The sequence below is a fragment of the Sphingopyxis sp. Root1497 genome (assembly GCF_001427085.1).
Lineage (GTDB): Bacteria > Pseudomonadota > Alphaproteobacteria > Sphingomonadales > Sphingomonadaceae > Sphingopyxis.
In genome coordinates, this window is sequence record NZ_LMGF01000005.1 from 1,332,161 (window position 1) to 1,389,831 (window position 57,671).

The 57,671-nt window shown below is 64.9% G+C and carries 47 protein-coding genes, 1 tRNA gene and 1 pseudogene (1 of these 49 cut by a window edge); 33 read left to right on the forward strand and 16 right to left on the reverse strand.

Annotated elements, in window-relative coordinates:
* From ASD67_RS23830 to ASD67_RS20850, 7 genes are all read left to right on the forward strand, one after another.
* Positions 1-838 (forward strand): multicopper oxidase domain-containing protein (locus ASD67_RS23830; RefSeq protein ID WP_235535769.1); only part of this gene is annotated, 838 nt, incomplete at its 5' end.
* Positions 835-2,031, forward strand: a complete 1,197-nt coding sequence (locus ASD67_RS20825; RefSeq protein ID WP_056351162.1) for a copper resistance protein B — start codon at positions 835-837, stop codon at positions 2,029-2,031. The genes ASD67_RS23830 and ASD67_RS20825, both read left to right, overlap by 4 nt.
* 32 nt (positions 2,032-2,063) lie before the next feature.
* Positions 2,064-2,507 (forward strand): DUF305 domain-containing protein, encoded by a 444-nt coding sequence (locus ASD67_RS20830; protein ID WP_056351164.1) that lies wholly within the window; start codon positions 2,064-2,066, stop codon positions 2,505-2,507.
* Complete coding sequence (locus ASD67_RS20835; RefSeq protein WP_056351167.1) at positions 2,504-3,034, forward strand: DUF411 domain-containing protein; 531 nt, start codon at positions 2,504-2,506, stop codon at positions 3,032-3,034. Before ASD67_RS20830 ends, ASD67_RS20835 begins: the two co-directional genes overlap by 4 nt.
* 194 nt (positions 3,035-3,228) lie before the next feature.
* Positions 3,229-5,931, forward strand: coding sequence for a TonB-dependent receptor domain-containing protein (locus tag ASD67_RS20840; RefSeq protein ID WP_056351169.1), 2,703 nt, complete (start codon positions 3,229-3,231; stop codon positions 5,929-5,931).
* Positions 5,932-5,941: 10 nt separating this feature from the next.
* Positions 5,942-6,646, forward strand: coding sequence for a PepSY domain-containing protein (locus ASD67_RS20845; protein ID WP_056351171.1), 705 nt, complete (start codon positions 5,942-5,944; stop codon positions 6,644-6,646).
* Complete coding sequence (locus ASD67_RS20850; RefSeq protein WP_056351173.1) at positions 6,643-7,380, forward strand: PepSY domain-containing protein; 738 nt, start codon at positions 6,643-6,645, stop codon at positions 7,378-7,380. The genes ASD67_RS20845 and ASD67_RS20850 overlap by 4 nt, the downstream gene beginning before the upstream one ends.
* 4 nt (positions 7,381-7,384) lie before the next feature.
* Here the strand turns inward: ASD67_RS20850 and hutC are convergent, their stop codons facing one another.
* Positions 7,385-8,236, reverse strand: coding sequence for a histidine utilization repressor (gene hutC, locus ASD67_RS20855; RefSeq protein WP_235535770.1), 852 nt, complete (start codon positions 8,234-8,236; stop codon positions 7,385-7,387).
* Between the two features lie 4 nt (positions 8,237-8,240).
* Positions 8,241-8,849, reverse strand: a pseudogene (gene arsH, locus ASD67_RS20860) (arsenical resistance protein ArsH); the annotation flags it as partial.
* 514 nt (positions 8,850-9,363) lie between these two features.
* On the opposite strand from arsH, the gene ASD67_RS20865 reads away from it, so the two are divergent.
* The 12 genes from ASD67_RS20865 (at position 9,364) to ASD67_RS20920 (ending at position 25,400) form a co-directional block, all read left to right on the forward strand.
* Positions 9,364-9,570 carry a helix-turn-helix transcriptional regulator gene (locus ASD67_RS20865; protein ID WP_056352268.1) on the forward strand — a complete coding sequence of 69 codons (207 nt, stop codon included), beginning with the start codon at positions 9,364-9,366 and terminating at the stop codon, positions 9,568-9,570.
* A gap of 625 nt (positions 9,571-10,195) precedes the next feature.
* Positions 10,196-11,092, forward strand: a complete 897-nt coding sequence (locus tag ASD67_RS20870) for a LysR family transcriptional regulator (protein ID WP_056351177.1) — start codon at positions 10,196-10,198, stop codon at positions 11,090-11,092.
* 223 nt (positions 11,093-11,315) lie between these two features.
* Positions 11,316-12,485 (forward strand): P1 family peptidase, encoded by a 1,170-nt coding sequence (locus ASD67_RS20875; protein WP_056351179.1) that lies wholly within the window; start codon positions 11,316-11,318, stop codon positions 12,483-12,485.
* Positions 12,482-13,618 carry an NAD(P)/FAD-dependent oxidoreductase gene (locus ASD67_RS20880; protein ID WP_056351181.1) on the forward strand — a complete coding sequence of 379 codons (1,137 nt, stop codon included), beginning with the start codon at positions 12,482-12,484 and terminating at the stop codon, positions 13,616-13,618. Before ASD67_RS20875 ends, ASD67_RS20880 begins: the two co-directional genes overlap by 4 nt.
* A gap of 53 nt (positions 13,619-13,671) precedes the next feature.
* Complete coding sequence (locus ASD67_RS20885) at positions 13,672-14,655, forward strand: isoaspartyl peptidase/L-asparaginase family protein (RefSeq protein WP_082545224.1); 984 nt, start codon at positions 13,672-13,674, stop codon at positions 14,653-14,655.
* A 531-nt stretch (positions 14,656-15,186) separates the two neighbouring features.
* Complete coding sequence (locus ASD67_RS20890) at positions 15,187-18,078, forward strand: TonB-dependent receptor plug domain-containing protein (protein WP_056351183.1); 2,892 nt, start codon at positions 15,187-15,189, stop codon at positions 18,076-18,078.
* Complete coding sequence (locus tag ASD67_RS20895) at positions 18,078-19,019, forward strand: hypothetical protein (RefSeq protein WP_056351185.1); 942 nt, start codon at positions 18,078-18,080, stop codon at positions 19,017-19,019. The genes ASD67_RS20890 and ASD67_RS20895 overlap by 1 nt, the downstream gene beginning before the upstream one ends.
* Positions 19,020-19,181: 162 nt before the next feature.
* Complete coding sequence (locus ASD67_RS20900) at positions 19,182-20,486, forward strand: dicarboxylate/amino acid:cation symporter (RefSeq protein ID WP_056351186.1); 1,305 nt, start codon at positions 19,182-19,184, stop codon at positions 20,484-20,486.
* 33 nt (positions 20,487-20,519) lie between these two features.
* Positions 20,520-21,797: a M20/M25/M40 family metallo-hydrolase gene (locus tag ASD67_RS20905; protein ID WP_056351188.1), complete on the forward strand. Its 1,278-nt coding sequence runs from the start codon at positions 20,520-20,522 to the stop codon at positions 21,795-21,797.
* Positions 21,797-23,227: a CapA family protein gene (locus ASD67_RS20910; RefSeq protein ID WP_056351190.1), complete on the forward strand. Its 1,431-nt coding sequence runs from the start codon at positions 21,797-21,799 to the stop codon at positions 23,225-23,227. The genes ASD67_RS20905 and ASD67_RS20910 overlap by 1 nt, the downstream gene beginning before the upstream one ends.
* Before the next feature lie 34 nt (positions 23,228-23,261).
* Complete coding sequence (locus ASD67_RS20915) at positions 23,262-24,392, forward strand: DSD1 family PLP-dependent enzyme (protein ID WP_056351192.1); 1,131 nt, start codon at positions 23,262-23,264, stop codon at positions 24,390-24,392.
* A 9-nt stretch (positions 24,393-24,401) separates the two neighbouring features.
* The gene (locus tag ASD67_RS20920; RefSeq protein ID WP_056351194.1) at positions 24,402-25,400 is read left to right on the forward strand and encodes a threonine ammonia-lyase; all 999 of its coding nucleotides are present in this window, start codon (positions 24,402-24,404) and stop codon (positions 25,398-25,400) included.
* A 198-nt stretch (positions 25,401-25,598) separates the two neighbouring features.
* Here the strand turns inward: ASD67_RS20920 and ASD67_RS20925 are convergent, their stop codons facing one another.
* From ASD67_RS20925 to ASD67_RS20945, 5 genes are read right to left on the reverse strand one after another with little or no spacing between them, the layout of a single operon-like run.
* The gene (locus ASD67_RS20925; RefSeq protein ID WP_056351196.1) at positions 25,599-27,032 is read right to left on the reverse strand and encodes an aldehyde dehydrogenase family protein; all 1,434 of its coding nucleotides are present in this window, start codon (positions 27,030-27,032) and stop codon (positions 25,599-25,601) included.
* Positions 27,033-27,044: 12 nt separating this feature from the next.
* Positions 27,045-28,157 carry an NAD(P)-dependent alcohol dehydrogenase gene (locus tag ASD67_RS20930; RefSeq protein WP_056352275.1) on the reverse strand — a complete coding sequence of 371 codons (1,113 nt, stop codon included), beginning with the start codon at positions 28,155-28,157 and terminating at the stop codon, positions 27,045-27,047.
* 12 nt (positions 28,158-28,169) lie between these two features.
* Entirely contained in the window at positions 28,170-29,054 is an 885-nt protein-coding gene (locus ASD67_RS20935) for a helix-turn-helix domain-containing protein (protein WP_056351198.1), read from the reverse strand.
* Positions 29,051-30,262: a cytochrome P450 gene (locus tag ASD67_RS20940; RefSeq protein ID WP_056351200.1), complete on the reverse strand. Its 1,212-nt coding sequence runs from the start codon at positions 30,260-30,262 to the stop codon at positions 29,051-29,053. The genes ASD67_RS20935 and ASD67_RS20940 overlap by 4 nt, the downstream gene beginning before the upstream one ends.
* 2 nt (positions 30,263-30,264) lie before the next feature.
* Positions 30,265-32,484, reverse strand: coding sequence for a TonB-dependent receptor (locus ASD67_RS20945; protein WP_056351202.1), 2,220 nt, complete (start codon positions 32,482-32,484; stop codon positions 30,265-30,267).
* A 317-nt stretch (positions 32,485-32,801) separates the two neighbouring features.
* On the opposite strand from ASD67_RS20945, the gene ASD67_RS20950 reads away from it, so the two are divergent.
* From ASD67_RS20950 to ASD67_RS20965, 4 genes are all read left to right on the forward strand, one after another.
* The gene (locus tag ASD67_RS20950) at positions 32,802-36,299 is read left to right on the forward strand and encodes an autotransporter domain-containing protein (protein WP_056351204.1); all 3,498 of its coding nucleotides are present in this window, start codon (positions 32,802-32,804) and stop codon (positions 36,297-36,299) included.
* Between the two features lie 80 nt (positions 36,300-36,379).
* A complete protein-coding gene (locus ASD67_RS20955; protein ID WP_156377813.1) occupies positions 36,380-37,441 on the forward strand; it encodes a helix-turn-helix transcriptional regulator in 1,062 nt (353 codons plus the stop codon).
* A 156-nt stretch (positions 37,442-37,597) separates the two neighbouring features.
* Entirely contained in the window at positions 37,598-38,890 is a 1,293-nt protein-coding gene (locus ASD67_RS20960; RefSeq protein WP_162248624.1) for a tetratricopeptide repeat protein, read from the forward strand.
* 78 nt (positions 38,891-38,968) lie between these two features.
* On the forward strand, positions 38,969-39,415 hold the full coding sequence (locus tag ASD67_RS20965; RefSeq protein WP_056351210.1) for a hypothetical protein: 447 nt from the start codon (positions 38,969-38,971) through the stop codon (positions 39,413-39,415).
* A 3-nt stretch (positions 39,416-39,418) separates the two neighbouring features.
* Here the strand turns inward: ASD67_RS20965 and ASD67_RS20970 are convergent, their stop codons facing one another.
* Complete coding sequence (locus ASD67_RS20970; protein WP_056351212.1) at positions 39,419-40,078, reverse strand: UTRA domain-containing protein; 660 nt, start codon at positions 40,076-40,078, stop codon at positions 39,419-39,421.
* A complete protein-coding gene (locus ASD67_RS20975; RefSeq protein WP_056352278.1) occupies positions 40,075-41,424 on the reverse strand; it encodes a formimidoylglutamate deiminase in 1,350 nt (449 codons plus the stop codon). Before ASD67_RS20975 ends, ASD67_RS20970 begins: the two co-directional genes overlap by 4 nt.
* Positions 41,425-41,490: 66 nt before the next feature.
* Between ASD67_RS20975 and hutI the strand changes: the two genes are divergently transcribed.
* The 8 genes from hutI to ASD67_RS21015 all read left to right on the forward strand — a co-directional run bounded on the left by hutI (position 41,491) and on the right by ASD67_RS21015 (position 49,749).
* On the forward strand, positions 41,491-42,678 hold the full coding sequence (gene hutI, locus ASD67_RS20980; protein ID WP_056351215.1) for an imidazolonepropionase: 1,188 nt from the start codon (positions 41,491-41,493) through the stop codon (positions 42,676-42,678).
* Positions 42,669-44,189, forward strand: a complete 1,521-nt coding sequence (hutH, locus tag ASD67_RS20985; protein ID WP_056351216.1) for a histidine ammonia-lyase — start codon at positions 42,669-42,671, stop codon at positions 44,187-44,189. The genes hutI and hutH overlap by 10 nt, the downstream gene beginning before the upstream one ends.
* On the forward strand, positions 44,186-44,989 hold the full coding sequence (gene hutG, locus ASD67_RS20990; protein ID WP_056351218.1) for an N-formylglutamate deformylase: 804 nt from the start codon (positions 44,186-44,188) through the stop codon (positions 44,987-44,989). Before hutH ends, hutG begins: the two co-directional genes overlap by 4 nt.
* On the forward strand, positions 44,986-46,647 hold the full coding sequence (gene hutU / locus ASD67_RS20995) for a urocanate hydratase (protein ID WP_056351219.1): 1,662 nt from the start codon (positions 44,986-44,988) through the stop codon (positions 46,645-46,647). The genes hutG and hutU overlap by 4 nt, the downstream gene beginning before the upstream one ends.
* Positions 46,648-46,755: 108 nt before the next feature.
* The gene (locus ASD67_RS21000) at positions 46,756-47,397 is read left to right on the forward strand and encodes a PepSY-associated TM helix domain-containing protein (RefSeq protein ID WP_056351221.1); all 642 of its coding nucleotides are present in this window, start codon (positions 46,756-46,758) and stop codon (positions 47,395-47,397) included.
* 11 nt (positions 47,398-47,408) lie between these two features.
* Positions 47,409-47,933, forward strand: coding sequence for a DUF2271 domain-containing protein (locus tag ASD67_RS21005; protein WP_056351222.1), 525 nt, complete (start codon positions 47,409-47,411; stop codon positions 47,931-47,933).
* A gap of 20 nt (positions 47,934-47,953) precedes the next feature.
* Positions 47,954-48,793 carry a DUF4198 domain-containing protein gene (locus ASD67_RS21010; protein ID WP_056351224.1) on the forward strand — a complete coding sequence of 280 codons (840 nt, stop codon included), beginning with the start codon at positions 47,954-47,956 and terminating at the stop codon, positions 48,791-48,793.
* A 92-nt stretch (positions 48,794-48,885) separates the two neighbouring features.
* Positions 48,886-49,749 carry an FAD:protein FMN transferase gene (locus ASD67_RS21015; protein ID WP_200938080.1) on the forward strand — a complete coding sequence of 288 codons (864 nt, stop codon included), beginning with the start codon at positions 48,886-48,888 and terminating at the stop codon, positions 49,747-49,749.
* On the opposite strand, the gene ASD67_RS21020 is transcribed toward ASD67_RS21015, so the two are convergent.
* From ASD67_RS21020 to ASD67_RS21040, 5 genes are all read right to left on the reverse strand, one after another.
* Positions 49,746-50,429 (reverse strand): Fe2+-dependent dioxygenase, encoded by a 684-nt coding sequence (locus ASD67_RS21020; protein ID WP_056351228.1) that lies wholly within the window; start codon positions 50,427-50,429, stop codon positions 49,746-49,748. The genes ASD67_RS21015 and ASD67_RS21020 overlap by 4 nt on opposite strands.
* A gap of 70 nt (positions 50,430-50,499) precedes the next feature.
* Positions 50,500-51,264, reverse strand: a complete 765-nt coding sequence (locus ASD67_RS21025; RefSeq protein ID WP_056351230.1) for a tetratricopeptide repeat protein — start codon at positions 51,262-51,264, stop codon at positions 50,500-50,502.
* A gap of 9 nt (positions 51,265-51,273) precedes the next feature.
* Positions 51,274-53,697, reverse strand: coding sequence for a TonB-dependent receptor (locus ASD67_RS21030; RefSeq protein WP_235535771.1), 2,424 nt, complete (start codon positions 53,695-53,697; stop codon positions 51,274-51,276).
* A 191-nt stretch (positions 53,698-53,888) separates the two neighbouring features.
* Entirely contained in the window at positions 53,889-54,635 is a 747-nt protein-coding gene (locus ASD67_RS21035; RefSeq protein WP_056351234.1) for an energy transducer TonB, read from the reverse strand.
* A gap of 19 nt (positions 54,636-54,654) precedes the next feature.
* Positions 54,655-55,524 carry an alpha/beta fold hydrolase gene (locus tag ASD67_RS21040; protein WP_056351236.1) on the reverse strand — a complete coding sequence of 290 codons (870 nt, stop codon included), beginning with the start codon at positions 55,522-55,524 and terminating at the stop codon, positions 54,655-54,657.
* 100 nt (positions 55,525-55,624) lie between these two features.
* Here ASD67_RS21040 and ASD67_RS21045 point away from each other — a divergent pair, with 100 nt between their 5' ends.
* Positions 55,625-56,416, forward strand: a complete 792-nt coding sequence (locus ASD67_RS21045) for an SDR family oxidoreductase (RefSeq protein WP_056351238.1) — start codon at positions 55,625-55,627, stop codon at positions 56,414-56,416.
* Between the two features lie 60 nt (positions 56,417-56,476).
* On the opposite strand, the gene ASD67_RS21050 is transcribed toward ASD67_RS21045, so the two are convergent.
* Together ASD67_RS21050 and cpdR are read right to left on the reverse strand one after the other, a co-directional pair.
* Positions 56,477-56,551 (reverse strand) — tRNA-Val (locus tag ASD67_RS21050).
* Positions 56,552-56,622: 71 nt separating this feature from the next.
* The gene (gene cpdR, locus ASD67_RS21055; protein ID WP_056351240.1) at positions 56,623-57,000 is read right to left on the reverse strand and encodes a cell cycle two-component system response regulator CpdR; all 378 of its coding nucleotides are present in this window, start codon (positions 56,998-57,000) and stop codon (positions 56,623-56,625) included.
* A 138-nt stretch (positions 57,001-57,138) separates the two neighbouring features.
* Between cpdR and ASD67_RS21060 the strand changes: the two genes are divergently transcribed.
* On the forward strand, positions 57,139-57,671 hold the 5' portion of the coding sequence (locus tag ASD67_RS21060) for an N-formylglutamate amidohydrolase (RefSeq protein WP_235535772.1). 346 nt of this gene lie beyond the right edge of the window; the window shows 533 of its 879 coding nt (coding positions 1-533); the start codon lies at positions 57,139-57,141; the stop codon falls past the right edge of the window.

Below are 57,671 nucleotides of genomic sequence, written 5' to 3' on the forward strand. Positions count from 1 at the left end.
GGGCCTGGGCCGGGCCACCCTGGCGCCGCGTGCGGGCATGGCCGCCGAGGTTCCGCCGCTGCGCGAGCGACCGCTCGCGACGATGAAGGACATGGGCATGGGTGACATGTCCGGCGGCGCGATGGCCGGGATGGACCATTCGGGCGGCGACGGCATGGGCGCGATGCCGATGCCCACGGGCGATTCCGCCTGCTCCCCCGAACATGCCAAGATGGGCCATTGCACGCCGGCAGGCGAAGGCGGTGCAATGGCGGGCATGGATCATGGATCGGGCGGCATGCAGCACAGCATGCGCGATTTCAGCGTCGCGCCCCAGGTCAAGCGCGATCCCAGCGTCCAGACGATTTCGCCGATGCCGACCGACCGTATGGGTGAACCGGGGCAGGGGCTGGAGGATGTCGGACACCGGGTGCTGACCTATCACGACCTCGTGGCGCTTGAGCGCAATCCCGACGTGCGCGCTGCCTCGCGTTCGCTCGACATCCACCTGACCGGCAATATGGAACGCTTCATGTGGTCGTTCGACGGGGTGAAGATGTCCGACCATCACGAGCCGATCCCCTTCATCGAGGGCGAGCGGGTGCGGATCAACCTCATCAACGATTCGATGATGAGCCATCCCATCCACCTGCACGGCCATTTCTTCGAACTGGTCACCGGCAAGGGCGATCGCTCGCCGCGCAAGCATACGGTGCTGGTCCAGCCGGGCGGGACGGCGAGTTTCGATTTCACCGCCGATGCGCTCGGCGACTGGGCGTTCCACTGCCACCTCCTCTACCATATGCACGCCGGCATGATGCGCGTCGTCAGCGTCCGCCCGAAGGGAGACGCAGCGTGATCCGTATCGCCTATCTCCTGTCGGGCATCGCGCCGCTGATGCTCGCAGCCCCCGCCATGGCGCAGCCGATGGACCATTCGATGCACGGCTCGGCGCCCACCCCCGCGCCTTCGCCCCCGCCCGCGCCTGTCCCGGCGACGCAGCCCGCGCCCGAAGCACCCGCCGAAGGGTCGGCGGAGAAGATGGACGATGGCGCTATGCAGGGCATGGACATGGCACCCGAGGCTTCGACCTGCGCACTCGAACATGCGGCGATGGGGCATTGCACGCCCGAGCCGGACGTGCCCGACATGGGCGCGATGGATCATGCGGCGCAGCCGGCGTCCGATCCCGATTGTCCGCCCGAACACGCCAAAATGGGGCATTGCATCCCGAAGGGCGCAGCGTCGCAGGCCATGGCCGATATGGAAGGCATGGAGGCGGCGAGCGGCGCCAGCGGCACCGATCTGCCGCCGGGCGATGCCGCCGCACCCGCGCCGCCCGGCGACTGGTATGCCGATCGTATCTACCCTAAGGCCGAAATGGACCACTCGCGCCACGAGATGATGAAGGAGAATGGGGCGCAGACCATCGCCTTCATCAGCTTCAATCTCGCCGAATATCAGGCGCGCAAGGGCCGCGATGGTTTCCGTTGGGATGGCGAAGCCTGGTACGGCGGCGATATCAACCGGCTGACCATCAAGAGCGAAGGCGAGGGAGTCTTCGGCGAGGGCATCGAAGGCGGCGAAGTGCAGGCGCTCTACAGCCGCGCCATCGGCCCCTATTTCAATGCTCAGGCCGGTGTCCGGCAGGACTTCGGACCGGGTCCCGACCGCACCTATGCGACGATCGGCTTCGAGGGACTGGCCCCCTATTGGTTCGAAGTCGAGGGGGCTCTCTTCCTTTCGACCAAGGGCGATCTGCTCGGCCGTTTCGAGGGCTATTACGACCAGCGCCTTACCCAGAAGCTGATTCTGCAGCCTATGGCCGAATTCAACCTGGCCGCGCAGGACATTCCCGAGAGCGGTATCGGCGCCGGCCTGTCCGACGTCGAACTCGGGCTTCGCCTGCGATATGAAGTCGTCAAGGAATTCGCACCCTATGTCGGGGTCGAGTGGGCCCGCAAAATCGGCGATACCGCTCGCTTTGCGCGGGCCGCGGGCGAAGATCCAGACAGTGTCAGCTTCGTCGCGGGGGTGCGCGTCTGGTTCTAGCTGCGGGGCGGCGAAACGGCAGGAGAAACGGAATGAAACCGGCTTATCGCAGTCTCGCGTGGCAAACGCTTGTCGGTGGCGTCATCATGTATATGGTGATGTTCGTGATGATCGACCGTCTGTCGAGCTTCTACAACAACCTCAACATGCTCTACATGACGCTGATGATGGTGGCGCCGATGGTCGTCCTGATGGTCGTCGCCATGCCCGACATGTTTCCCGACAAGCGCCGCAATATTCTGCTTCTCGGCGGTGCGTCGCTGGCCTTCTTCGGGAGCTTCGCTCTCATCCGGACCCAGACCACCATCGACGACAGCGCCTTCCTGCGCTCGATGATCCCGCATCACTCGGGCGCCATTCTCATGTGCGAGCAGGCAAGCCTCACTGACCCGGAAGTGCGGGCCCTGTGCCGCGGCATCATCGCCGGGCAAAAACAGGAAATCGACCAGATGAAGCGGATTTTGGAGCGGAAATGACCATTGGTTTGTGTTGTAGCCGCCGAAGCCTGTTCGCGCTGATCCTGGGAGGCGGCGCGGTTCTGGCTGGCTGCGACAAAAAGGTGCCGGCCGGACGCACGACGACTGATCGGCCAAATGCGCCGGCCGCACCCGATGACAAGGCGCTTCTCGTCTACCGCGATCCCGAATGCGGTTGCTGCGAGGCATGGGCGGACATTGCGCGCGGGGCGGGCTATGCCGTCACGGTCGAGAACCGCACAGACATGGCCGCCGTCAAGGCCCGCTTCGGGGTGCCGCAGGAGGTCGCCTCGTGCCACACCGCCATCGTTGCAGGCTATGCCATCGAGGGCCATGTGCCGATGGCCCAGATCGCTCGGCTCCTCCGCGACAAGCCGCGCAGCATCATCGGCATCGCCGTACCCGGCATGCCGCGCGGCTCGCCGGGGATGGAAATGCCTGACGGGAGCAAGGACTCATTTGACGTGCTCGCCTTCGACCGCGCTGGCGAGATTTCAGTGTTTCCGGCCTACAGGATGCGTCGTTGATCCTGCGGCTTGCGATTCTCGAAAAAAAATTGCTCGAAGGTGAGGGGTGGTCGCTTGGCGTGCGTATTATAGAGACCGACTATGCGCCCGATATTTGAAGCTAAGGTATTGATCGTCAACGAAATTTTTCATTGACCTGTATATACATTTGATGCTCTCTGCGGTGGGTAACGCAACCAAAAGGGGGTTTCGCGATGAAGATCAGGACAGTTTTGCTTGCCGGCGCAGCAGTTTGTGCAGGCATTTCGGCACCGGCGTTCGCGCAGACCGAGTCGGCGCCTCAGGCAGGCGCGGATAGCGCCAGCAGCGGCAACGACATCGTCGTGACCGGATCGCGCATCCGCCGCCAGGATCTCGCGGGCGTCGGCCCGGCCACGGTCGTCTCCGCCGAGCAGATCGAAAACACCGGCGTCGTCAACATCGAGACCGTGCTCCAGCGTCTTCCCGCCAATGCGGGCTTCGCGGGCAACCAGACCTCGGCCTATTGGGCGAACAATGGCTATGGCACCGCGCAGGTCAATCTCCGCGGCCTCGGCATCAAGCGCACGCTCGTGCTGCTCAATGGTCGCCGTCTGGTCGCGGGCGGCACCGGCGCCAACTCGTCGCCCGACCTCAACATGATCCCGGTCGCAGCGCTCGCACGCACCGATGTCCTCAAGGACGGCGCCTCGGCGATCTACGGCGCCGACGCGATGGCGGGCGTCGTCAACCTCGTGACCCGCACCGACTACGAAGGTCTCGGCCTGAGCGTCCGCCAGGGCATTACCGAAAAGGGCGACGGCTCGGATTTCACCGCCGACCTGCTCTGGGGCATTCGCAACGATCGCGGCGGCTTCATGGCGGCGGTGACCTATCAGAAGACCAAGGCGGTCAATATGGCCTCGCGCGCACCCTGCTCGCTTGCCGAAACCACGCCGGGTACGCTTGGCTGCGTCAACAGCGCCTCGACGATCGGCGGCCGCGCGGTGTTGCCGAACGGACAGCAGATCAATTTCAACCAGGTGCTGGGCGGCAACGGCAACTTCTTCGAGCCGTACAGCGCCGCGAAGCATAATTTCAATTCGAACCCCTTCCTCAACGCGGTGAGCCCGGTCGAACGCGTTAGTACCGCCTTCTTCGCCGACTATGACCTCACCGACGATATCGAGGCGTTCGGCGAGTTCCTCTACACGTTCCGCAAGTCGAACCAGATCGCGACACCGGGAACGCTGCGCAATCTCTCGATCGCGGCGAGCAATCCGACCAACCCGACGGGGCAGAATATCGTCCTCATCCAGCGCCGCCTCGCCGAGCCGGGTCCCCGCCAGTTCTTCCAGGAAACCGACACCTGGCAGGGCACCTTCGGGCTTCGCGGCAAGCTCTCGAACAATTGGGGCTGGGAAGTCGCCGGCGCGTTCGGCCGCAACACCGCCGTCGACGGCTCGACCAACATCGCCAATCTTGAGCGGGTCCGGAACACGATCGATACGACCAAGTGCAGCCTCGCTGCCGGAGCGACAATCCCGTGCGCCGATTATCTCGGCTTTGGCGACCTGACGCCCGAGGTTCTCGACTATATCCTGTTCACCTCGCGCGATCGCGGCGGCAACGAGCTGGCGACGGTGACGGCAGACCTGAACGGGGACCTGTTCAAGCTGCCCGCGGGGCCCGTCTCGTTCGCGGCGGGCGTGGTCTATCGCAAGGAGAAAGGCTGGCGCGATCCCGATCCGCTGACCGTGCTCGGTATCGCCAATACCAATCAGCAAAGCCCGATTTCGGGGACGAGCGTCGCCAAGGAAGCCTATCTCGAACTGTCGGTGCCGATCCTCGCCGACAAGCCCTTCTTCGAGGCGCTGACGCTCGACGGGGCGGTGCGCTATTCCGACTATGACCTGTTCGGCAGCGACTGGAATTACAAGGCGAGCCTCGACTGGATGATCAGTGACAGCTTCCGCCTCCGTGGCACCTATGGCACGGGGTTCCGTATCCCGAACGTTCCCGAACTGTTTGGCGGCGTGTCCGAGGGCAATTTGACGACCACCGATCCCTGCTCGCGCTACTCGACGAGCGGCAATGCGGGGCTGATCGCCAATTGTCAGGCGTCGGGCGTACCCGCAAATTATGTCCAGCTCGGCACGACGATCCTCACCACGGTCGGCGGTAACGAGAATCTCAAGCCCGAAAGCTCGACGACCTGGACCGTCGGCACGGTCGTCACGCCCAAGGGCCTGATCCCGGGCCTGTCGCTCACAGCCGACTGGTTCGACATCAAGATCAAGGACGCGATCCGCGCGATTCCCGGCTCGACGAAGCTTGCCATTTGTTATGCCAGTGCGAACCTGTCGCATCCCTTCTGCGATGATTTCACACGCAGCCCGCTGACAGGCGAAGTGACCTTCCTCTCCGCGCAGCCGATCAACACCGGTCGCGAAGAGATGAATGGCCTCGATCTGGGGCTCGTCTATGCGGGCGGCATCGGGAGCGTGAACATCTCGCTCGACGTCAACCTCACCTACCTCAACAAATATGTCGTTCTGCCCTTCCCGGGCGGCGCGCCGATCGATTTCGACGGCTTCATCGGCGGCGGCAACGGCGGTTACCCGAAGTGGCGTGGCTATGGCGTGCTGACCGCGGAGAAAGACGGCGTCAGCGCGACCTGGTCGACGCAGTGGATCGGCAAGGCGACCGACTTCAATGCGGCGCCCGGAGAAATCGGCTACAGCACGCCGAATGTCTTCTACCACAATCTCCAGGTCGCGTTCGAGATCGACGAGAAGACACGCTTCCAGGTCGGCGTCGACAATCTTTTCGATCGCAAGGCGCCCTATATCCAGAGCTTTACCGATGCGAACACCGACACGATGACCTACGACCTGCTCGGACGGCGCTTCTACGTCGGCTTCCGCACCGCGTTCTGAGGGTAGCGGTATGGCGATCCGTTGGCCGCTGCTTGTTCGGCGAACGCATAAATGGCTGGCGCTGGTGGTCGGCGTCCAGGCTTTGCTCTGGACACTGACCGGGTTTTACATGGTGGTCGTCCATATCGACACCATTCATGGCGATCATCTGGTGCGCTCCCCGGCGTCCCAGCCCTTCGACCTCGACGGCCTGGCAGCGCCGTCGCAGGTCGTCGCGGCCGCTCCCGGCGTGTCCGAGCTTCGGCTCCAGCGCTTTTTCGGGTCGCCCGTGTGGCGCGCCGAGACGCCCGAAGGCCCCCGGCTCTACGATGCCCGCTCGGGCGCGCCGCTGCCTGCCCTGACCGAGTCCCAGGTACGGGCGGAGGCGCGGCGCATCTATACCGGTGACGGCAAGATTGTGTCGGTGCGCTTGCTCACCAAGGCGCCGCAGGAAATGCAGTCGCGCAAGCCGCCCTATTGGCAAGTCGAATTCGAGGGCTGGAATCGTCCGACCCTCTATCTCTCACCGCAGACCGGCGAACTGATTTCGCGCCGCCATGCCCTCTGGCGCGTCTTTGATTTCGCCTGGATGCTCCACATCATGGATTATGACGAGCGAACGGACGTCAACAATCCGCTGCTTCGTGTCGCCACATGGAGCGCCTTTGCCATGGCGCTGACCGGGGCATGGCTGCTGATCTGGTCGTTCAAGCGTCGCAAAGGGAAGAAGGTATGAAGAAGATTCGTCTCACCCCGCTTTTCTTCCGACGCATCCACAAATGGGTCGGCCTGATCCTCGGCCTCCAGTTCCTGCTCTGGGCGCTCAGCGGTTCGGTCATGGCGCTGCTCGACAAGGACAAGGTCGGAGGCCACGGCGGCGGTATGTCGCATGCCCATCCGCTGCCCCCAGGCGAATATTATGATATCGCAGCCTTACCGCAGGGAGAGTCCGTAACCGGCGTGGTGCTGCGCGACCTCGGCGCTCAGCCCATCTATGAACTCCGCACGCAGAAAGGCTTCCGGCTTGTCGATGCGACGAGCGGTGAGGTCGTTCGGGTCGACGAGGAAATGGCGCGCAGCGTCGCCTCGATGATGAACGAGGCGCCGATCCGCAAGGTCAGCGTGCTGGCGAAGCCGAATCTCGAAGCGCGCGATCATGAAGGCGCGATGTGGCGGGTCGATTTTGCCGATGCCGAGAATAGCAGCGCCTATGTCTCGCTCGACACCGCTCGCTTCCTTGTGATGCGCGGCGACACATGGCGAACGTGGGATTTCTTCTGGATGCTCCACAATATGGATTATGTGAACCGCAAGAGCTTCAACCATCCGCTGATCATCTTCGTTGCCTTCGGCGCCCTTTGGCTGTCGGGGACCGGCTTCTACCTGCTGTTCAAAAGCTTCAATCGCGCCGATTTCCGCTGGCTGCGCCGCCGCCGCAAGCCAGTGGTGGTAACTCGAAGCCCCGCCTGACGCGTCAGTCGTCGATCGAGAAGGCGGCCGACAGCTCGAAGCGCGATCCCGGATGCGTCAGCCAAGCGTGGCTAACGAGACGCGAATGGCTCCAGGTGCGGCGGGTCATGCGAAGCACCGGTTCGCCGTCCGACAGCCCAAGCATACTGTGCGTCTGCGCATCGGGCATCTCGGCCCGGACGCGGTGCTCGACGCGTTCGAGCGGCGCGGTGCGCGTCAGATATTCGTTCGGCGTCGTCTGCGTGAAGTCCATACTGCCATAATCGGGAGCCGCCGACGCGAGCACGAAGCGCTCCTCGAGCTGGATCGGGAATTCGGCCTCGTGATGCACTATGATCGAATGGAACAGCTTTGTTCCGACCGGAACCTGGAGAAGCGCCGCCTTTTCGGCATTGGCCCGAATCTCGTCATTCTGGACGACGCGCGCCCGATACACATGGCCGCGTTCCCGGATTTCTTCGGCAATATTGCGGATCTCGATCATCTGGCCGATCGGTTTCGGTTCGGCGATGAATGAGCCGCTACCGGCCCGGCGAACAACCACACCCGCGGCCTGAAGTTCACGCAGCGCCCGGTTCGCGGTCATCCGCGATACGTCGAATTGCTCGACGAGCTCGGATTCGGACGGCACGCGGTCGCCGGGTTTCAAATGACCGTCGCGAACGGCGTCGCAAATGCTCTGCTTGATCGCGGCATAGAGCGGGGGCGCTGGGCCGTTGTTACTATCGGAGCTGCCATGGCCCAAGGGCGTCAAGCCATTTGCAGATTTTGATCCGCCAGCCGGCGAGCGCATATTGGAATTCATCACCCGTCTATACAGCTTCGGGCAAACAGAATCCAACCATCCCAATGACAAATGTCTAGTCCGCTTTGGTCCCGGGCAACTGCGCCAATTCGGCGGGGGTCACGACGGGCTCCATGTGCTCCTTGCGCTCCGAATAGCGATCGACGAGTTGGTCGGCATGGCCGCGCGTGAGCACGGTGAAGCGCACCAGTTCCTCGGCGACGTCGACGATCCGGTCATAGTAACTTGAGGGCCGCATACGGCCCGCCTCGTCGAATTCCTGATAAGCCTTCGCGACGCTCGACTGGTTGGGGATGGTGATCATCCGCATCCAGCGGCCGAGAATGCGGAGCGTATTGACGCTGTTGAACGACTGCGAACCCGCCGCAACCTGCATCACCGCGAGCGTGCGCCCCTGTGTCGGGCGAACGCCCTTGTAGGCGAGCGGGAGATGATCGACCTGCGCTTTCATGATGCCGGTGATCTGGCCGTGACGTTCGGGGCTGCACCAGACCTGACCTTCGGACCAGATGGAATGCTGTCTGAGCTCCTCGACAGCCGGATGATCGTCGTCGGCGACCAGATCGGGAAGGGGCAGGTCGGACGGGTCGAAGATGCGTGTCTCGCAGCCAAAATATTGCAGGAGGCGCGCGGTCTCCTCGACGACGAGCCGCGAATAGCCTCGTCCTGGACGCGCCTGCCTGAGCGGGTCGCTTGCACGACAATATCTTCCTCACCCTCATCTGCTTCGTCGTGATGCTCCTGGGCCACGGCGGGAGTCGCGGGGAAAGCCAACAACAACGCAAGAGCTACCGCGGTGCGGGTCGTAATCGTGGGCATCGTCTTCAAGAAGTTTTCTCCGGCAAGGCTTCGTCTAGTTCGATCGGGGACGCGATCGAGGGCTGGCCGGACGCCCCATAGACGTTGAAGCCACTTCAAGGTCAAGAGACCATGAAGCAGCTCATAATTGCTCGTTCTCCGGACGCCCTGTGCGTGGTGCATCCGGGAAGGATGTTGTTGCGCGGCGCGCACTCTCGTTCTGCGGGAAAGAATCGCCGATCATGCCGCTGTCGGTTCAGTGCACCCTGAGTTCGACGGAGGGCGCCTCCTTCCCGGCGCAAACTCATTGGACGCACGAAATGCCCCAGCAGCCACAAAACAACGATGATGATCGACCCGAAACGCCCGAACCGAAGGCCATGCTTCCGGAGAGATTCCTCAAGCTCGACGAAGTCTCATGCCGCGTAGGACTAGGAAAAACGATGATATACTCGATGATCCGGATTGGTCGATTTCCGGCTCCCTACAAGATCTCGCCATTCGTCGCGAGGTGGAGCGAGCGGGAGGTTGTCGCTTGGATAGACGACGTGAAAGACGGCTTCGAAGGGAAGCGACGCATGGTCTAAATTGTGGTTCGACAATAGCGAACTATTTAGTAATATCAGTGGCTTAGTCATAGCTAAGCGGTTGGTTGCAAAACGGACCAAAAAATCATTCTAAAATCAACGCTTTATGATAGGTTGACTGTGGGTTCGAATCCCACGCACGGAATCGAACTCACGTCGTGAGACTCTGAAATCACTAGGGTTTTTTTGAACTCATTTTCGTGGTCTATTTCGTGGTCTCGCTACGGATCATTGGGACGAAATCCGGCAGAAAACCTAGGTTTTTCAGCTGAGTTCGAATCCCTCCGTCTCCGCCACCTACCCCTCCGCAGGGGGTCGCATCGGTCCACCGAGATTGAGCTTTTCCCAGAAAACCAGACCTTTTCGGATTCGCTCGTCCGCGACGTCGTTCCGCGGCTCGACGAGGATTGGCAGGGTGCCTTGAAAGCGGACATTCGTATTTCACCGTCATCGCCGCCAAGCCGGATTTAACCGCGCGACATGTCCTTGCTGGCGCTCGCCCGGCGGGCTAGTGGAGTTGCGCGTAAGTGTTAGCGTTCATTTTGAATGCGCAATCAATTTTGCCGTTCGCATGTCAGGCAACCATCGCGACACGATATTCGTCCGAGCGACAACAGGATGCGTAGTGAAACTTCGCCAGATTGAAATCTTCCACGCCGTTTATGTGACTGGCTCGGTCAGCGCCGCGGCGCGGGTGCTGAATATTTCGCAACCGTCGGTCACGAAAATCTTGCGTTATGCGGAGACCAGCCTCGGGCTGTCGTTATTCGAACGGACGAAGGGGCGCCTGGTCCCCACCGAGGATGCGCACGAGCTTTTCCTGGAGGTGGCGGAGGTCCAGAAGCGTGTCGACCAGCTCCGGCGGGCGAGCCGCAACCTGCGGTTCGGGCAAGGGCGGACACTGCGCGTTTCGGTGCTGCCGTCCCTCGGGCTCGGGGCGATCCCGGACGCGGTGACAGCGTTTCTGGCCAAGCACGAAGGCGTGTCGCTGGAACTGCACACGGCGCATCACGACGACATGGTGCGCAAGCTTTACGAGCGGGAAACGGACCTGGTCATCAGCTATGACGTGCCGTCGACCGCCCCCGTCGGCTTCGACGTGCTGGGCACGGGAGAATTGGTCGCGGTCTATAAACCGGGCGCGATTCAATGCGCCGCGCCGCGCATGCCGCTGAACGCTCTGGAGGGGCATCGGTTCATCACCACCGTCAAGAGCGGTCCGATGGGCAATCTGCTGTCCGAGGAACTCGCCCAGACGGGGGTGATGCTGAACGACGTCGTCTCGTCCCAGACCTTCTTTGTCGCGGCGGCGCTTGTCCGGTCCGGGGCGGGCGTATCGATCGTCGACAGTTTCACGGCGCAGGCGACCGCTACGCCCGACATCGCCTTCAAGCCGCTCCAGCCGCCCATCCCGTTCAACGTCTATGCCATCTATCTGCAGAACCGGCCCCCGTCGAAATTGGCGACCGTTTTGCTGAAGCATCTGAAAAGCGCCTTTCAGGCCTATAGAAAATTTCTATAGGCCGCCGCCGGATAGATATTGTTCGGATCGTCCGTTGCGGATTAGGCAAGCAACATCTGTCAGTCAGCAAAGCGGATCATTGCGCTTGTCCTTCGATATTTGTGGTATTTCCGGGGTCGTATCCAGCCAATGGTCCGGCCTGGGCAGGCTTGGCCATCGCTTGAGGCGAGGGCGGCGAGGGACGCTGGCCGCATTGCTGGCCGGTGCCGGGATTGCGATAGGCATGGGAGGAATCGGATCGTCCTCGGCGCAGGTCGTCGACCAGCCGCGCGTCCACGCTCGCGACATTGGTATCGCGCCGGGAATATTTGCGCCCGGCCCTCTCAATTCCATCACCGACGTCGATGGCGTGCGAGTTGGCCAGGTGACACGTATCGAGGGCGCCGACGTCAGGACCGGCGTCACGGCGATCTTGCCGCACGGCGGCAATATTTTCCAGGACAAGGTGCCGGCGGGTATCGTCGTCGCCAATGGCTTCGGCAAATTTGCGGGCGCGACGCAGATCGCCGAGTTGGGCGAGATCGAGACTCCGATCGTCCTGACCAACACGTTGAGCGTCGCACCGGCGATCGATGGCATTCTCGACTGGACCCTGACGCGGCCCGGCAATGAACATGTCCGGTCGGTCAATGCGGTGGTGGGCGAAACCAACGACAGTGTCCTCAATAACATCCGCAAGCGGGTGATCGGCCGGTCTGACGTGATCGCCGCCATCGAGGCCGCAACCGGCGGCCCGGTTGCGGAAGGCAGCGTGGGCGCCGGCACGGGCACCATGGCCTTTGGCTGGAAAGGCGGTATCGGCACGAGTTCGCGCATGCTCCCGCCGGCGCTGGGCGGCTATCGCGTCGGCGTGCTGGTGCAAACCAATTATGGCGGGACGCTGACGATGGACGGCGTCCCCGTCGGCAAAGCCCTGGGGCGCTATTATCTGCGCGAGCATAGCGAGCGGGCGTCGGCCGACGGGTCGATCATCCTCGTCGTGGCGACCGATGCGCCGCTCAGCGACCGGAATCTGACCCGGCTCGCTCATCGTGCGATCGCGGGTCTGGCGCGAACCGGGGCGGCCTTTTCGAACGGGTCGGGCGACTATGCCATCGCTTTTTCGACCGCCGACGGAGTTCGCCGGACGGCAGCACGGCGCGCCGGCGTCGCGGCCTATCCCGAACTGGCCAATGACGAGATGTCGCCGCTGTTCGTGGCGGTGTCGGAAGCGGCCGAGGAAGCAATCTATAATTCGCTGCTGATGGCCACGACCATCGATCGGCAGGCGACGGCCGAAGCCGAGGCGGCGAGGGGAGAGGCGCTCGACATCGCGGCGGTCAGGCAGGCGATCGCACGCTATCGACCGGCGGCGACACGGCGCCCGGCGCCGGCGAAGGGGAATGTCCGTTGAGGCGGGTCGACATATTGGTGATCGGCGGCGGGATTGCCGGGGTGTCGGCGGCGGCGCGGTTCGCGCAGCGGTCGGAAACCATCTTGCTCGAACGCGAAAGCGCGCTTGGCTATCATTCGTCGGGGCGCAGCGCGACCTTCTATCATTTCGGCATCGGCGATGATGCGGTGCGCGGGTTGACGGCGGCCAGCCGCCACTTTTTCGCCAATCCGCCGGGTGGAGAGGAACTGCCGCCGCTGTGGCAGACGAAATCGGCCATGTTCTTCGCCACGGCCGAAACGATGGACCAACTGACGGCGCTCGAAACCGAAATGCGGCGTTTTTCGGACAATATCTCGCAAGTGGGACCGGCTGAGATGCAGGCGATCGTCCCCGTGCTGAAGGTCGGGACGGGCGGCGCGGTTGCCGGGCTGGTCGATACGGGTGGTCGCAAGCTGGACGCCGATCTGCTCCTCCAGGCCAATGCGCGCGCGCTGCGGGCGGCCGGAGGCGAGATACATTTCCACGCCGGGGTTACGGGTATCGCGCACGACGGGTCCGACTGGATCGTCGATACGGTGGAGGAGAGTTACGCAGCCCGGATCGTCGTCAACGCAGCGGGCGCCTGGGCGGATGAATTCGCGGCGATTGCCGGCGTCCGCCCGCTCGGATTGATCCCGCTCCGGCGGACTATCATCGGCTTTGATCCGCCACAGGGTCTCGATGTGTCGGACTGGCCGTTTCTCAAGACGGTCTTCGACGATGGCTTCTACATGTTGCCCGATGCCGGCCGGCTCCTGGCTTCTCCCATGGATGTCACGCCATCGCCGGCGTGCGATGCCCAGCCGGAAGATTATGAAACGGCGCTTGCCGCGTGGCGCGTCGAAGAGGCGACGACATTGTCGGTGGACCGGATCGCGCTAAAATGGGCCGGTTTGCGAAGCTTCGTGGCGGACAAGGTACCCACCGCCGGGTTCGCGCCCGACGCGCCGGGATTCTTCTGGCTCGCCGGGCAGGGCGGTTACGGGCTGCAGACATCGCCCGCGATGGCGCTCGCCGCCGAAGCCCTGTTGTTCGACCTTCCCTGGCCCGAACTGCTTCGCGAACATGGCGTCGAGCCGCGCCAGATCCGGCCCGAACGCTTGTACGTCTGATGCCCAAGGCCGGGCGATGGTTTTTGGGACGATCCTATCGGGAGTAATCTTGCATGCGTTTCCTGACCCTGATCGGCGCGCTCTGCGTCGCGACAACGCCCTCCGCCTATGCGCAGGACAAATGGACGATCGTCATCCATGGCGGGGCCGGGGAGATGGCCCGGGGCAAGACGTCGCCGGAGCAGGATCAGGCGCTTCGTGCCGGTCTGAATGCGGCGCTCGATGCGGGGGCTGGTGTGTTGGCGGCCGACGGCAGCGCGCTGGACGCCGTCGAAGCGGCGATCAAGGTGCTGGAGGACGATCCGCGCTTCAATGCGGGGCGCGGCGCCGTCTTTACCTGGGAAGGGCGCAACGAACTCGACGCCGCGATCATGGACGGGCGCACCCGCGCGGCGGGTGCGGTGGCGGGTATCACGCGCACGCGCAATCCCATCAGCCTCGCGCGGGCGGTCATGGAAAAAAGCCCGCACGTCTTCCTCGGCGGTGAAGGAGCCGACCGTTTCTCGATCGAGCAGGGATTGCCGCAAGTCGATCCTTCCTGGTTCGCGATCCCCGAGCGTCGTAAGCAGCTCGAACGGATGAAGGCTGACAAATTGAGCTGGTACGACGTCGACCTGAAATTCGGAACCGTCGGCGCCGTCGCGATCGATGCCGACGGCAATGTCGCGGCGGCGACGTCGACGGGCGGACGAACCGGAAAGCGCTGGGGACGCATCGGCGACGCTCCGGTGATCGGCGCCGGAACCTATGCCGACAACCGCGCTTGTGCGGTCTCCGCAACGGGGGCGGGCGAATATTTCATCCGCGTCGGCGCGGCGCACGAGATTTGCGCGCGTGTCCGCATGAAAGGCGAGACGCCAAAACAAGCCGCGGATGCCGTCATGGCCGAGATCGGGCAATTGGGCGGCACCGGCGGGGTGATCGTCACCGGACCCGGCGGAGCGGCGGACTGGTCTTTCAACACGCCCGGCATGTCGCGCGGCAGCGCCAGCAGTACGGGCGAACGCAAGGTGGCCCTCTACGGCGACGAGGACTGAACGCTTCCAGGCGCGGACAGTCGCCTGGAAGCCTGTGTCATCGAACGAAATAGCTGGCATTGCGCCAAGATATTTGCTGGCGGCGGAGCGTGGATATGCTCTTGCCGACGGACGGCGTCGGCGACCTATTACCTATTCCCCTCAGGCATATACCGACGTGGTCAAGCGGCTGCCGATCATCTGTGCATGGCACCGGGCATTGCCGTCATTCCGCCAAATCGGGAGAGAAATCCTGGGTCGCTGCCGGCGTCTGGCTCAAAATCCATAGAAAATTTCTATAGGTAGGGGAAGCCTTGATATTGGCCTTGTTTCCCTTCGCCGGTTCAACTGTCCTCCTCGGTCGGGCTGGTCTGCCTGATCGACCGAGGCTGCTTTATGCTGCGACGGCTGTCGGTCGGCGAATGCCCGCCGGACCCGCTGATACGCACCAAAAGCCGGAAGGAGAAGCGACGAGCGGCTTTGCGCCCCGGTCTTCTTCTTCCTGTTCAAGGAGGAACGCCACTTGTTGGTCGTGAAAAAAAGGGGGTCGAGATGGTGAGTTTCAGGAAATCTTTTGCGGTCGCGTTGCTGACGATGGTGTCGAGTACCGCGATGGCGCAGGATCTGACGTCGGGCACAGAGGCCGAAGGTGAGGCCTTGGCCGACGGTGAAAGCATCGTCGTCACCGGCACGCGCATCAAGCAGGATGGTTTTTCGGCGACGGTGCCGATCAACATTTTGGGTGCGGAAGAACTGGAAGCATCGGGCAAGACCGATCTTGGCCAAATCCTTGCCGAAATGCCGGGCGTCAACCTCGTCGACACCACCGTCGGGCAGCCGAACGGGACCATCCAGAACGCCGGCACCAGCACGGTCGCGTTGCGCGGCCTGTCGAGTTCGCGCACGCTGACGCTGATCAACGGACGGCGCACGGTTGCCAATGCCGCGAACCGCAGCGTGGTCAGCCTGAACACCATTCCCGTCGATTTCGTCGAGCGCGTCGATGTCATCACCGGCGCCGCATCGGCGGTCTATGGATCGGACGCGATCGCGGGCGTCGTCAACGTCATCACTGAATCCAAGCTCGAAGGCCTGCGTCTGCGCGGTCGCATCGGATCCGCGCTGACCGGCGGCGGCGGGGCTGAGGAGGCGATGGTCGCCGCCACTTTCGGCGCCAAATTTGCAGACGGCCGTGGCTATTTTGCGATCAGCGGCAGCTGGGACGACGATGGCGGCCTGCTCGCGCGCGACCGCCTTGCCCGCGCGACCAAGAACTGGACTTTCGCTTCGGGCACCAACACGATCAGCGACCCCGCGCTGAGCACCGATACGCCGGGCGGACGCTTTCGCGGCGGCGCCTTTTTCTATGACGACGCTGGCACGCTGCGCACGGGATTTGTGACCAATCGCGACGGCTATAACGATCGCTTCGATGACACGCTGCGCCTGCCGCGCACCGTGATGGCGCTGGCCGGCAAAGCGAGTTTCGAAGTGTCGGAGGCGTTTGTCCCCTATGTCGAGGTGCAATTCTCCGATCTCGACACCTTCTACACCCGCGCGCCCTATGGCTATCGCGATTCGAGCACGGTCTTCCTTCGCGACGAGATCGGCGTTCCGCTTCCGGGCCTGCCTACCTTCGCGATCGGGCGCATCTCGCGCGACAATCCCTTCGTTCCGACCGAAATCCGCGCCGGGGCTCCGGCCAGCGGAATCGATTGGCGGCGGCGCTTCGACGAACTGGGCAATCGCGACACGATCAGCGATCGCGACACGCTGCGCGTCTGGGGTGGCGTCCGCGGCAAGCTGGGCGGCGACTGGACCTATGACGCAACCTATTCCTATGGCACCTTCGATCAGGTCCAGACGCGACTGAACAACATCAACCTGCAGAATCTGAAATATGCGCTCGATGCCGAGCGTCTGGCGAGCGGCGTGATCCAGTGTCGCGATGCCACCGCGCGCGCTGCCGGCTGCGTTCCGATCAACATCTTCGGCGTCGGGACGATCACGCCGGAGGCGGCTAATTACATCCGCCATGATTCGACATTCTACACGAAGCTGCGTCAGGACGTGTTCCAGGCCTTTGCCACCGGTTCGATCTTCGAGCTTCCGGCGGGCAAGGTGCAGCTTGCGCTCGGCGGTGAATATCGCCGTGAAAAGGGCACGTCGGGCAGCGATGCGCAGACGCTTGCGGTCATCTCGAACGTCGCGGCGGTTCCGAGCTTCAGCGGCAGCTTCAACGTCAAGGAAGCCTTTGCCGAACTGTCGGTCCCGCTGCTCAGCGGCAAGCCGTTCTTCGAGGAACTGAAGGTCGATTTCGCGGGCCGCGTGTCCGACTATAGCCAGAAGAACGTCGGCACGGTGTACAGCTATCATGCCGGCGCCGACTGGATGCCCGTGGAAGGGCTGCGTTTCCGTACCCAATATGGCACGGCGCAACGCGCCCCCAGCCTTCCCGAACTTTACTCGCCGCCGCGCGACGATACCGACACGGTGGTCGACATCTGTTCGGGCATCACGGCAACGACCGCCGGCACGGTTGCCGGCAATTGCCGCCTGAACCCGGGCATCGCGGCAACGATCGCCTCGAACGGCGTGTTCACCCAGTCCTCCACCTCGATCCAGTCGCCCAATATGGGCAGCTTGGCTCTGCGTGAGGAAAAAGGCACGACCTTCACGCTGGGCACGGTGATCTCGCCGCGCTCGCTGCCGGGGCTCAACCTGTCGGTCGATTATTACAACATCAAGGTGACCAACGCGATCTCGGCGCTGGATAACGAGATTTTGCTGCGTCAGTGCTATTCGGACGCGACGAATTTCGCCGGCAACGAGTTCTGCCAGTCGGTGATCCGCGGGGCCGACGGCCAGATCCTGCAGATCAATCAGGTGCCGCAGAACCTCGATCGCATCTCGACCTCGGGCATCGATACGTCGTTCGCCTATCGGCTGCCGCTGGAAGGGGTCGGTGTCGCCGGCGACCTGCGTTTCGATTTCAACTGGACGCATGTGATCAAGAAGGAAACCCAGTATCAGGGGATCAACGGCACCGAAATTTCCAATACCAGGGGGCAGATTTCGTCGCCGACCGACGTTGTCCGCGCCCGGATCGGTTACACGAACAAGCTGTGGAACATCGACTGGCGCGTGCGTTATATCGGGCCGATGGTGTCGTCGAACGATCGTGTGGCGGCGGCCGAAGCGGCCGGGTTCGCCAATCCGCTGTACCTCTATTATGGCGCCTATTGGCGGCACGACATCGGGGCGAGCATCCGGCCCGAATTCGGTGGTGGCAAGTGGCGCCTGTCGGTGGGCATCACCAACCTGTTCGACAAGACCGGGCCGAATGTGCCCGAAGGTGCGACGCCCTTTGACGACAATGGCTATATCCTCGACTATGGTGTTGTCGGACGCTCGGGCTTCGCGTCGATCGAGGTGAAGTTCTGATGCGCCGGCGGAAGGCGTCGGCGCGGGCCATCGGTCTGGCGATGCTGGTCCTGGCCGTGGCGGGAGGGACCATCGGCTCCACCGCCCTGGCCCGGGCGGCGGCCCCCGCCAAGGCGGCGAAGGACAAGGCGCCGGCCTTGCCGGACCTCAAACCCGGTGCGGGGAGCTTCCTTTTTTCCGGCTGGGCCGGAAAACCGCTCCGCGTTCATTATTACAGGCCCGACAAGGTGACCGAGACAACGCGCATCCTTTTCGTCATCCACGGTGCCGGGCGCAATGCCGACGGTTACCGCGACGCGTGGATCCCCTACGCCAATGAGGGGCAGTATATCGTCCTGACTCCCGAATATTCGAAGGAGGATTTTCCGACTTCGCTGACCTATAATGTCGGGCACATCGTCGACGAGGCCGGCAATCCGCGGCCGCGCGAACAATGGTCGTTCGCGTCGATCGAACCGATGTTCGATGCTGTTCGCCAGGCGACGGGCACCAAGGTGCCCCGATATGCGATCTATGGCCACTCGGCAGGGGGGCAGTTCGTGCATCGTTTCGTCGAACTGTGGCCCGACGCCCGCTACAGCCGGGCGGTCGCCGCTAACGCCGGCTGGTACACGATGCCCGATCTGGCGATCCAATATCCCTATGGTCTGAAGGGTGCACCCACCGACGCCGCCGGGTTGACAGCGACACTGGAAAAACCGCTGACGATCCTGCTTGGCACAGCGGACACCGACCCCAATCATCACCAGCTTTCGCGGACGCCCGAAGCGATGACGCAGGGCGTCCACCGGCTGGCGCGCGGCGAATTCTTCCATGCCTATGGCCGCAAGGTGGCGCATGAACTGGGCGCCAAATTCGCATGGAAGCTCGATTACGCGCCGAACATTGCACATAGCAATACGGGCATGAGCCAATACGCGCAGAAGCTGGTCTGGGAATAACCCTACCCAACAGGGTGGTCGAGTACAGGTGGTCGTGGCGTCCCTATTGCGGGCCGGTCGCGTCCGGCCGCCTGCTGCCCGCACAATGCGGTTGCGTCCGAACCTTGCGCCGCCCCGCATCCGGTAAAGCGGTATACTTCACTCCCGTCATGGAGAATCGACGTGGCAAAGCGCCTGACGCTTTACATCTTTATCGGCCTCGCGCTCGGTTTGCTGGTCGGCTGGGCGATCAACGCAGCAATGGCGGACGGCACCGCGGCGACGCAGGAGCGGCTTGCGACGATCGCCGGCCATTTCTCTGTCGTCAGCACGTTGTTCCTGCGGTTGATCAAGATGATCATTGCACCGCTGGTATTCGCCACTCTGGTGTCGGGGATTATCCATATGGCCGACACCTCGGCGCTCGGTCGGATCGGCGGACGGGCGCTGGCCTGGTTCATCGGCGCGAGTTTCATTTCGCTCCTGCTCGGCCTGGTGCTTGTCAACATCTTCAAGCCGGGCGTCGGCCTCGAACTCGATTTGCCCACCGCGACCGGATCGACCAGCCTCGCCACCGCTGATTTCAGCATCGCCAAATTCGTCACACATCTGGTGCCGACATCGATGTTCGACGCGATGGCGAACAACGAGATATTGCAGATCGTCGTCCTGTCGCTGTTCGTCGGCGTCGGTATTACCAGCCTTGGCAGTGGCGGCCAACGGCTTGCGGGGCTGGTCGAGGAAATGGTCGCGGTGATGCTCAAGATCACCGAATATGTCATGCGCGTCGCTCCGATCGCCGTCTTCGCGGCGGTTGCTGCCGCGGTCATCGAGCGCGGCGTCGGCATCGTCGTGACCTTCGGCTACTTCATTGGTGTCTTCTATCTGGGGCTGGCCCTCCTGTGGGTTGTCCTTCTTTCCGCCGCATGGATATTGCTGCGCGCAAACCCGATCGTGCTGCTGCGCAACATTCGTGAGCCAATTCTGCTCGCCTTTTCGACCGCTTCGTCGGAAGCCGCCTTTCCGCGCACGCTCGAAGCCCTCGACAGGGGCGGCGTGCCGCGGCGGATTTCCAGCTTCGTGTTGCCGCTCGGCTATTCGTTCAATCTCGACGGGTCGATGATGTACATGGCCTTTGCGATCATGTTCATCGCCCAGGCCTATGGCGTCGAGATGGATTTGTGGCAGCAGTTCACGGTGCTGCTGATCCTGATGGTGACATCAAAGGGTGTGGCGGGTGTGCCGCGCGCCAGTCTGGTCGTCGTGGCGGCGACATTGTCGTTCGTGAACCTGCCCGAAGCCGGATTGTTGCTCATCCTCGCGATCGATCATTTTCTCGACATGGGCCGCACCGCGACCAATGTCGTCGGCAACGCGGTGGCCTGCACCGCGGTCGCGCGCTGGGAGGGCGTCCTCGGCGTTGAAGAGGAACCCGAACCGGCCGCATTGGCGCTTGAAATCGAGACCACCCCGGTCTCCAAAGTCTGAATGGCTTTTCCCCAATTCGCGAAAGGAATTTTTATGCGTAACATGGTGTTGCTGACCCTGGGCGCGGCCCTGATGGCAGCCTCCCCCGCGCAGGCCGCCCCCAAGGCGAAGCCCGAGGCCGTGCTGAAGACCAAGGGGTATGAATCGGCGATCAAGATCCTCGACCGCGACCATGACCGGATGATCGAAGAGATCATCAAGCTTACGGAAATTCCGGCGCCGCCGTTCAAGGAGGCCGCGCGCGCCGCGGCCTATGCCGAAATGCTGAAGGACGCAGGACTCCAGGATGTGGAGATCGACGAAGAGGGTAATGCGATGGGCGTCTATCGCGGCACCGGCCCCGCCGGCGGCCCGGCGGTGATGATCGTCGCGCACCTCGACACCGTCTTTCCCGAAGGTACGCCGATCAAGGTTCGCCGAGACGGCACCCGCCTCTATGCCCCCGGCATCGGCGACGACACGCGCAGCCTGGCCGTGCTGCTCGCCTATGCGCGCGCGATGAAGGAAAGCGGGATCAAGGTGAAGCAGGACATCATCTTCGTCGGCAATGTCGGCGAGGAAGGGCCGGGCGACCTGCGCGGCGTCCGCTACCTGCTGACCAAGGGCAAGTATAAGGACCGGGTGAAGGCCTTCTTCTCGATGGACGGGACCGATGCGTCGCGGATCGTCAACGGCGGCGTCGGATCGCGGCGCTATCGTATCACCTACAAGGGGCCGGGCGGGCACAGCTATGGCGCGTTCGGACTGGTCAACCCGATGGCGGCGATGAGCCAGACGGTGGTCGACTTCTACAAGATCCCCGTCCCGGCCAAGCCCAAGACCACCTATGCCGCCAGCGTCACCGGCGGCGGCACCTCGGTCAATTCGATCCCGAACGAAGTGTTCATGGAATTCGATATGCGGTCGGAAAACCCCGCTGAACTCGCCAAGCTCGAACAGGCGTTCCTCGCCGTCGTCAAGAACAGCGTCGACGGCGAGAATGCAGCTCGGTCGGTCAAGGAAGGACCGGTTACCGCCGACGTCAAGCTGATCGGCGACCGTCCGGCGGGCGAGACCGCAGCGACGCAGCAGATTGTCCGCAATGCGGATGCGATCATCCGTGCCAAGGGGCTGGATCCGCGACCTTCCTTCTCCTCGACCGACTCGAACATTCCGATGAGCCTCGGCATCCCGGCGGTGACGATCGGGTCGGGCGGACAGGGCGGCCGTGCGCACTCGCTCGATGAATGGATCGACGTCGAAAAGGCCAAGAGCCTGCACGGCGCCACCGTCGGTCTCGGCATCCTGCTCGCCACCGCAGGCGTCCAATAATGGGCACCCGGCCGCGCTTCCTCTCCGCCTCGCGGATCGCCGGGACGGTCGCGGCCGGGTTCGCTCTCGCGCTCGCGCTGACGCTGTCGGCACAGGAAAGGCTCGAAACGGCGCCGGTGCCGACGGTGCCGATCGCCGACGGCTTCACCATTGCGGGCGCGGGAGACCTCATCTACCTGCGCCCGATGTTGCCGACGATCGAAGCGCGCAGTCCCGATCTGCTGCGCCTGCTGCGCGGTGCCGACGTCACCTTCGGCAATTTCGAGACGAGCGTCATCGACCTGACCGATACCAGGGCGGTGCCGCAGGCGGAATCGGGCGGCACCTGGATGCACGCCGATCCCGGCGTTCCCGCCGATGTGCGCGCCATGGGCTTCACCATCGTCAGCCATGCCAACAATCATGCCACCGACTGGGGCGTCGAGGGGATGGACGAGACGGGGCGCCAGCTGACCGCGGCGAAGCTGGTCTGGGGCGGAACCGGCAAGACGATGGCGGCAGCGCGCGCACCGCGCTACCTCGACACTGCCAAGGGCCGTGTCGCCATCGTCTCGGCCACTTCGACCTTCACGCCGATGTCGGTCGCTGCCAATCCGGTCGGCAGCGTTCCCGGCAGACCCGGGGTCAACAGCCTGCGCACGCGCCGCTCGACGGTCGTGTCGGCCGGCGAACTGGAGATGCTGGCGGGCCTCGCCGCGCGCTCCGAACTGCGCAGTGACGGGCGCAAGGACGACGGCGTCATGTTGATGGGCAGCCACTACAAGGCCGGTCCGCCACGCGAGGGGAAGCTGGCCTTCAGCTATCGCGTCAACCAGCGCGATGTCGACGAGAATCTGCTGTCGGTCCGGCAGGCGAAACAGAACGGCAATTTCGTCATCTTCTCGGTCCATAATCACGAACCGTCGAACGCTTCGCAGGAACCGGCGGATTTCGCGATCCAGCTTGCGCATGATGTGATCGACGCGGGCGCCGACGTCTATATGGGCCACGGCCCGCATCAGCTTCGCGGCATCGAAATCTACAAAGGGCGGCCGATATTCTATTCGCTCGGTAACTTTGCGATGATGAACAATTCGCTCGACGAAATTCCCGACGACATGTTCCAGCAATATGGCGTCGCGCCCGGCGCGGCGACGGTTCCCGAATTGTTGCAAGCCCGCAACACGCGATCTTTCTCGGACCCCAATCTGTATGAATCGGTGATCGCGACCAGCCGCTACGTCGGCGGGCAGGTCGTCGAAATCAGGCTTTACCCGATCGATCTGGGCGTCGACGTGCGCGGCGCGGGCAAGGGCGTTCCTGCAATGGCATCGCCCGCGCGGGCACAGGCGATCCTCGAGCGGCTACAGCGGCTGTCGGCGCCGTTCGGAACGACGATCAGCATCGAAAAAAATGTCGGAATCATCCGGCCGGTCGAGGGGCGCCGATAGCCATCGACGGCGACACATTCAGGTGCAGGATATCATGACACTTCAGGACTTGCAGACACCCTGCCTCCTTCTCGACGAAGCGAAGCTGCGGCGTAATGTTGCCGGGATGCAGGACCATCTCGCGCGGCTGGGGGTGGCCTTCCGTCCGCATCTGAAGACCGCCAAATCGCGCGACGTCGCGCGGGTCGCGATGACGTCATCGACGGGACCCGCGATGGTCTCGACGCTGCGCGAGGCCGAATATTTCGCCGAAGGCGGCGTGACGGACATGATCTATGGCGTCGGGATCGCGCCCGCCAAGCTTGGGCGTGTCACGGCGATCCGCGGCAGGGGAGTGGATCTGGCGGTCATTCTGGACAGCATCGACCAGGCGGAGGCTGTCGTCCGCCATGCGCGCGCCAGCGGAGACCGAATTCCCGCACTGATCGAGATCGACGGCGACGGCCACCGATCGGGCGTTGCGCCCGGCGATGCCGCGACGCTCGTCGAAATCGGGCGCGCGCTGACGGATGGCGCCGAATTGCGCGGCGTCCTCATCCACGCGGGCGGCAGCTATGTCCTCGATGACCCCGATACGCTCGCGGCCGCGGCCGAAGCCGAGCGCTTCGCGGCGGTTTCCGCCGCCGATATCTTGCGCGCTGTCGGCCTGCCTTGCCCGGTGGTCAGTGTCGGCTCGACGCCGACCGCGCGTTTCGCCCGCGATCTCGCTGGCGTGACCGAAGTGCGGGCCGGCGTGTTCATGTTCGGCGATCTTTATCAGGCCGGCGTCGGCTCGGTCGGCATCGACGACATCGCTTTGTCGGTGCTCTGCAGCGTGATCGGACATCAACCTGCGAAGGGCCGGATTCTCGTCGATGCTGGTTGGATGGCGATGTCGCGCGACCGCGGGACGTCAGGCCAGGCTATCGACCAGGGCTATGGTCTGGTGTGCGACTTCGCCGGGCGCGTCTTTGACGACCTGATCATGATCGACGCCAATCAGGAGCATGGCGTCATCGCCCTGCGTCCGGGATCGACGGCCGTATTGCCCGACCTTCCGGTCGGTGCGCAGCTCCGCATCCTGCCGAACCATGCATGCGCGACCGGGGCGCAATATGATCGCTATCATGTGCTGGACGGCGACGGTCAGGTGACCGCGATCTGGCCCCGGATCAACGGCTGGTAGGAACAGGATATGACCGATCGCCAGCTTGCCATTTCCGCCGCAGATGTCCGCGCGGCGGCTCTGCTGATCGCGGGCAAGGTGGTGCGCACGCCCTTGCTGGAATTTCCGTCGCTGAACGAGCGCGCCGGACGCCGTGTCCTCGTGAAGTTCGAGGGCGCGCAATATACCGGCTCGTTCAAGTTTCGCGGGGCCTATAATCGTTTGGCGCGTTTGACCGGCGAAGAACGAGCGGCCGGCGTTGTCGCCTGGTCTTCGGGCAACCATGCCCAGGGCGTGGCTGCGGCCGCCCGGCTTCTGGGAATAGGGGCCTCGATCGTGATGCCGTCGGATGCTCCGGCCATCAAGGTCAGGAACACCAGGGCCTTCGGCGCCGAGATCATCTTCTATGACCGTGCCACCGAATCTCGGGAGGATATCGCCACAGCGCTCTCGGACGAACGTGGGGCCGTTCTGGTGCCGTCTTACGACGATCCGTTCGTCATGGCGGGGCAGGGCACGATCGGCCTCGAACTGGTCGAGCAGTCGCGGCAGGCCGGAGCGGAACTGTCGCAGGTGCTCGTCGCCTGTGGTGGCGGCGGGCTGGTGGCGGGGATCGCCACGGCCATGAAGGACGCGCTGCCCGATCTCCAGATGTTCAGTGTCGAGCCTTGCGCCTTCGACGACACGGCACGATCGCTCGACAGCGGGCGCCGCGAAACGGTGGCGACGGGAGCTGCATCGATCTGCGACGCATTGCTCGCTCCGACGCCGGGCCGCCTGACATTCCCGGTCAATCGCCGCCTGCTTTCTGGTGGGCGCAGCGTGAGCGATGACGAGGTGAAGGCGACGATGCGCTACGGCTTCGAGGAATTGAAGCTCGTCATGGAACCAGGCGGGGCGGTTGCGCTTGCGGCGCTGCTGCACGGCCGCGCGCCGATGTCCGACTTGCCGGTTGCGGTCGTTGTGTCGGGATCCAATGTCGATCCCGCGCTTTATGCCCATATCCTGGATGAGGGGGCCGGGGCATGAACTCCATGGCGCACCCCCGTGGATGCAGCTTGTCTTGGTAAGCAGCGGCGGGAGATCTGCGAAATTCTATTTCGGGTGCAGGAAGTCGCAATCATGAGGCTGCGGCCAAGACTGCCCAAACGGGCTGTCGCGAACGAAGGTGTCTGCTGACGCGAGCATGGGATACTCCGTGCGCTGCTTCGAAGCCTTGATTCGTGCTTATGCCGGAACGCTGCGGGATTTTCGCCGGACGATCGTCTGGGCGTTGGTATATTCCAGCAGACCCTCCAGCCCGCCCTCGACGCCGACCCCCGACTGTTTCATGCCGCCGAACGCCGCGGTCGGCGACAGATGCTGGGTCTCGTTGACCCACACGGTACCGCTGGCGATGCGCTGGGCGATGGCGAACGCCTTGTCCTCGTCATGGCCCCACACCGATCCGCCGAGGCCGTAATCACTCGCATTGGCGCGCGCGACGACATCATCATAATCGTCGAATTTGATCAGCGGCAGCACCGGGCCGAACTGCTCTTCCTGGACGATCCGGCTGTCCTCCGGGGGGTTGTCGAGGATGGTAACCGGGATGAAATAGCCGGGCACCTCGGCCGCCTCGCCGCCAACGAGGAACTTGTAGCCTTTATCCTTCGCGTCCGCGATCAGGTCGAGCACGCGGCGGTATTGCGGTTCGTTGTTGATCGGGCCGATCTGGGTGCCCTGTTCGGACCCGTCGCCGACCTTCACCGTCTTTGCATAGGCGACGAGCGCGTCGCGGAGCGGTTCGTAGATATCCTTGTGCACATACATGCGCTTGGTCGCGATGCAGATTTGGCCATTGTTACGGAACGCCGCCCAGAACAACTCCTCGGCGACCTTTTCGACGTCGATATCGGGCATGACGATCGCGGCGTCGTTTCCGCCGAGTTCGAGCGTCACGCGCTTGAGCGTCGGCGCCGCCGATTCCATCACGCGGCGCCCGGTCGCGGTCGAGCCGGTGAAGCTGATCTTGTCGAAGCCCGGATGGCTCGTCATCCACGGGCCGAGCGCGTCGCCGCCGGTGACGATGTTGAGCACGCCGGGGGGCAGGATGTCCTTGACCAGTTCGCCGAATTTCAGCGTCGCGAGCGGGGTGAAGGGCGAGGGCTTGAGGACCATCGTATTGCCCGCGAGCAGGGCCGGTCCGACCTTGAACATTGCGAGGATCATCGGGAAATTCCACGGCGCGATCGCGCCGACGACACCGAGCGGGACATGGCGCGTCTCGCTGTAGCGCTCGTCGCTGTCTTCGTTGACCGTCACCGGCAGGTCGAGCGATGCCGCACCCATCAACCAGTAACCGGCACCCATGATTTCGCCTTCGGCCTCGTTGTGCGGCTTGCCCTGTTCGGCGGTGAGCAGGCGTTTGAAGGCGTCGATGTTCGCGAGCACCGCCTGTCCCATCGCGTTGAGCGCTGCCTTGCGTTCGGCGATCGGCGTCGCGGCCCAGCCGGGGTACGCAGCGCGCGCGGCGTCGATGGCGCGGTCGAGGTCGTCAGTGCTCGCATCGGGTACACTGCCGATCACCTGTTCGGTTGCGGGGTTGATGACATCGAAGCGGGCGCCGCCGGCTTCGAGCTTGCCACCGATCAGCATCGCATAGTCGCGGTCGAAATCCATATCGGGTCTCCTTCAGGGGATCAGCACGACCTTGATGCACTCGCCGCGCGCTTGCGCCGCGAGCGCCTCGTTGATCTCGGCCAGCGGGAAGGTCTTGATCAGTCGGTCGAAGGGAAAGCGCCCCGCTGCATGATGCGCGATCAGTTCGGGGATGAAGGTCTGCGGGTCGCTGTCGCCCTCGATGATCCCGATGATGCGGTGGCCGGGGGTCATCAGCGCGGCGATATTGACGCTGATCGCCGCGTCGGCCTTCGACGGCACACCGACGAGGCCGATCGCGCCATGGCTGCCGAGGGCGGCGAGGCCGGCTTCGATGACGGGAACGACGCCGCTGGTGTCGAAGGCGAAGTCGAGCCCGGCGGGGACGATCGCGCGCAAGGCTTCGACAAGATCGCCCGCTTCGGTCGGGTCGATGACATGCGTTGCGCCAAGATCCTGCGCGATGGCGCGCCGTGCCGCGATCGGCTCGACGAGGATGATCGTAGAACAGCCCTGGATCACCGCTCCCATCACCGCGGCAAGGCCGACCGGGCCGCCACCGAAGATCGCGATGCTCGATCCCGCGGGGCAGTCGAGCGAGTTCATCACCCCGCCGGCGCCGGTCTGAAAACCGCAGCCGAGCGGGCCGAGCAGCTCGAGTGCAACCTTCGACGTGTCGACCTTCACCACATTGCGCGCGCGGGTGACGGTGAGCGCCGAGAAGGACGACTGGCCGAAGAAGTGTGAGGTCACCCGTTCCTCGCCCTTTGCATAGGCGGTCGAGCCGTCGTCGAGGCGCATGCCGGCATAGTTCAGCGGCACGAAGCTCTGGCAATAGCTCGGCAGATGTTCGGCGCAGCGCGGGCAGGCGCCGCAGCTCGAAAAGCCGACGACAACCTCGTCGCCGACGGCAATGCCCTCGACGCCTTCGCCGATCGCCTCGATCACGCCCGCGCCTTCATGGCCGAGGACGCCGGGCAATGCGAAGGGCGCGAACTGGTCACGGAAGATCAGGTCGGTGTGGCAAAGGCCGACACCGGCAATGCGGACGCGGACCTCGCCCGCGCGGGGCGCTTCGACCTCGATGGCTTCGATCGAGAAGGGGCCGCCGGGTTCGCGCACCACGGCCGCTTGCGCCTGTGTCATCATCGTCTCCGTCTAGTCGAGTCGCCGCGCTTCCTGCTGGCGATAGTCGCTGGGCGCCATGCCGAACCAGGCGCGAAAGGCGCGGCTGAAATGGCTCTGGCTGGTGAACCCGGTCGCCTCCGACAGGGCGGCGAGGCTGAGGTCGGTCTGGACGAGCATCTGTTGCGCACGATCGAGCCGCGCCTTCATCACATATTGGTGCGGCGAGATGCCCGTCGCCTTTTTGAACAGGCGGCAGAAGTGCGACGGCGTGACCCCGGCGACGGCCGCCATCGCCTCGAGGCTATGCTCCTCGGCCGGGTTGGCGAGCACCGCGTTCATGATCTTGTGGAGCCGATAGGCCGAGAAATCGGACACCGGAATCTCGGTCGGGTTGCCGTGTGCGGGCGGGCCCGAGAGGATGTGCGCCTTGAGCGCATTCACCATCGCCGCGACATAGGCGGTGCGCTCGTCCGCCTGCGGCGCATAGAGTTCGGACAAGATCTGGCGGGTCAGTGCGACCCCGAGCGGGTCGGCGAAAGCGAAGCGCAGCTTGTTGAACTGGTCGGCATAGGGCTGACCCGCGAGGACATCGGACGACATCGACAGCGTCACGACGTCGAGTTCGCCATCGACCAGCCAGCCGGTCGGCATGCCCGCCGGAACGATCGTTGCGCAGCCGGGGATCGAGCTCGAGGTGGTCCAGCCGTCGCGGTCCCATGTCTTGACCTGCGGCTTGCCCGCGACATGCACGGTAAAGATCGGCTGGGGCAACGCGGGCAGGGTGTAGCTGCCGACAAACTGGCGCCAGCGACAAAGCGACCAGCCATCGCCGATCGACCCCATCTCGACGTCGGGCGCGCGGCCGAGAACGTCGCAGATGATGTCCTTATTGTCCCAGACGCTCTCGTGTTTCACGCTGTCAGCCTGACCTCGAGCCGCTTGAAGCCGTTGATGAAGTTCGACCGCACCCGGCTCGGCTCTCCGATGATCTCTATTCGCCGAACATGGCGCGCCATCGTGGCAAAGGCGAGTCGCAATTGCATCTCGGCCAGCCGCGAGCCGACACAGACGTGCGTGCCCGCGCCGAACGCGAGATGCTGGCGGATCGGGCGTGTGATGTCGAAGGCGTCTGGATCGGCGAAGATCGACGGATCGCGATTGCCGCTGGGGTAGAAGACGACAACCTTTTCGCCCTTGCGGATCGCCTGCCCGCCAAGCTCGGTATCGCGCGTCGCGGTGCGGCGCATGTGGATGACCGGACTCGCGTAGCGGACCATTTCCTTGACCGCATTCGGCAGCAGGCCGGAGTCGGCGCGGATCGCATCCCACTGATCGGGATTGTTGGCAAAAGCGATCAGGCTGTGGTTGATCGAATTGCGCGTCGTTTCGTTGCCGCCGACGAGCGCGAGGATCAGGTTGCCGACGAAGTCGCCGAGCGGGACGGGTTCGCCGTGGATTTCGGTATTTGCCAGCAGCGATGCGATGTCGGGGCCGGGGTGGGCGCGGCGCTCCTCGAACAAGGCGGTGGCGAAACCGATAAACTCGCCCATCACCGCCTGCATGGCTTCGGGCGACTGGCGGAAATCGGGGTCGTCCTCGCCGACGAAGGCGTCGGTCCAGCGGTGGAGGTCGTGCCAGGTCTCGGCGGGCACCCCGAGCAACTCGGCGAGCGTGAGCAGCGGCAGCGGCACGGTGAGGAGCGGCAATATGTCGATGGCCTCACCCAGCGGTACCTCGGCGAACAATCGCTCGACCCGTTCGGCGATCCGCGCCTCGATCCCTTCGAGCCGCCCCGGCGACAGCGCGGGCATCACGAACTTGCGATACTGCGTGTGCGTCGGCGGGTCGCGCGAGATGAAGGGGATGCCGATCGCCGATTCCCCGGCGCCGGTCAGCCCGACCTCATTCTCGTTGAAGATGCGGTGCCCGCCATTCTCGTGCGCCGAAGAAAAGAGATCGGCTTGCCGCGACACCGTGACGATATCGTCGAACCCCAGCACCGCCCAGAATCCCGCGCCGTCGCTCTCGGGATTCCAGTGGACCGAGCCCGCTTCGCGCAGCGCCGCGAGCTCGGCATAGGGCATGCCGCCGACGTAAAGATCGGGGTCCTTGAGGTCGGTCATCGTCAGAAGCTGTAGCGGAGGCTGACGCCGTAAGTGCGCGGCGCGCTCGGTACGAGGAAGTTATAGGGGAAGCCCGCGCCGCGCAGGTCGAGGCCATAGCCATAGGTCTTGCGCTCGAAGATGTTGTTCGCGAAAGCGCGGATCGTCAGCGCGTCGCTGCTCCAGCTGAGCGATGCATTGACCTTGGCATTCGCGCCTTGCTGGAGTTCACTGTTCACCTGCGGCGTGCCGGGCGCGTCGATTTCGTTGAACGGCGAGAAATATTGGCGGCTCGAATAGGCGATATTCGGCGCGAACGTGATCGTGCCGCCCGCGACCTCCACGACGTCCCATTCGACGCCGAGCTGCGCGGTGAGCTTGGGCGCGAAGGGTAACTCATTGCCCGACAGGTCCGCACCCTGCAGCGTCAGCTCCTTATATTTCGAGTGCAGCCAGCCGAGCGACGCATCGATGCGGAAGCCATCGACCGGGCGCAGCGTCGTTTCGACCTCGAAGCCATAGACCTCCGACGACGGAGCGTTGACGAGGAAGGAGACCGGGCCGGCGCGCGTGTCCTGCAATTGCTGGTTCGAATAATCATAATAGAAGGCCGAGGCGGCGTAGGTCAGCAGGCGGCCGCCGGCGCGGCCCTTGATCCCGATTTCATAAGCGTTGACGCGCTCGGGCTCGATATAGCCGATCCCCGCCGACGAGGTGTAGCCGCCGCCGTTGACCGCACCCGCGCGATAGCCGCGGTTATAGCTCGCATAGACCAGCGGGCCGTCGTCGAAGCTATAGCTGAGCGCGATGCGCCCGGTCAGCGCATTGTTCGTGTCGGCGAGCGCGAAGCGCGCATCGGGATCATAGGCACAGGTGCCCGCGACGCCGGCACAGGGGACGGTCGTCGCGATCGGGGTCTGCGGATCGTCGACCCCGCCGACGAACAGGTAAGCGAAGGCGTCGTCGTAGCGCGACTTGTCCTTGGTATAGCGCGCGCCGACCGTCAGCACGAGGCGGTCGGCGAGGTCGATGTCGGCCTGGCCGAACACCGCATAGCTTTTGCGGACCTGCCGGTAATGCTGGAAGAAGCCGCCCGCCGGGGGCAACGGCAGGTTGAATGTGTTGTCGGTGATATTGCGGTCCCAGCCGTAAAAGAGCCCGCCGACGAAATTGATCCCGTCGCCTTCATAGTTGGCGCGCAGTTCCTGGCTGAACTGCCGGTAACGCGAGCGCCAGTTGATATCGAGGATGTCGAGCGGCGATCCGTCGGCCGCTTGCTGCAGATCCTGCTTGCCGCCGTCGTAGCTGGTAATCGAGGTCAGGCTTAGCGTGTCGCTGAGTTCGAGCGCGATATTCGCCGAGAAGCCCCAGGCGTCGGTGTTGTTGTCGCCGATGCGGTTCTCGTTGGTCTGAAAGAAGCCGAGCCCGGTGCGGAAGGGCTGAAGCCCATGTACGGCGGCCTGCGTGCCGCGGTCGCGGCCGGCATAGGCGCGCAGCACGATGTCCAGCGTCTCGGTGGGTTTGACGCGCAGCGATGCGCGACCCTGCAGCGTGTCGACCGAGGCGGCATCGCGCCCGCCGGGGAAGACATTCCTGATCTGCCCGTCGCCCTTGGCGTAGTTCACCGCGAGCCGCAGTCCGGCGACATCCTCGGCCAGCGTCGCCTCGGCGGCGCCCTGTGCGGTGAAGGTGTCGAAATTGGCGTAGCCGACTTGCAGATAGCCGTTGGTGCCTGACAGGTCCGGTTTCTTGGTGATGAAGTTGATCGCGCCGCCGGTGGTATTGCGCCCGAACAGCGTCCCCTGCGGTCCGCGCAGCACCTCGATGCGGTCGAGGTCGAACAGGCCCATGCCGTGGCTGGTACGCGGCGCCAGATAGACGTCGTCCAGATAGACGCCGACCGGCGAGGCCTGGTTGCTGTTATATTCGTTCGCAACCCCGATCCCGCGCAGCGAGAAGTTCGGCTGGGTGTTGCCATAGGGGCTGTTGATCTGGAGATTGGGAACCGCGCTGCCGAGCTGCGCCGAATTGGTGATGCCGCGGTCGGCGAGCGTATCGCCGCCGAGTGCGGTGACCGCGAGCGGCACGTCGAGCAACGATTGTTCGCGGCGTTGGGCGGTGACGACGATATCGCCGTCGCTCGCCGTCTCTTCGGCGGGCGGCGCGTCCTGCGCCATTGCGAATGTCGATGTCGAAACCGCGAGCGCCGCCATCAGGGTGCGCGTCAGTGCGATGCGTGCCATTGTCCTTACTCCCTTGTGCATCGGGGCTATTGTGAGCCTCCATTGCGATCAGGATTAGGCCACCGGGCCGGCCTTGGCTTTAGCGCGACTTGCAACCGGTTTTGACATTTCTTGCGCTGGACGGCGGCGTGCTTGCCGGGTTCTGGCGCAATCACGGGTCGGCGAAGGGGGCGTCGCAACAAGTCTCCGCGCGTTGCAACAAGTTGCAACTTGGTCCTCGGTACCGCGAGGCGGCAGAGAATTTCCCGATCGGACGGGATTTCACACGAACCCCAAGACCGGTCAGTCCTGACTTTCAGCCTTGGGGTTTCCGTCCGATGACCATCACCAATTTCTCCACCGCTCGCCGGCGCAGCCAGATGCGCGCCGCGCTCCTGTCCGCCACCGCGGGCTTCGCGGCGTTGAACGCGTCGCCCGCATGGGCCGAATGCGTCGTCCAGCCGGGCGGCACCGCGGTCTGTTCGGGTGAGAATACCAACGAGCAGAGCGTCGGAAACGGCGGGACGATCACCGTTACCACCGCGCCCGGTTTTGAGATCGACAGCCCTGGCAACGGCCTCGTCATTTCCGGTCCGGGATCGCTCACTTATAACGATGCCAATGCCTCGACCATCATCGGCCGCGGACGCGACGGGATTGCGGTCGGCAATGGCGGCGGCGCCTCGCGCATCGAAATCCGCACCGCTGGCGACGTGACAGGCGGCGGACGCGCGGGGATCATCACCAACAACGCGGGCACCGGCGGGGTGCTGGTCGAGGCGACGGGCACGGTGACGGGTGCGACCACCGGCATCACCGTCGTAGCGCTGCCCGGCAGCAATGGCGACATCGACGTCCTCTCGAACAATGCCGCAGGCGGCAACTCGGGCATCGGGGTCGAGAACCGGGGCGGCAGCGGCGCGATCCGCATCACCTCGACGGGCACGGCGAGCGCGACCGGCAGCGAGGGCTTCGCGATCGTCGGCTTTCACAGCGTGCAGGGCGCGGGCAGCGACGTCGTCATCGAGGCGAACAATGTCGGCGGTGTGGGCGGCGGTATCAACGTCAACAATTTCGGCACCGGATCGACGAGCATCACGGTCAACGGCACGCTCGACGTGACCGGTCGGCAGGGTATCACGCTCGGCAATAGCGCTTCGGCGAAGGACATCGTCGTCACCACGCGCGGCGCCGTGACTTCGGGCGCGACCGCCATCGCGATCAGCAATCAGGGGAGCGGACGTACGGTCGTCACGGCGCAAGGCCAGTTGCTGAGCAACAATGTTCGCCCGCAGGACGCCGAGGTCAGCGGCAACGGCATGAACATCACCACCGGCGGCAGCGCCGGCGACGTGATCGCAAATGTGGCGGGAGTAGAGGGTCGCGCGGGCATATTGATCCGCAACGGCGGGATCGGCTCGACGTCGCTGACCGCAACCGGGCTGGTACGCGGGCGCGAGGGACGCGGCGTGGAAATCACCGCCGCGGCGTCGGCGGGCGACATCGTGGTTCAGCTTGCCGCGGTCGAGGGGGCGACCGACGGCATCTTCATCAACCCGCCGGGCGATGGCGACGTCGACCTGACGGTGACCGGGCCGGTGGTTGCCGGGCGCGACGGGGTGCGCATCGAACGGCCGACGGGAACCACCGGCGACACGCGCGTCGTGGTTGGTGATGTCACCGGCGCGCAAAGCGGCGTCGTCTTGCTGACGCAGGGGACCGGTACAACCAGCCTCGTATCGACCGGCACGCTGACCGGCGCCGCTGGCGACGGTCTGTTCGTCAGCGGCTCGGGGCCGATCCTGCTCGACGTCAACAATGCCTCGGGCGACGAATTTGGCGTGTCGATCCTGACGGGAGGCACGGGCGGGGGTGGCGGTGACGGCGGCGGCGGGAGTGTGGGCCTGGTGCGCGCCGCCGACAGCCGTATCGCTGCGATCAACGCGGACGCGGACGGCGGCACGACGCTGATGACCCGCGGCACGGTCGAGGGCGGTATCGCCGCGATCGATGCGGTCACCGAAAGCGGGCTGGCGTTCAGCCTGACCAACGATGGGACGATCCGCAACCGCTCTGGCGCTTCAAGTGACCTTGCGATCCAGGCAGCGGGCGGTCCGGTCGATATTCTCAACAACGGAATTTTGCTCGGCACGATCCGGATCGACGCCGGGATCGTCGCGCCTGAACCCGAGCCCGAGCCGGAACCCGAGGATCCCGGTGAGCAAACCCGTGCCCGTTCGGCGCGCGGCGCCTTCATCATCGCCGAAGTGCCCGATATCGAGGCGAGCCATCGCTTCACCAACGCCGGCAGCTGGAACAGCATCGGCGGGGTCAATGTCTTTGGCGGCGTCGACGATGTGCTGGTCAATGTCGCCGGCGGGCGCCTGATCGGCGGCACCGCGGCGTCGACCGCCGAGACGACCACCTATTCGGGTCTCGAAACGCTGACCAACCAGGGCATCATCACCATGGCCGATGGCGGCATCGGCGATGTCGTCCGGACCAGCGGCGACGCGAGCTTCGCGGCGGGTTCGCTGCTTGCGGTCGATGCCGGCGGTAGCGGATCGGACCGCTTTATCGCGGACGGCGCCACGACCATCGCGGCGGGCGCGCGGCTGCAGGTCAGCAACCCGCAGCCGGCGGTGCTCGGTACGCGATACACGGTGCTTGAATCGGCCGGCGGGGTGACCGGCAGCTTCACCTTCGCTGACCAGTTGCTCTCGAACTTCCTCGGCTATCGCCAGGGCCGCACAGCGACGACGATCTTTGTCGAACTCGCCAAGCTGCGCGCTTTCGCGGCGGCGGGTATCACGCCGAACCAGATCGCGGTCGGCACCGCGCTCGACGGGCAGGCGGCGACCGATCCGCTGGCCGCGGCGACGCTGTTGTTGCCCAGCGATGCGGCGGCGCAGGCGGCGTTCGACGGCCTCTCGGGCGAAATCCACCCGAGCGTCCGTACCGCGATGATCGAGGAAAGCCGCCTGCCGCGTAACGCCGTGCTCGAGCGGCTCGACGGCCGGAACGGCGGGGCCGTGTGGGGGCAGCTGTTCGGCAATTGGGGCGACAGCGACGGCGCCAACGGCACCGCCGACCTCGACCGCGAGACGATCGGCGGCGTGCTTGGCGCGGATTTCGCGGTCAGTGACAGCGCGATGATCGGTGTAGCGGGATCCTATCTCGAAACCGACGTCGATGCCCGTGCGCGCAGCAGCAGCGCCAAGCTCAAGAGCTGGCACGTGCTGGGCTATGCTGGTGTGCAGTTCGGCGGCGCGGCGCTCAAGGTCGGCGGCGGTTATGCCTCGGCCAGCATCGACACCGACCGCGCCGTCGCCTTCCCCGGCATCGGCCAGCGCCTTGTCGCCGGTTATGACGGCTCGGTCGTCCACGGCTTTGCCGACCTCGGCTATCGCCTGCCGCTCGGCGGCGGCCATGTTGAACCCTTTGCCCAGATCGTCGCGGTTCGCGCCGATACCGATGCTTTCGCCGAAACCGGCGGGAGCGCGGCGGTTGCGGGCGCCAAAAGTGACGAGAATGCGACCCTCTCGACGCTTGGCGCCCGCTTCTCGATCGCGACGTCGGGGGTCTTCTCGGTCGGCGGTACGATAGGATGGCAGCACGGCTTCGGCGACCTGACCCCGGCGACCTCGATGCGTTTCGCGACCGGACCCGGCTTCACGGTCATCGGCACGCCGCGCTCGCGCAATGCTGGCGTCGCGACGATCGACGCGCGGCTTCGCCTGAGCGAGGGGGCACTGATCACCGTCAGCTATGACGGTGTGATCGGGTCGGCAGGGCAGGATCACAGCATCAAGGCTGGGCTGCGGATCGCCTTCTGACTCCGGCCCGGTCCCCGTCTGGCGGCGGGGACCGGGTTTGGATTGCGCGAGTCCTTGTGACGCGCCATAGCCAAACCACCGTGTTTCCAGTCGAATCCATCTATGATGCCGCCACCGACGAGCGGATGTTTCCCGACCTGCTGCGGCGGATCGGTGATCATTTTGGCGCGCAGGCGGGGTTCCTCGGCTGGATGGGCGGCACCCGCACCGCGGGTTTCCAGGCCGAATATGGCAACGACCCCGCTTTCCTGAAAAGCTATGTCGAAACCTATGCGGCTCTCGATATCCTGCGCCCGGCGTTGATGGAGACGCCCGAGGGTGAACCGCGACCCGCTTATCCGCTGCTGCAATCGGCCGAGGTACGCGAGAGCCGCTTCTACCGCGAATATATCGCGCCGCAGCACATCGTCGACAATCTCGCGGTCAATCTGATCAAGCGCGACGACATGTTCGCGACGATCGCGATCCTGCGGACCGGCGATGTCGCGCCCTTTTCGCTAGAGGACGTCGCCACCATGCGTGGGCTGGTGCCGCATCTGCGCCGCGCGGTCATCCTGTCGAGCCACCGCATCCGTCAGGCCGACCTGATGGCGGCGTATCGCGAGGCGGCACAGGGTGCGCGCGATGGATTGGTGTTGCTCGGTGACGACGGACAGATTCTCGACCTCGGACCCGAAATCCAACGGATGACCGGCTTCGCGTCGATCGAGGCGGCGCGCCGGTCGGCGTTCGCACGGGCGCTCGCGCGCGCTGCTGACGCAGGAACGCCCATCCTGCGCGAATTCGACTTCGGCAACCGCAAGCTTCGGCTGCTACTCGCTTCGCAGCCACTCTCGCGCAACCGCTACGGCGACGTCAGCGAAGGCGGCGGCGCCGCGCATGCGGTCAGCGTGACCGAAGTCGATCGCCGCTGGGGCTTTGCTTATGGCGCGATGGCGGAGGCGCACGGGCTGACCGGCGGCGAGGCGAGGGTGCTCGAAGATGTGCTGACCAACGGCGAGATGATCGGAACGGCGCAGCGGCTGGGCGTCGCGCGCGCCACCGCACGCAGCCATCTCCACAAAATCTATGCCAAGACTGGGACCTCGGGTTTTCCCGACCTCTGCCTGTTCGCGCACCGCTTCATCGTCGCCGCGCGCTGACATCTAAACAGATGGTGGATGCCGGCCCCGGCCGCGCATGATAGCCCCGCCCGATCCTTGGCGTCCGCCAGCGCAGGAAGGGATGGGTGGCATCATGATCTCGTTCGGGGCGCTCCCGTGCAGCGCGGCCCACCGATGACGGCGGGTAGCAAGGTCTTGCCCGATCGCATTGACGGCTGGAAATCGATCGGAGCGCATTTCGGGCGCGACCGGACGACCGCGATCCGCTGGGCACGCGAACGCGATCTGCCGGTCCATCGTATCCCGGGCGGCAAGACCGCGACCGTCTATGCGCTCCGCCAAGAGCTCGATCTGTGGGCCCAGGGAGGAACAAGCGAGCCCGCGCTTGCCGCGCCGCCTCGCCGCCGCTGGAAAGCGATCGCGGCGGCGCTGGTCGGACTCGGCGTCATCGGCGGGGGCTGGTTCGCGGTGCCGTGGGTCGTGCCGTCGGCGCCTGCGGAAACCAGGACGGCGCTCGCGCTGCCCGGCGATCCGGCGGTCGCCGATTTGTTCCTGAAAGGCCGCGACTTGCTCGCCGATCGCGAGGCGGCGGCGATCGAAAAGGCGATCGACCTGCTGCGCGACGTGACGCGCCGCGACCCCGGCTATGGCCCGGGCTACGCCGCGCTGGCAGAGGCGCTGTTGCTGTCGCGCGAATTCGGCACGCGCAGCGACCGGCAGGCCTTCCCCGAAGCCCGTGCCGCGGCGGGCGACGCGCTGCGTCTGTCGCCGTCGCAGGCGTCGGCGCATCGCGTCAACGGCTTCATCGCCTATTGGCGCGACCGCGATTTCGCCGCCGCGCGCCGCTATTTCGAAAAAGCGATCGCGCTCGCGCCTGGCGACGCCGGCGGCCATTTCTGGTTCGGTAACATTCTCGCCGATCATGGCGAGAGTGCCGAGGCGCTGACCCATTTGCGGCAGGCGCAGACGATGATGCCCGGATCGGTGCCGATTCAGACCGACCTCGCCTGGGCCTTGTGGTCGGCGGGTGAGCGCGACGAGGCCGTGGCGACGCTCAACGACCTTGCACGCCGTCACCCCGATTTTGCGGTGATCCACGATTGCCTCGCCGTGATCCATCTCGCCGACGGCGATTATCCCGCCTATGTCCGGGCGCAGGCGCAGGTCGCCGAGCTTCGCCAGAACGACACGCTGCGCTTGCGCACGACGGCGCTTTCGCAGGCCTTGAGCGCTGGGTCAGGCAGCGCGCAAAAATTGCTGCTAGAATACGCCCAAGCCGATTTGGCGAGCGGCGAAAGCCGGACCGCGGCATGGACCGCCTTCGTGGCATCCGCCGCCCGCGATCGGAGCAGCCTGCTCGCAGTTCTTCGCGCAGCCGAGGCGCGGCGCGAAAAATGGGGCGATGCCGGCCTGATCCGCGCGATGCGGAGCAAATGGGCAGGGGACGCGCAGGTCGAAACCCTTCTGATCCGGCTGGGCGCCGGATAATTTTCTTGGCCCCGGCGTCGCCGCGCGCTTAGGTTCGGTCGGTCGGGGCAGATGGTCCTGCGGGCAAGCGGGGCGACGATGCGCTATTTTCTCGATACCGAGTTCAACGGCTTTTGCGGCGAGCTGATTTCGATCGCGCTTGTGCCCGAGGATGCTGGCCTGCCGCCTTTCTATGAGGCGATCTCGGTCGAGGATCCGACCCCTTGGGTGCGCGACAATGCGCTTCCGGTGCTCGAAACCCGCCCGCGCAGCCGCAAGGAGGTGACCGACCTGTTCGCCGCCTATCTGATGGACGATCCGGCGCCGCTGCTCGTCGCCGACTGGCCCGAAGATATCGCGCTCGCAGCGCGGCTGCTCATCAACGGGCCTGGCTATATGAAGCCGGTGCGCAGCCTGCGGTTCGAGCTGGTCGATCCCGATATCATCGGGCCGATGGTTCCGAGCGCGGTGCCGCACAATGCGTTGCACGACGCGGTGGCGTTGCGGACGACGATGCTGGCGTGGGAAGCGCGGATGGCGCGCTAAGGCTCAGCCGAGGCTGGGTTCGAAATGCGCGACCATGTCGAACATATCGCCGCGAAACACCTGTCGTACCGTCGTGACCGCGGCATCGCCGCGCCAGGTGCTGCGCTCGAGGATCAGGCAGGCGGTGTGTTCGGCGATGCCGAGCGCCGCCGCTTCGGTCGCGGTGGCGCCCGCCGCCCGGATGCGATGCTGCGCCGACGTCCAGGGGATATGCGCGAGCAGCCAGGTTCCGGGCGCGATGTCGTCGAAGCCCTCCTTCGCCGCGTCGGGCACCGTCTCGGTCGCGATCGAGCGGGTTTCGAGCGCGATGGCGGTGTCGCCTTCATAATGCAGGCCCTCGATACGCAGTTCCGGACCCGCCTGTTCGCGCGATAGCAGTTGCCAGCGATAAACATGGCCGCGCGCCGCGATCAGTTGCGCGAGGTCGGGGACTTCAAGCACCGCCGAATGGACATGCTGGTCGGCGACGAACGACCCCGCCTTGCGCCGCCGTTCGATCAGCCCGGCGCGATGCAAGGCCGCCATCGCCTTGCTGACCGTGGCGCGCGAACAGCCGTGCAGCGCCGCGAGGTCATGCTCGGAGAGCAGGCGGTCGCCGGGGCGTAGCGCTCCCGAGCGGATATCGCCCTCGATCGCGGCGCGGATGCGGGCGTCGAAACTCATGCGAGCAGCGCGGCCACCACGCCGCGATAGCGCGCGGCGATCGCGTCGCGGGCGACATGACGTCCCCCCACGACCCATTTTTGTCCGGCGCGCCAGACGCAGTCGATCGTGTTGCTGCGCGCCGCGAAGATCCACCGGTCGAGGACCGTGCTGGTGTCGGCACCCGCAAAGACCGGGTCGGCAACGGCGAGGGTAAAGAGGTCGGCGGGCTGTCCGGTGGCGAGGCCGGTGCCCGATCCCGTTGCGCGGGCACCGCCCGCGAGCGCTTCGCCGAACAGACGCTCGCCGATCGACGGCACCGCCTCGCTGCCGAGCATCGCGCGGCGGCGGTCGCGGAGCCGCTGGCTATATTCGAGCGCGCGAAGCTCGCCCGCCGCGTCGATCAATATGTTGGAGTCGGTGCCGATCCCGATATGCCCGCCCGCCGCCAGATAGCGGGTCGCGGGAAAGATGCCGTCGCCGAGGTTCGCCTCGGTCACCGGACACAGGCCCGCCACCGCACCGCTCGCCGCGAGGCGGTCGCATTCGCTGTCGGTCAGATGCGTGGCGTGAACGAGGCACCAGCGCGCATCGACATCGGCGTGGTTGAGCAGCCATTCGACGGGGCGCTGGCCGCTCCATGCGAGCGAGGCTTCGACCTCGCGCAGCTGTTCGGCGGCGTGGATATGGATTGGGCCGTCGTCGGCGAGCGGCAGGATCGACGTCAGTTCCTCGGCGGTCACCGCCCGTAGCGAATGCGGCGCGATGCCGAACCCGGCATCGATGGGTAATTTGGCGCGACTTGCCTCGACAAGCGTCGCGAAATTGTCGACGTCCGACAGGAACCGTCGCTGCCCCGGCGCGGGCGGCGCGCCGCCGAAATCGCCATGCGCGTAAAAGACCGGAAGGAGAGTAAGGCCGATACCGCTCTCGTCCGCCGCCGCAACCACCGCGCCCGCGGTTTCGGCAGGGTCGGCGTAGCGTCGCCCGTCCGCATCGTTGTGGAGGTAATGGAACTCGGCGACGCGGGTGAAGCCGCTTTCCATCATCTCGACGAAGGCCAGCGCGTTGATCGCCGCGATGCTGTCGGGGGTGAGCCGGTCGAGAAAGCGGTACATGATCTCGCGCCAGCTCCAGAAATCATCGTCGGGCGCCCCGCGAAATTCGGAGAGTCCCGCCATGCCGCGCTGGAAGCCATGGCAGTGGAGGTTGGCGAGGCCGGGGAGGGCGACGGCGTGGCGTTCGTCACCGGGCTGCGCCGTGACGCCGGTCGCGACGGCGACGATGCGTCCCGCATCGACCGCGATGCGCACGTCCCGCGCCCAGCCATCGGGCAGGAGGGCCTGTTCGAACCAGAGTGATGTCATCGCCATGCTCCCTCATGTTGGATTATTATGTCTAGACATAATGGCGATGGCGAGCAAGAATGAACTATGGATCGACTCTGGACCAATGCCCGAATCGCGACGCTGACCGGTGACGGTCTGGGGCTGATCGAGCGGGGCGCGATCGTTGTCCGCGACGGGCGGATCGCTTGGGTCGGAGACGCGGCGGATGCGCCCGAAGCGGCGGACATCGTCGATTGCGAAGGGCGACTGATCACTCCGGGGCTGATCGATTGTCACACGCACCTGGTCTACGGCGGCAGCCGCGCCAATGAATGGGCGATGCGCCTCGAAGGCGCGACCTACGAGGAAATCGCACGCGCGGGCGGCGGCATCGTGTCGACGATGCGCGCGACGCGGGCGATGGACGGGGGGGCGCTGGTCGAAAGCGCCCTGCCGCGGCTCGACGCGCTGATCGCCGAAGGGGTGACGACGATCGAGATCAAGTCGGGCTATGGCCTCACCCTCGACGATGAGATCAAGATGCTGCGCGCGTCGCGGGCGCTGGGCAAGGTGCGGGACGTCCGCGTCGCCGCGACCTTGCTCGCGGCGCACGCGGTGCCGCCTGAGTATAAGGGCAACGCCGACGCCTATGTCGACCTGATCTGCGAGCAGATCATTCCGGCATCGGTCGGACTGGCCGATGCGGTCGATGGCTTCTGCGAAGGTATCGGCTTTTCGCCCGAGCAGATTGCGCGTGTATTCGTCGCCGCAAAAGCGGCCGGCCTGCCGGTCAAGCTCCATGCCGAACAATTGTCGCACCTCGCGGGCGCCAGCCTCGCCGCCTCCTATCGCGCGCTTTCGGCCGATCATCTTGAGCATATCGACGAAGCCGATATTGCGGCGATGGCCGGTGCGGGAACCGTCGCGGTGCTGTTGCCCGGCGCCTATTATTTCATGCGCGAGACCCGGAAACCACCGGTCGCTTGGCTGCGCGACGCTGGGGTGCCGATCGCGCTCGCCACCGACTGCAACCCCGGCACCTCGCCGACGACCTCGCTGTTGCTGATGCTCAACATGGGCGCCACCTTGTTCGGCCTGTCGGTTGGCGAATGTCTGCGCGCGGTGACAATCAACGCCGCCAGGGCGCTCGGCCTGCAAGGCGAAATCGGCACGCTCGAATCCGGCAAGGCCGCCGACCTCGCGATCTGGAATATCACCGAACCCGCCGAGCTCGTTTACCGCATCGGCTTCAACCCGCTTCACGCACGCATCAAGGACGGACAATGCAACTGAACCCCGGATCGGTCAGCTTCGCCGAATGGCGCGAGGTCTATCAGGGCGGACCCGTTCGCCTGTCGCCCGATTGCCGTCCTGCCATCGCCGAAAGCGCCGCCTCGGTCGAACGCATCCTCGCGCGCGGCGAAGCCGTTTATGGGATCAACACCGGCTTCGGAAAACTCGCGGCCGTCCGGATCGAGAGCGCCGACCTCGAAACGCTCCAGCGCAATATCGTGCTCAGCCACGCCGCCGGTGTCGGCGCGCCGATGCCGGTGCCGATCGCGCGGTTGATGATGGCGCTCAAGCTCGCCAGCCTCGCGCGCGGCGCGTCGGGGGTGCGCCCGGCAACGATCGCGATGCTCGAGGCAATGCTCGACCGTGGGCTGACCCCGGTCATCCCGGCGCAGGGGTCGGTCGGCGCCTCGGGCGACCTCGCGCCGCTATCGCATATGGCGGCGGCGATGATCGGCGAGGGTGAAATCTTCGTTGATGGCGCACGCGTTCCGGCCGCTGTGGCGCTCGCCGATGTCGGACTCGATCCGCTGGTTCTCGGTCCCAAGGAAGGCCTTGCGCTCCTCAACGGTACGCAATTCTCGACCGCCTATGCGCTGGCGGGATTGTTCGAGGCTGAGCGACTGTACCGCAGCGCGCTCGTCACCGGAATCCTCTCGACCGAGGCCGCCAAGGGATCGGACACGCCCTTCGATCCACGCATCCACGCGCTGCGCGGGCATCGCGGGCAGATCGAGACCGCCGAGGCGCTCGCCGCGCTGATGGAGGGTTCCGAAATCCGCGCGAGCCATATCCTCGGCGATGTGCGCGTGCAGGACCCCTATTGCCTGCGCTGCCAGCCACAGGTGATGGGCGCGGTGCTCGATCTGCTGCGGCAGGCGGCGGCGACCTTGCTCATCGAAGCGAATGGTGTGTCGGACAATCCGCTCATCTTCCCCGACACCGACGAAGCGCTGTCGGGCGGCAATTTCCACGCCGAACCTGTCGCCTTCGCCGCCGACATGATCGCGCTGGCGCTGTGCGAGATCGGCAGCCTGTCCGAACGGCGCACCGCGATGCTTGTCGATCCCGCACTTTCGGGGCTGCCCGCCTTCCTCGTCGCGAGGCCCGGTCTCAATTCGGGCTTCATGATCCCGCAGGTCACCGCGGCGGCTTTGGTGTCCGAGAACAAGCAGCGCGCCTATCCGGCAAGTGTCGATTCGATCCCGACCTCGGCGAACCAGGAGGATCATGTGTCGATGGCGGCGCACGGTGCGCGGCGGCTGATCGAGATGGCGGCGAATGTCGACGCGGTGCTGGCGATCGAATTGCTTGCGGCGGGGCAGGGGTGCGATTTCCACGGCGGCCTGAAATCGAGCGTCGCCGTCGAGCGCGTTCGCGCCGCGCTGCGCGCCGAAGTGCCGACGCTCGACGAAGATCGCCATATGGCGCCTGACATCGCGTCGGCGCAGGAGATGGTCCGCACCGGCAAGCTCGTCGATCTCGTCGGGGACCTGCCCGGCCTCGTCGTATGAGATGGTTGCGCGTCGAGCGCGGCGACGCGCCGCTCGTGATCGCCTTCCCGCACGGCGGCACCGATCTCGCGGGCTTCGACGACCAGTTCGTTTCGCCTTGGCACGCGCAGATCGACACCGACTGGTGGATTGCGGATCTCTACGCCTTCGCCGCCGACCTCGGCGCGACCCTGATCGCGACCGATGTTTCCCGCAGCGTGATCGACATGAACCGCGATCCGTCGGGCGCGTCGCTCTATCCGGGGCAGGCGACCACCGAGCTGTGCCCGACGACCACCTTTGACGGCGAGCCGCTCTACCGCTTCGGTCAACCGGACGAAGCCGAGATCATGCAGCGGCTCAACCTCTATCACCGCCCCTATCATGAGACGCTGGCCGCCGAACTCGAGCGGTTGAGAGCGGCGCATGGCCGGGTCGTCCTCTACGACGCGCATTCGATCCGCAGCCATGTCCCGCGCCTGTTCGACGGCGAGCTGCCGCAGTTCAACATCGGCACCAACGGCGGCGCGGCTTGCGCCCCCGAACTCGAGACCGTCGTCGCCAATATCTGCGTCGCGAGCGGCCACAGCCATGTCGTCAACGGGCGCTTCAAGGGCGGCTGGACGACGCGCCACTATGGCCGACCGGACGACGGCGTGCATGCGATCCAGATGGAGCTGGCGCAGCGCGGCTATATGGCCGAGCCCGATGCAATCACGCCCGTCAACTGGCCATCACCGCTCGACCCCGACCCCGCGATCCGGCCCGTGCTGGAGCAAGTGATCGCCGCAACCCTCGATTTTGCGAAAGGACGTTCATGACCCGTCTCGACAACAGCCGCGTGATCCGCCCGGCGACCGGCCCCGAGATCAGCGCCAAGAGCTGGCTCACCGAGGCGCCGCTGCGCATGCTGATGAACAATCTCCATCCCGATGTCGCCGAGGCACCGCACGAGCTCGTCGTCTATGGCGGTATCGGCCGCGCCGCGCGCGACTGGGAAAGCTATGACCGGATCGTCGAGGCATTGCGTCGCCTGAACGACGACGAGACGCTGCTTATCCAGTCGGGCAAGCCCGTCGGCGTGTTTCGCACCCACGAAAATGCCCCGCGTGTGCTGCTCGCCAATTCGAACCTCGTCCCTGAATGGGCGAATTGGGAGCATTTCCACGAGCTCGATAAAAAGGGCCTGATGATGTACGGCCAGATGACCGCCGGCAGCTGGATCTACATCGGCAGCCAGGGCATCGTGCAGGGCACGTACGAAACCTTCGTCGAGATGGGCCGTCAGCATTATGGCGGCAGTCTCGAGGGCCGCTGGCTGCTCACCGCCGGGCTTGGCGGCATGGGCGGCGCGCAGCCGCTCGCTGCAGTGATGGCGGGCGCGTCCTGCCTCGCGATCGAATGCCAGCCGAGCCGCATCGAGATGCGCCTGCGCACCGGTTATCTCGACAAGCAGGCGGCGAGTGTCGACGAGGCGATCGCGATGATCGAGGTAGCCCACGCCGAGGGCAGGGCGATTTCGGTCGGTCTGCTCGGTAACGCCGCCGAAATCCTGCCCGAGATGGTACGCCGCGGCATCCGCCCCGACCTGCTCACCGACCAGACCTCGGCGCATGATCCGGTCAACGGCTATCTGCCCGCCGGCTGGAGCCTCGACGAGTGGTTCGCCAAGCGCGAGAGCGATCCCGCTTCGGTTGCGAAGGCGGCCAAGGCCTCGATGGCGGTGCATGTGCAAGCGATGCTCGACCTGCAGGCTGCGGGCGTGCCGACAACCGACTATGGCAACAATATTCGCCAGATGGCGAAGGACGAGGGCGTCGAGAATGCCTTCGACTTCCCGGGCTTCGTCCCCGCCTATGTCCGTCCGCTCTTCTGTCGCGGCATCGGTCCGTTCCGCTGGGTGGCGCTGTCGGGCGATCCCGAGGATATCTACAAGACCGACGCCAAGGTGAAGGAACTGCTCCCCGACAATACCCATCTCCATAACTGGATCGATATGGCGCGCGAGAAGATTCAGTTTCAGGGTTTGCCGGCGCGCATCTGCTGGGTTGGCCTGGGCGACCGCCACCGGCTCGGCCTCGCGTTCAACGAAATGGTCGCGTCGGGCGAACTCAAGGCGCCCGTGGTGATCGGCCGCGACCATCTCGATTCGGGATCGGTCGCCAGCCCGAACCGCGAGACCGAGGCGATGAAGGATGGCTCAGACGCCGTGTCCGACTGGCCCTTGCTCAATGCGCTCCTGAACACCGCGAGCGGCGCGACCTGGGTGTCGCTCCACCATGGTGGCGGGGTCGGCATGGGCTATTCCCAGCACAGCGGTATGGTGATCGTCGCCGACGGAACACCCGAAGCGGCGAAGCGACTGGAGCGCGTGCTGTGGAACGACCCCGGCACCGGCGTCATGCGCCATGCCGATGCGGGCTACGACATCGCGATCGATTGCGCACGCGATAAGGGGCTGGATCTGCCAAGCCTGTGACGGGGGCTTTGTAACAAAGCATGACGCGCCCGATATGCGGGATTATTTGTTGTAATTGAGAATCGTTCTCGATAGTGGCGGCGCAACGCCTCCTTTCAGAACGATTTCATGCACGCACCCTCTCCCTCGCGCCCGGCCACCAAGAAGAGCCGCAAGACCTTCTGGTTGAAGCAGCTGCATATGTGGCATTGGATGAGCTCGGCGATCAGCCTGATCGGGCTGGTATTGTTCGCGGTCACCGGTTTCACGCTGAACCATGCCGCCGACATCGAGGGGTCGCCGGTGGTCACCGAAAAGACAGCGCAGATTCCGCCGACGCTGCTCGCGCAATTGGCCCAGGCCGACCCCGCCGATGCCAAGGGACCGCTTCCCAAGCCCGTCGCCGCATGGGTCGAGGCGAATTTCCCGGTCAAGGCCGGCGAGGCCGAATGGGCGCCCGAGAACGTCTATCTGCCCGCACCGCGGCCTGGTGGAGACGCCTGGGTCGACATCGATCGGGCGACCGGCGAAGTCACCGGAGAGGTCACCGACCGCGGCTGGATTTCCTATCTCAACGATCTTCACAAGGGCCGCAATTCGGGCGGCGAGTGGAGCCTGTTCATCGATATCTTCGCTTTCGCCTGCCTGGTCTTCGGGATCACCGGCCTGTTCCTGCTGTGGCTTCATTCGGCCAAGCGCAAGAGCACCTGGCCGCTCGTCGGCGCCGGGCTCGCGATCCCCGCCGCCATCGCCATCGTCTTCATTCACTAGGGAGTTTGTCCATGCAGCCAGCCACGCGTACGATCCTGATCGGGGGAACGCTGAGCGCCGCGCTCGCCGTGCCGGTGCTCGCCGCCGCGCCCGCGACGATGGACGTCACCGTCACCATTCCGCAGCTCAAGGTTGCCGAATATCACAAGCCCTATGTCGCCTTCTGGGTCGAGAAAGCCGGCGCCCCGGCGAAGACCGTCGCGGTCTGGTACGACCATGACATGAAGGCGAACGAAGGCACCAAATGGCTCCGTGACGTGCGCCAGTGGTGGCGTGCCTCGGGCCGCTCGATGACATTTCCAGCCAACGGCATCACCGGCGCGACGCGTGCGCCGGGCACCCACAAGATCAGCTTCAGCCGCGCCCAGCTCGGCGCGCTCGCGGCGGGCGAATATGTGCTCGTCGTCGAGGCGGCACGCGAAGTCGGCGGCCGTGAATTGCTGCGTATTCCCTTCACCTGGCCGGGCAAAGCCGGGGCCGGCGGACGCGCTGCGGGCAAAACCGAATTGGGGACCGTTTCGGTCGCCTTCCGCTGACATATCGAAAGGGCAGGACGATGAAAAAGCAGCTTTGGGGTTTTGCGGCGGGCGGCGTGCTCGCGGCGATGATCGCGGTTCCGGCGAGCGCACACCGCCAGTGGATGATGCCGTCGTCGACGGTGCTGTCGGGCGACGATGTCTGGGTGACGGTCGACGCCGCGGTGTCGAACGACCTCTTTTATTTCGAGCATCAGCCGATGCGCCTCGACGCATTGAAGGCCTGGGCGCCCGACGGCAGCGAGGCGACGATCGAGAATAAGGCCACCGGTCGCTATCGCAGCACTTTTGATGTCCACCTGACGCAAAAGGGCACCTGGCGGATAGCCTCGGTCGTCGACGGCGTGATGGGCAGCTATGACCTGAACGGCAAGACCGAGCGCCTGCCGCGCGGCACGACGACCGCCAACCTCGCCGAAAAGATCCCTGCGGGCGCGACCAATGTGCGCACCGCCGAATCGAACAACCGCAACGAAATCTTCGTGACGGTCGGCGAGCCGACGAACACGCTGTTCAAGCCGACCGGCAAGGGCATCGAGCTGGTTCCTGTGATACATCCGAACGACCTGATCGCGGGCGAAGCCTTTACCTTTCAGTTCCTGCTCGACGGCAAGCCGACCGCCGACCTGCCGGTCACCGTCATCCCGGGCGGCATCCGCTATCGCGACCAGCTCGGCCAGATCGACACCAGGACGGGTGCCGATGGCAAGGTCGAGCTGACACTCCCCGAAGCCGGCATGTACTGGGTGAATGTTACCACGCCGCAGGTCGAGGGTGAGGGTGAAGGCCCGCCGCCCGCCGATGCGCCGCCGCGTCGTCGCGCCAGCTACGTCACGACGCTGGAAGTGCTGGCGCCCTGACCGATCGCATCCTGATCCCCCGCGCGCTCACGCCAGCCGCTTTTGCCGGGCGCGACGCCGGGGCGATCGTCGAAACCTTCGCCGGCGAAACGATGGGGACCAGCTGGTCCCTGCATGCCGTTGCGCCGCCCGCCGGGACGGGTGGGGGTGTCCAGGCCGCGCTCGATCGCGTCGTGGCGCAGATGAGCCAATGGCAAGCGGTTTCCGACCTCTCGCGCTTCAACCGCGCGCCGCCGGGTGAATGGCACAGCATTCCAGCCGAGTTCGCCGAGGTCGTGGCCGCAGGCATCGACATCGGAACCGCCAGCGGGGGCGCTTTCAGTCTCGCGATGGGTGAACTCAGCGAGGCTTGGGGCTTCGGTGCCGCCGGACCCGTCGACACGCTTCCCGACTTCATGGTGCCGAGCGACGGGGACATCGATCTCGATCGTGATGCACGGCGCATCCGTCGTAGCGAAGGCGCGCTGCTCGACCTGTCGGGCATCGCCAAGGGCTATGGCGTCGACCTTGCCGCCGATTGGCTGCTCGCAAACGGGGTACGCCATTTCCTGATCGAGGTTGGGGGAGAGTTGCGCGGCGAGGGGATTCGCCCAGACGGCCATCCCTGGTGGGTCGACGTGGAGGTGCCGCCTTCATGGGCGGGCGCCGGATGGCGCATCGCGCTCCACGACCTGTCGATCGCGACCTCGGGCGACTATCGCCGCGGGCTCGCGGTCGATGGCCAGCACTATTCGCACAGCTTCGATCCGCGCACCGGCCGCCCGATCGCCAATGGCGTGCGGTCGGTGACGGTCGTGCATCGCCGTTGCATGATGGCCGACGGCTGGGCGACGGCGCTGACCGTGCTCGGCGCCGATGCGGCGATCTTGCTCGCCGACGAAAAGGAACTCGCCGCCTGTGTGCTGGCAAACGGGCGCGAATATGTGTCGCGCGCGTGGCGCGAGATGTTGGGCTAGCTGTCGGCCCAGTGCCGCAGCAGATTGTGATAAAGTCCGGTCAGTTCGATCACCGACCGGTCGGCTCCGCCCAACTGTCCGGTCAGCCGCTGTACCGATTGATCGAGGTCCCACAGCATCCGCCGCGCCCCGGAGTCGCGCACCATCGACTGGAGCCAGAAGAAGGATGCTACGCGGGTGCCGCGCGTGACGGGCGTGACATGGTGCAGGCTCGACGAAGGATAGACGACCGCGTGGCCGGCCGGCAGCTTGACCTGCTGTGAACCGAAAACATCTTCGATGGTGAGGACACCACCGTCATAGGCGTCAGGATCTTCGAGGAAGAGCGTCACCGACAGGTCGCTGCGCAAACGGAAGTCGGACCCGCGCTGGATGCGGATCGCATTGTCGACATGGGTGCCGAATGTCTGACCCTCGCCATAACGATTGAACAGCGGCGGATAGACCTTGAGCGGCAACGCGGCTGAAAAGAACAAGGGGGAATTGCCCAGCGCCTTCAGGATGATCGCTGCGGCTTCGCGGGCCGCCGGACTGCCTTCGGCGAGCTGTTCGTTCTTCTTCGCCAGCGCCGATTGAGGGCCGGAGGTTGCATTTCCGTCGATCCAGTCCGCCGCATCGATGATCGCGCGGACGGCGGCGACGCCCTCGGCATCGAGAAGATTGGGGACTGAAATCATCATAGGTGGGGCCTTGGGTCGCGTAGGGCAGAATATAAAGGAAGAACTCTGCTGCCACAGGGATGGCGGACAATCAATTTGTCGCGCCGACCTTTGAATTGTGGCCGTTCAGCGCCGCGACGCCTTCGGACCGCAGCCGTTCGTCGTCGGAGGCGGCCAGCCAGGCACCGGCTTTGGACATAAAGGCCGGCGTCGCGGTTTCCCCGACACGCGCCAGCCAGGCAAGTGCTCCATCGACGTCGCCGTTGTCCGCCAGCATTCTGGCGTGATTGAACCGCCCGCGAAAATCCCCGCCTTCGGCCGCACGGCGATAATGATAGGCGGCGACCGCCATGTCGCGGTCGACGACCCAGCCATCCTCATAAAAGCTGCCGACGAAGTTGATCGCCTTGGCGTTGCCCATCGCCGCCGCCTTCCGGAACAGCGCCAGCGCAGCCGGCTTGTCCTCGGCCACGCCCTGACCCAGCGCGAGCAGGGTGGCGTAATTATACAGGCCCCAGTCGAGCCCCTTGTCGGCGGCGATCCTGAACCATTCGGCGGCGCGCGCCTTGTCGATCGCAACGCCCCAGCCAAGGTCGTAACAACGGCCGATCATGTTGATCGCCATCGCATGGCCCTGTTCGGCGGCCTTGTGGAACCAGCCGATCGCCGCGCGCTGATCCTGCGCGATGCCACTGCCGTCGAGCAGCATCTGGCCGTAGAGCGCCTGTGCGTCGGCGAAACCGGCCTCGGCAGTCATCTTGATGACGGCGGACCGCTCGACATTGTCGGGAGAAAGCAGCGCGGACAGTTCGTCCGCACTCATCGCTTTCAGCCGTTCAATGTCGAGCGTCGTCATCGGATCGGCTTAGTATTTGAAGTTCAGCGTCGCAATCGCCGAACGGCCCGGAGCGATGCTGGCATAGTGCGCCGTATAAGCCTGGTTGAAATAGACCTTGTTGGTCAGGTTGTTGACGTTCACCGACAGGTCCAGCTGATCGTTGATCTTGTAGCCGACCCGCGCATCGAAGCGCCAGTAGCCGGGAATCGTGCGATAGACGACCTTGGTCGCCGGGTTCACGGTCACGACGCCCGCCGCATTTTGTGTCGCCGAACGATTGTCCGAATATCCGCCGAAGACGCGGCTGGTGTAGAAGGCGCCGCCACCGATCGTCAGGCCTTTGGTGGGTTCGACATTGCTCCAGATGGTGAAGCTGTGCTTTGCGGTCTGCGGGAACTGCTTGCCGTTGTTGACCGAAGGAACCAGCACGGTCTTTGCAGCCTGTCCGGGAACGGCTGCGGCCGTCAACGCGGTAAAGCCGCCATCGACAATCTCCGCATCCAGATAGGAATAGCCGCCGAAGGCGGTCCAGCCCGGAATGATCGTGCCGTTGAAGCCGAGTTCGATACCCTTGATCTTGCGTTCGCCGATGAACTGGACGGTGTTGTTTTCACCGGTCACGCGGGCATTTTGGGTTTCCGTCTGGAAGGCTGCGGCCGTGAGTGATAGCCGCGAGCCGAACAGGTCGGCCTTGGCCCCGAATTCATAGGATTTCGTCTTCTCGACCTTGAGCGAGTTCAGCAGATCGACGGCCGCCTGGGTGTTCGTGGTCCCAAGGCTGTTCCCTTCCTGACCTTCGCCCAGCAAGCTGTTCGGAGGGGTCGCCGATGTCGCATAGGAGGCATAGAGGCTCACGTTCGCGACGGGCTTGTAGATTACGCCCGCCTGGTAGTTGACGATGTCATCCTTGCGGCTGAGCGAGAAGGTGCTCGTTGCCGTGGCGGCCTGGCCCGGCGTCACTTTCGATTTGAAGCTGTCGAACCGAAGGCCGAGGTTCACGATCAGCGCGTCGCCGATCGCCATCGAGTCGAAGGCATAGACCGACTTGGTAGTGCCGTCGTTGCGGGTTTCCTGGATCGGCAGCGTCTTCGTGATCGGCCCGATGTCGGTGTACAGGCCGTTGGCATAATTCACCCACGGATCATTGGGATTCGGGTTGAAAAGACTGGTGCAGTTGAACGTCGCGACCTGCACATTGTTGCAAGCTGCGGCGTTTACCGGCGGATTCGCGACCGGCGTTGCGAAATTGCGGGTCGTAACGTTGAAGCTGCCGCGGCGCGCTTTTTCCCATGACAGTTCGAGGCCGGTGGCAAAGCTGTGCTCGATCCCGCCCGTGCTGAACTTGCCGTAGAGGTCGGTCTGGTTGGTCAGGCTGCCGGTATAGCCATAGCGCGAGTTGGCACGGCGCCACACATAGCCGCCGCCGGCGGTGATGTTCGCGGGCGTCGATGCTGCGGCGTTGCCGAACACATTGCCCTGCTGATCGTCGGGCTGCGTGTAGATATAGGCCTGTGTATTGTGGTTGTAGCGCGACGTGTTGCGGAACTTGATGCCGTTGCCGAAATCATGATCGAAACGCAGCGTCAGCTGGTCGGTCTTGCTCTCGCGGAAATCGCGGTTGATCAGCCCGTAGAAGGTGTCGCGAGCGACGGTGCCCGTGCTGCCGTCGCGCGTAGTGCCGGTACCGATCAGCGGTTCGGAAAAGACGACGTCGCCAAGCGGCGCGTTGCCGATGGTGTAGAAATACGGAATGCCGCTGTCGGGAAGCTCGTCGGTATCGAGGTGGTAATAGGAGGCCGTCAGCTTCGTCGGACCTTCGACGCCGATCGTGATCGACGGCGCAACACCCCAGCGCTTCTGGAAGATCTCGTCGCGACCGGCGACATCCTGATCGTGCCACATGCCGTTGATGCGGACCGCGACGTTGCTGCCGATGACATAGTTCACGTCGCCGGTGACGCGCTTGTAATTGTCGGTTCCCGCCGTAACCGAACCGCCGACGAAATTCTCGTTGCGCGGCATTTTCGACACGATGTTGAGCGAACCGCCAGCGCTGCCGCGCCCGCCCAGCGTCGAATCCGACCCGCGAACGACCTGAATCTGTTCGACCGCGAATACTTCGCGGCTCTGCGCGCCGATGTCGCGCACGCCGTCGAGATAGGTGCTGCCCTGGCTGTCAAAACCGCGGATGAAGGGGCGGTCGCCGATCGGGTTTCCACCCTCTGCAGCGCCGAAGGTGATGCCGGGAACGGTGCGCAATGCCTCGACCAGCGTGGCCGAGCCGGTTTCCTTGATGACCTGCTTGTCGACGACGACGACCGAGCGCGGGGTGTCGAGCAAGGGAGCGACCGCCTTGGGCGTATCGACCTGCACCTGCTGGCCGTTGACGATGATCGTATCGCGGTCCTGTTCGCCGTCGGCTGACGAATCGTCGGCCAGATCGGCTGCCATGGCCGGCGCGGTGGCGATGAAGCCGACGCACGAGAGTGCGAGAAGCCTCGGGAGAGCCGCTGAATTGTTGGACATTGGAATATTTCCCCTTCGTTGCGAGGGGTCCGCTATTGAGAGTCGTTCGCACTGTCAATCCATATTGATAATCATTCTCATATTCGTTGCGGCTTCTGTTACAATCGGCGCGACGATCAGCGGCCTTCGAGCCACCAGCGCTGGCGCCAGCCATATTCGCTGGCGATCGCATCGCCGCGGGCGTTGGTTGCCGGCCGGAAGCGGAAGCGTTCCTCGATCAGGCCGCACGTGGTCGCGTCGAGCGACGCGTCGCCGCTCGATCGCGTGACGCGACAGCGTGTGACGCGGCCGCTTGGCTCGATGGTGAAGCGCACCTCAACCTCGCCGCCGATTTTGGCGCGGCGCGCCGCTTTTGGATAATCGCGGTCGGCGATCGTTCCGCTGCGCCACACCGGACGCGTGCCGCCGCCGGTGCCGCTGCCCGATCCGCCCGCGCCGAAGCCGTCGCCGCGCCCGCCCGCACCGCTACCCGGACCCGCGACCGGCGTGGCCCCTGCCGATGCGTCGTTACCGCTTTCCGCCTTGGGCGCCGCTGCGACCGGGGGCGGCTTGACGGGCGGGACGATAGGCTTGGGCGCTTCGAGAGGCGCTGGCCTGGCTTGCCGGTTGGCGGCCGAAGCCTCGCCGGCGGGCGCGTTCGACGGCTTGCTTTCGGGAACCGCCTGCGCTTCCGGCGGGGGAACGGGCAGGGCGAAGGCGTGGATCGCGTCGCTCGCCCGGCGCACCGCGGCCAGATCGAGTCCGCTGACCAGCCCGATTCCGACGGCGAGCGCCACGGCCAGCGTAGCGCCGCCCGCGATGGCGCGTTGCCGCGCCGGCAATTGCCCCGAATAGGTCATTTCGACGCCCAACCGCGCGCCCATGCGCGCAACCGGCGTTGGTTTAGAGGAAAGTGTCTAGCGTGGACATGAACCGGTCGAACTGGTCGTGGTGCAGCCAGTGGCCGGCGTTTTCGAATTCGATGACCTGCGCGGTCTTGAAATATTGGATGCGCCCGTCCTTTTCGGGGTTCGAGGCCCAGCTGTCGGCACCATAGAGAAGCAGCGTCGGGCACGTTATATTCGCCCACAGCTTGTGCAACTCCTCCTGCGGCATGTCGAAGATCGTCCAGATGTTCAGATAATTGTCGAACTTCCAGCTCCAGCTGCCGTCCTCGTTGCGGCTCGCGCCCTGAATTGTCAGGTGGCGCGCCTGTTCCTCGGTCAGATAGGCATTTTCGGTCATCATCCGCGCCAGCGCCTCGTCGAGCGTGGCATAGCGCCTGGGCTGGCGCCCCGCCGCCTGGCGCTTGTCGGCGATCCACTGGCGCATCCGTTCGTCGAACGGGGTCTTCGTGCGCTCCTCCTGCACCGCCGGGGAGGGGCCGAGGCCTTCGATCGACACGAGCTTCCTGACTTTGTCGGGATAGAGTCCGGTGTAGCGTGTCGAAATATTGCCGCCCATCGAATGCGAAACGATCGTCACCGGGGCGAGGTCGAGCTGGTGGATCAATTGCGCGAGGTCGTAGACGAAGGCGCCGATCTCGTAATTGCCGTCGGGCGACCAGGCGCTGTCGCCATGACCGCGCAGGTCGGGCGCGATGACGTGATAGCGGTCGCACAATTTCTCGGCGACCCAGTCCCAGCTGCGGCAATGGTCGCGCCCGCCATGGACCAGCAAAAGCGGGGGCGCATCCTGATTGCCCCAATCGGCATAATGCAGTTTCAGCCGCTGTGAGATGAAGCTGTTCGAAGTCGGGCCGCTTGCCATCATTTGATCCTTGCTGTCTTGTCGGGTTTCAAAAGGCCACCGATTCCATTCCGTCAACCCCATGCGGGCAGGAATGGCGGACAGGACAGGGAGAAGGAAGAGCATGAGCAGTTTTCGCGACAATCTGTTGGCGGGCAAGACGGCGTTCGTCGCCGGCGGCACCAGCGGCATCAACCTGGGTATCGCCAAACGCTTTGCCCAACTCGGCGCCAAGGTCGCGGTCGCGGGCCGCGACCCCGACAAGGCACAGCGCGCGGCCGGTGAAATCGGCCATGACGCGATCGGCCTGTCGGGCGACGTGCGCGACTATGCCGCGATTCGCGGTGTGATGGAGACCGTCGCAGACAAATTCGGCCCGATGGATATCGTCATTTCGGGCGCCGCGGGCAATTTCCTTGCCCCCGTGCTCGGCATGTCGGCCAACGCCTTCCGTACCGTTGTCGATATCGACCTCAACGGCACCTTCAACGTGTTCCGCGGTTGCCACGACCTGCTCAACCGACCCGGCGCGTCGCTGATCGCGATCACTGCGGGGCAGGCGATCAACGCCTCGGCGCTGCAGGCGCACGCGTGCGCCGCGAAGGCGGGGATCAACCAGCTGATCCGGGTCCTCGCGCTCGAATGGGGGCCAGAGGTCCGCGTGAATGGCATCTCGCCGGGACCGATCGCGGGGACCGAAGGCATGGCGCGGCTCGCGCCCGACGCGGCGTCGCGCCAGTCGCATTTCGACCGCATCGCGATGAAGCGCTGGGGCGAGGTCGAGGAGGTCGCCGAATCGGCGGTGTTCCTGTGCAGCCCGGCTGCGGGCTATATCACCGGGACGATCCTCGACTGCGACGGGGGCAGCCAGATCGGCGACGCATCGCGCGGCGACCTGGCGCGTGGCATGGCGTAAACCGCGACGAACCTGGAAAGTAAAAACGCCGCCAACCCATTGGGGTGGCGGCGTTTTTAATGGTGGGCGTGGCAAGGATTGAACTTGCGACCCCTGCGATGTCAACACAGTGCTCTACCACTGAGCTACACGCCCATCCCTTGGGGTGACGCGCCCCCTAATAGGCCCCGCACCGCTTGGCAAGCCCTTCGGTGCAGCGGGCGTCCTTATTGTTGGTTCGAACGGTCGGCGCGGCCGAACAGATTGTCGACCTCGCGCACCAGATCCTTGAGGTGAAACGGCTTCGACAGCAGCTTCGCCTGCGGCACATTTTCCTCGGCGCGCAGCGAAACCGCGGCGAAACCGGTGATGAACATGACCTGCGTTTGCGGCGCGACCTTCGCGGCGTGCTGCGCGAGCTCGATTCCGTCCATTTCGGGCATGACGATGTCCGACAGGAGCAGGTCGAAGGTGCCCGAATCGATATAGGGAACCGCCTCGGTCCCGCGGTCGACCGCGGTGACGTGATAACCGGCGCTGGTCAGCGCCCGCGCGAGATATTCGCGCATTACATCGTCATCTTCGGCCAGCAATATGCGAATCATGCGGATAACAGCCCCCAGGTCCCACGGCGGCGCCTTCACGCGGCGATACCGTTATATCGAAACCGTCCCATAGCGCCACAAACTTAACAAATTCAGGCGGCGCTGGATTCTCCGCCGGATTTTTGCCACCCCGTGCCGATGACGCGCCCCTTCCTTTCGACCAACGCCGTTTCGGTCACGCGTCCGGACGCCGCAGGCACGCCGATCGTGGTGTCGGTGGCGCATGCGGGGCGCATCTATCCGCCCGAACTGCTCGCCGCGGCGCGCGCGACGCGGCTCGAACTCGAACGGCTCGAGGACAGCTGGTCCGACCTGATCGCCGCGCGCGCAGGCGAGGCCGGCGCGTCCGTGGTGCAAGCGTTGTGGGCACGCGCGGTGGCCGATTGCAATCGCGCTGAAGGACAGATGGCGCCGGGCGAAGTCGCCCCCGCGCTGCGCCCGCAATATTCGGCGCCGGGCCGCAAGGAACGCGCGGGGCTGGGCGTCGTGCCGACGCGGCTCGCCGATGTCGGGCCTTTATGGAAAAGGCCGATCGACCGGGCGGCGCTCGCGTGGCGGCTCGATTCGTTGCATCGCCCCTTTCACGATGCGCTCGCCGACGCGCTGGAGGGCGCGCGCCGGCGCCACGGCCACGCGATATTGATCGACCTGCACAGCATGCCGTCGATTCC

What these genes read in the sequence shown, in the direction of transcription:
- ASD67_RS21005 (WP_056351222.1), top strand. Translation starts at nt 47,409, where the DNA reads ATGCAGCCAGCCACGCGTACGATCCTGATCGGGGGAACGCTGAGCGCC.
- ASD67_RS21010 (WP_056351224.1), top strand. Translation starts at nt 47,954, where the DNA reads ATGAAAAAGCAGCTTTGGGGTTTTGCGGCGGGCGGCGTGCTCGCGGCG.
- hutI (WP_056351215.1), top strand. Translation starts at nt 41,491, where the DNA reads ATGGATCGACTCTGGACCAATGCCCGAATCGCGACGCTGACCGGTGAC.
- ASD67_RS20845 (WP_056351171.1), top strand. Translation starts at nt 5,942, where the DNA reads ATGGCGATCCGTTGGCCGCTGCTTGTTCGGCGAACGCATAAATGGCTG.
- ASD67_RS20835 (WP_056351167.1), top strand. Translation starts at nt 2,504, where the DNA reads ATGACCATTGGTTTGTGTTGTAGCCGCCGAAGCCTGTTCGCGCTGATC.
- ASD67_RS20915 (WP_056351192.1), top strand. Translation starts at nt 23,262, where the DNA reads ATGACACTTCAGGACTTGCAGACACCCTGCCTCCTTCTCGACGAAGCG.
- ASD67_RS20930 (WP_056352275.1), bottom strand. Translation starts at nt 28,157, where the DNA reads ATGACACAGGCGCAAGCGGCCGTGGTGCGCGAACCCGGCGGCCCCTTC.
- ASD67_RS20840 (WP_056351169.1), top strand. Translation starts at nt 3,229, where the DNA reads ATGAAGATCAGGACAGTTTTGCTTGCCGGCGCAGCAGTTTGTGCAGGC.
- ASD67_RS21015 (WP_200938080.1), top strand. Translation starts at nt 48,886, where the DNA reads ATGGGGACCAGCTGGTCCCTGCATGCCGTTGCGCCGCCCGCCGGGACG.
- ASD67_RS20910 (WP_056351190.1), top strand. Translation starts at nt 21,797, where the DNA reads ATGGGCACCCGGCCGCGCTTCCTCTCCGCCTCGCGGATCGCCGGGACG.
- ASD67_RS20925 (WP_056351196.1), bottom strand. Translation starts at nt 27,032, where the DNA reads ATGGATTTCGACCGCGACTATGCGATGCTGATCGGTGGCAAGCTCGAA.
- hutH (WP_056351216.1), top strand. Translation starts at nt 42,669, where the DNA reads ATGCAACTGAACCCCGGATCGGTCAGCTTCGCCGAATGGCGCGAGGTC.
- ASD67_RS20940 (WP_056351200.1), bottom strand. Translation starts at nt 30,262, where the DNA reads ATGACCGACCTCAAGGACCCCGATCTTTACGTCGGCGGCATGCCCTAT.
- ASD67_RS20885 (WP_082545224.1), top strand. Translation starts at nt 13,672, where the DNA reads ATGCGTTTCCTGACCCTGATCGGCGCGCTCTGCGTCGCGACAACGCCC.
- ASD67_RS20965 (WP_056351210.1), top strand. Translation starts at nt 38,969, where the DNA reads ATGCGCTATTTTCTCGATACCGAGTTCAACGGCTTTTGCGGCGAGCTG.
- ASD67_RS20970 (WP_056351212.1), bottom strand. Translation starts at nt 40,078, where the DNA reads ATGAGTTTCGACGCCCGCATCCGCGCCGCGATCGAGGGCGATATCCGC.
- ASD67_RS21025 (WP_056351230.1), bottom strand. Translation starts at nt 51,264, where the DNA reads ATGACGACGCTCGACATTGAACGGCTGAAAGCGATGAGTGCGGACGAA.
- ASD67_RS21040 (WP_056351236.1), bottom strand. Translation starts at nt 55,524, where the DNA reads ATGATGGCAAGCGGCCCGACTTCGAACAGCTTCATCTCACAGCGGCTG.
- ASD67_RS20875 (WP_056351179.1), top strand. Translation starts at nt 11,316, where the DNA reads ATGGGAGGAATCGGATCGTCCTCGGCGCAGGTCGTCGACCAGCCGCGC.
- ASD67_RS20945 (WP_056351202.1), bottom strand. Translation starts at nt 32,484, where the DNA reads ATGGCACGCATCGCACTGACGCGCACCCTGATGGCGGCGCTCGCGGTT.
- cpdR (WP_056351240.1), bottom strand. Translation starts at nt 57,000, where the DNA reads ATGATTCGCATATTGCTGGCCGAAGATGACGATGTAATGCGCGAATAT.
- ASD67_RS21030 (WP_235535771.1), bottom strand. Translation starts at nt 53,697, where the DNA reads ATGGCAGCCGATCTGGCCGACGATTCGTCAGCCGACGGCGAACAGGAC.
- ASD67_RS21020 (WP_056351228.1), bottom strand. Translation starts at nt 50,429, where the DNA reads ATGATGATTTCAGTCCCCAATCTTCTCGATGCCGAGGGCGTCGCCGCC.
- ASD67_RS21000 (WP_056351221.1), top strand. Translation starts at nt 46,756, where the DNA reads ATGCACGCACCCTCTCCCTCGCGCCCGGCCACCAAGAAGAGCCGCAAG.
- ASD67_RS20895 (WP_056351185.1), top strand. Translation starts at nt 18,078, where the DNA reads ATGCGCCGGCGGAAGGCGTCGGCGCGGGCCATCGGTCTGGCGATGCTG.
- ASD67_RS20850 (WP_056351173.1), top strand. Translation starts at nt 6,643, where the DNA reads ATGAAGAAGATTCGTCTCACCCCGCTTTTCTTCCGACGCATCCACAAA.
- hutU (WP_056351219.1), top strand. Translation starts at nt 44,986, where the DNA reads ATGACCCGTCTCGACAACAGCCGCGTGATCCGCCCGGCGACCGGCCCC.
- ASD67_RS20830 (WP_056351164.1), top strand. Translation starts at nt 2,064, where the DNA reads ATGAAACCGGCTTATCGCAGTCTCGCGTGGCAAACGCTTGTCGGTGGC.
- ASD67_RS21035 (WP_056351234.1), bottom strand. Translation starts at nt 54,635, where the DNA reads ATGGGCGCGCGGTTGGGCGTCGAAATGACCTATTCGGGGCAATTGCCG.
- ASD67_RS20865 (WP_056352268.1), top strand. Translation starts at nt 9,364, where the DNA reads ATGCTTCCGGAGAGATTCCTCAAGCTCGACGAAGTCTCATGCCGCGTA.
- hutG (WP_056351218.1), top strand. Translation starts at nt 44,186, where the DNA reads ATGAGATGGTTGCGCGTCGAGCGCGGCGACGCGCCGCTCGTGATCGCC.
- ASD67_RS20890 (WP_056351183.1), top strand. Translation starts at nt 15,187, where the DNA reads ATGGTGAGTTTCAGGAAATCTTTTGCGGTCGCGTTGCTGACGATGGTG.
- ASD67_RS21045 (WP_056351238.1), top strand. Translation starts at nt 55,625, where the DNA reads ATGAGCAGTTTTCGCGACAATCTGTTGGCGGGCAAGACGGCGTTCGTC.
- ASD67_RS20920 (WP_056351194.1), top strand. Translation starts at nt 24,402, where the DNA reads ATGACCGATCGCCAGCTTGCCATTTCCGCCGCAGATGTCCGCGCGGCG.
- ASD67_RS20950 (WP_056351204.1), top strand. Translation starts at nt 32,802, where the DNA reads ATGACCATCACCAATTTCTCCACCGCTCGCCGGCGCAGCCAGATGCGC.
- ASD67_RS20905 (WP_056351188.1), top strand. Translation starts at nt 20,520, where the DNA reads ATGCGTAACATGGTGTTGCTGACCCTGGGCGCGGCCCTGATGGCAGCC.
- ASD67_RS20975 (WP_056352278.1), bottom strand. Translation starts at nt 41,424, where the DNA reads ATGACATCACTCTGGTTCGAACAGGCCCTCCTGCCCGATGGCTGGGCG.